Source organism: Terriglobia bacterium, assembly GCA_020072845.1.
Lineage (GTDB): Bacteria > Acidobacteriota > Terriglobia > Terriglobales > Acidobacteriaceae > JAIQGF01.
Window position 1 is genome coordinate 1 of record JAIQGF010000019.1, and the last position, 57,671, is coordinate 57,671.

Genomic DNA, 57,671 nt, shown 5'->3' on the forward strand with positions numbered 1-57,671 from the left:
CTCGGGACTCGGGACTCGCGACTTCTACCCCTTCGCCTTCATCTCACCCAACTTCTTCAGCGATTCCCCATACGGCGCCCGCGCCACCCCCAGCTCGGTGATGATCGCCGTCACGTACTGATGCGGCGTGACGTCGAAGGCCGGGTTCTCCACCTTCACGCCGGTGGGCGCAATCTGCCGGTCGCCCATGTGCGTCACCTCGCGCGCCGAACGCTGCTCGATGGGAATGCGGCTGCCGTCCGGCGTCTCCAGATCAATGGTCGAAAACGGCGCGGCGACGTAGAAGGGAATGGCGTGTTCTTTGGCCAGTACGGCGACGGTGTAGGTGCCTACCTTATTGGCCACGTCGCCATTGGCGGCGATCCGGTCCGCTCCCACCACCACCGCGCCGATCTTGCCCTGCTTCATGATCGCGCCCGACATGTTGTCGGCGATGACGGTGGTGGGAATTCCATCCTGCATCAGCTCCCAGGCGGTCAGGCGCGAGCCTTGCAGGAACGGCCGCGTTTCATCGGCGAAGACGTGCAGCTTCTTGCCTTGTTCCACCGCCGCGCGGATCACGCCCAGCGCCGTTCCGTATCCGCAGGTCGCCAGCGCGCCCGCATTGCAATGCGTGAGCACGCCGCCGCTGGCCGGCAACAGCACCGCCCCGTGGCGGCCCATGGCCTCGTTGGCCGCGATGTCTTCCAGGTACATCTGCCGCGCCTCGGTGACCAGCGCCTGCTTGAGTTGCGGCAGCGGCAGCTCGCTGGCTTCCTCGAACTTACGCTCCATGCGCCGGATGGCCCAGAAGAGGTTGACCGCAGTGGGGCGCGTTTCGCCGAGGGTTTCGCAAATCTGCTCGAAATCGCGCCGCAGTTCCGAGAGGTGCTCCGCGTCCGAATCCCGCACCCCGAGCGCGATGCCCATCGCCGCCGCCACCCCGATTGCGGGCGCGCCGCGCACCGTCATGTTGCGGATTGCCTCCGCCACCTCTTCGTAGGTGCTCGCTGTGACGTAGGTCTCTTCGGTCGGCAGTTTCCGCTGATCAATAAAGCGGACACCTTCTTCCGTCCATTCCAATGTCTTGAACAAAATCCGCCCTTCTTTGCTGACCGACCACTGACCCCTAACCCCTAATCTGTTTTTTCTGAAACCGAAACTGAAACTGAAACTCACTTGCGCAGCTTGTTCAGCCGCAGGTGCTCTTCCCGGATCTCGGCAGCGGTGAAGATGGATGCGAACGGCGCCGGCGCCGCGGCCTGCTCCACGTTCGGCCGTCCGCCGGCCTCCTGGCGCTCCACCAGGCACAGGACGCCGATGACCTCGAACCCGAACTCGCGCGCCGCCCGGATCGCTTCCACCGTCGAGGCGCCGGTGGTGCAGACGTCATCCACGATCACGACACGCGCTCCCTTCTCGCGGAATCCCTCGATGCGCTGCCCGGTGCCGTGTCCCTTTTCTCCCTTGCGAACGATGAACGCGTGAATCAGCCATGCCTCCTGCGTTTCCGCTTGCTCACGCCCCGGCCGCCGCGACTGCACCTGCTGCGCGGTCAGCATGGCGACCGACACCACAATCGGATCGGCGCCCAGCGTCATGCCGCCGATGGCCTGCGGCGTCCAGCCGCGCCGGTACAGCTCGTCCAGAAACGTCCTGCCGGTGAGCCGTGCGCCCTCGGCATCGAGCGTGGTCGCGCGGCAATCGATGTAGTAGTCGCTGGTCCCGCCGGAGGAAAGCTTGAACTCGCCCAGCCGGAAGGACTTTTCCGCCAGCATGGCAAGTAACTCTTGTCGTGCCACGATCATGGTCAACAAAATACCACGCGCCGCGGTGGCCGCGTTCAGGACAGTCTTTCGAAATGCCGGAAGTGGTCGCTGGCCAGGTACAGCATGCCGAACAGGGTGCCGTTGTAGCCGACGTGGATGAGAAACGTCGTGGCCACCGACTGCGTGCGCGCTCGCACCAGGGTCAGCACGACGCCGACGAAAAATAGCAGCAGCAGCGGCGCCCAGGCGTGGGCCAGTTGCGAGGCATGGATCGACGCGAACAGCGCCGAGGTCACCACCACGCCCGCCGCCAGGCCCCAGCGGCGCGCCACTGCGGGATACAGGAACCCGCGGAAAAACAGCTCCTCGACCAGCGGGGCGAAGGTCAGCCCGAAGGCGGCCATCATGTATGCGCCCAGCACGTCGCGGAAGTACCGGTCGATGGGCAGCGACTTCGGAATCGGCAACAGCGCCGACGCGCTCTGCACCAGCAGCGCCAGCGCCACGCCCAGCGCCATCCACCCGAACCAGGTGGCGTGCGGCCACTTCCAGCGAATCGCCGTCCAGTAGGGCCGGCCCCGCGATCGCACCAGCCACACCATGTACGCGATCACCACCAGGTACGCCGCAAATTGCGCCGGCACCATCACCCGCGCATTGCGCGCCAGGTCCGCTGGCGCCGGGCGCGCCGGACCCGCAAAACGCAGCGCCAGCCCCAGCGCCAACGTGCTCAGCAGGCCGATGGCGATCATCGCCACTACGGCGATGCGAACCACCTCCCAGATTCCCCACTCCGGATTTTCGCCCGCCTGGATCCCCGGCCCGGTGAACTCCGCGGCGCGCTCCTCGCTCACCGGCGCGGGCATTTCCCGTTCGGGAGAAAGAGGATTTTCACCGTTGGACAATCGCTTCCGCCTCGATCACAACTGTACTTGGATGCGATGCGGGCGGCAAATCGAGACCGACGTTTCGCCCCGCTCCGCTTTCCGTTACACTGGTCGCACTCCACCTATGGTTCGTTTGTACTCGATCCTTTCTTTCGCCCGCGGGCGTTTTGCCGGCCGGTTCGTTACTCCCGCGCTGTTGGTCGGGGTTGCCGTGCTGCTGACGATGCAAGTTCCGGACGTCGAACTGCATTCGTTCTTCAGCATTTTTCTGGCGGCGGTTGCGGTTGCGGCCTACGTGGGCGGATGGCAGGCGGGCGCCATTGCCTCGCTCTTTTCATTGATCGCGAGCGACATGTTTTTCCTGTCCCCAACCTGGGCCACGGCCGCTCAGGGCAGCGTCATGACGCGCGTCCGTGCAGCGCTGCTGATCGACAACCCCAGCGACTGGGTCCGCCTGATTGCCTTCGCCTTTACCGCATCTGTAATTTGCCTGCTGGCCGCGCTCATCGCGCGCAAGGAGCAAGCCTTGCATGGGGCGCAGCAGTTCCTGACCGAACAGCAGCACGAGATGGAATTCCTCAAGAGCACTGCCAAGATCTGGTCCTGGGAATACGATTTGCAGACCTGTCGTGTCACCTGGACCAATATGTACAGCCCGGTGGTGCTGCGTCGCGAGGAGCCGCTGGACAGCTGGTTGGATTCCATCCACCCCGACGACCGCGTCCGCGTCAAGAATGCCCTCGACCGTGCGCTGGTGGAAGGTGAGTTCGAAGCTGAATACCGCGTCCTGGTGCACGGATCCGAGCCGTGCCGCATCATGGGCCGCGCCGTGCTTTATTCCATCGGCGGCCACATTGCTGGCTTGCGCGGCATCGAGATTGATCGCGAAATGCGCGCCGCCGCCGCTTCCCCTTCGCCGGTCTAAATCAACGCCGCCCGCCGGGCGAAATATTCCGCCAGCGCCTGCCCGGTGTACGACTTCCTCAGCTTGGCCACCTGCTCGGGCGTACCCTGCGCCACGATCCGCCCCCCGTCCTCGCCGCCCTCCGGTCCAAGGTCCACGATCCAGTCCGCGTTGGCGACGACGTCGAGGTTGTGCTCGATAATGATGATGCTGTTGCCCAAGTCCGTCAGCCGGTGCAGCACGTCCAGCAGTTTGTGTACGTCATCGAAATGCAGCCCGGTCGTCGGCTCGTCCAGCAGGTAGAGCGTGCGCCCGGTTTGCCGTTTGGATAGCTCGCGCGCCAGCTTGATGCGCTGCGCCTCGCCGCCCGACAGCGTCACCGCCGACTGCCCCATGTGGATGTACCCCAGCCCAACGTCCACCAGCGTTTGCAGCTTCTGCCGCACCTGGGGGATGTTCTCCAGCAACGGCAGCGAGTCCGAGACCGGCATCTCCAGCAGGTCGGCGATGGAATTGTCCTTGTACTTCACCGCCAGGGTCTCGTGGTTGTAGCGTCGCCCGCCGCACACCTCGCACTGGACGTAAACATCGGGCAGAAAATTCATCTCGATGCGGCGTTGACCCTCGCCCTGGCACGCTTCACAGCGGCCGCCGGGCACATTGAACGAAAAGCGCCCCGCCTTGTACCCGCGCTCGCGCGATTCCGGCAGCATGGCGTAGAGATCGCGGATGTGCGTGAACACGCCGGTGTAGGTCGCCGGGTTGGAGCGCGGCGTGCGCCCGATCGGCGACTGGTCAATGCGGATGACCTTGTCAATGCTCTCCGCGCCCGCAATGGATTTGTGTTCGCCGGGATCTTCCCGTGACCGGTAGAGCTGCTTGGCCAGCGCGCGATAGAGAATGTCGTTCACCAGCGTGGATTTTCCCGAGCCCGAAACCCCCGTCACCACCGTCATCACGCCCAGCGGGAAGCTGACGTCGAAGCCTTTCAGATTGTTCTCGCGCGCGCCCAGCACGGCGATGGCGGTGCCGTTGGTGTGGCGGCGCTCCGCCCGGTGCGGAATGCTTTTCTTGCCCGAGATGTACTGCCCCGTCAGCGACTCCGGCGCCTGGATGATTTCCTGCGGCGTGCCCGAGGCGACCAGCGCCCCGCCGTGCCGCCCCGCGCCCGGTCCCAGGTCCACCACGTAATCGGCGCGGCGGATGGTCTCCTCGTCATGCTCCACCACCAGCACCGTGTTGCCCAGATCGCGTAACGACTCCAGCGACTGCAGCAGCCGGTCATTGTCGCGGTGATGCAGCCCGATGGACGGTTCATCCAGCACGTACAGCACGCCGCGGAGTTTCGATCCGATCTGCGTGGCCAGCCGGATGCGTTGTCCTTCGCCGCCCGACAGCGTCGCCGCCGAACGGTCCAGCGAGATGTAGCCCAGCCCGACCGCGTTCAGGAATTGCAACCGCTCGGCAACTTCATTCACCACGCGCCCGGCTATCTGCGTTTCACGCTCGCTGAGCTTGATCTGCGGCACCGCGGCCCCGGCGCGCGACACCGGCAGGGCCGTGAAATCGGCGATGGACATTCCATTCACCTTCACCGCCAGGCTTTCCGGCCGCAGGCGTTGGCCCTGGCACGCGGGACACGGGGTGGCGCTCATGTAGTTCAGCAGCCACTCGCGATAGCTTTCCGACGTGGACTCTTCCAGCATCTGCCGCAAGAACGCCAGAATGCCGCGCCAGCCCAGCCGGGGCGCTCCATTGCCCTCCGCGCCATAAAGAAGATAGCTCTGGGCTTTGGCCGGAAGTTGCTCGAAGGGCAGGTTCAGGTCAATGCCCGCCGCCTCGGCCGCGATCTGCAGCATGTGCTGCAAGTTCGCCGAGCCCGAGCCCGGCCCCAGTCCGCCGTCCAGCAGCGGCTTCGACCAGTCCACGATCAACCTCGCGGGATCGAAATCGTACTTGCTGCCCAGCCCGTTACATGCCTTGCACGCGCCGTAGACGCTGTTGAACGAGAACGACCGCGGCTCCAGCGCCGGCACGCTGATCCCGCAATCCGGACACGCCAGCCGCGATGAATACAGGTGCTCCTCGCCGCCCACCACCGCCACCTGCACCAGTCCGCCCGCCAGTTTCATCGCCAGCGCCACCGATTGCTCCAGCCGCTTCTCGATTCCCGGCTTCACCAGCAGGCGGTCAATCACCACTTCAATGGTGTGGTTCTTGCGCTTGTCGAGCCGGATGTCGTCTTCCAGGTTGACCAGTTCGCCGTCGATGCGCGCCCGCGAAAACCCGTGCTGCGCCAGCTTCTCCATCTCTTTCTTGAATTCGCCTTTGCGCCCGCGCACGATCGGCGCCAGGATCATCACCCGCTCTTCCGGCTTCTCGGCGTCCCCGGCGCCCCCGCCGTCGGCGCGCTGGGGTGAAAGCGCCATCACCCGCGACACGATCTGGTCCGCCGACTGCCGCGAGATCGGCTGCCCGCACTTCGGGCAATGCGGCACCCCGACCGAGGCGTACAGCAGCCGCAGGTAGTCGTAAATTTCTGTGATCGTGCCCACCGTGGATCGCGGGCTGCGGCTGGTGGTCTTCTGCTCGATCGAGATGGACGGGCTCAGGCCGTCAATCGCATCCACGTCCGGCCGCTCCATCTGGTCGAGGAATTGCCGCGCGTAGGCCGACAGCGTTTCCACGTACCGCCGCTGGCCCTCGGCATAAATGGTGTCGAAGGCGAGCGAGGACTTGCCCGAACCGCTCAGCCCGGTCACCACGGTCAGCGTGTTGCGTGGAATTTCGACGTCGATGTTCTTGAGGTTGTGTTGCCGCGCCCCGCGCACCGAAATCTTGGTGATTGTCATGAACGACTTATGTGGCGCGGGCGCCCTCGCCCGCGAATTCCGCGCCCGACCCGCGGACCATGTCCCTTGGAGATGTGGACGGTTCCCCTGAAAGGTCCCAGAGTAATGAGGCGCAACTGTACTCCGTATCTTAGTTGCCAACACTAGCCAGCGTCAACGGGAGCTACAGTGTTCAGTCCGTCGGCAACTCGTGGCGATGTCGGTGAGCCAAGCGGCCATCGATCTGCGACCAAAGCCTGCCCCGAGCGAAGTCGAGGGGACCAACGACGTTGTTATGACCGAACATTGTTGCCAAACGCTGCGCGACGCGGTGGACGGAGACGCGATCCTCAATCAGCCGCTGCGCACCATGCACGGTCGCATTCTCAACGAAATCGATTCCGACTATGCCGTGCGCTCGCCCGAGGACCGGCCCAATCTGTACCCGATCAATTTCTGTCCGTTTTGCGGACGAGCGGTGTCGCGGACCATCTGGAACGCGGAAAAGAAAAAATAGTTCCTCAGTATCTCGGTGCAAGACGATGAGCAAGAGTTCCGACAACCGATCGTGCGACGCCTTTCCGCTTACCCGTGAGCGGTTCGGAGGCGTCCGGGGTGGCACATCCGGAGTTGCCGGTTCCCGCTTCCAAGGAAAGGTCGGTCGGCCGTGAACCCGTTGATCGTCGTTCTCACGCTTCTCGTCACCATCGCTGCCGCGCTCGCCCTGGGCGTGGCCCTCGGCTATGCCGCCGTCTACACCATTCTCCGTGCCATGCGACGACAGTCCCGGAGCGTCACCGAACACGCCCTCGCCGCCACCCAGGCCAGCGGCGACTAGACGCCTCATTGCTCGTCTCTTGGACCTGATTATCTTTTGAGTTTGTCATTCCGACCCTGAGCGGAGCCGAAGGGGAGGAATTGCGGTTTTTCTGAAACTGAAACTTCTTACTCCTGCTGCGGCTGGCGCCGGCCCTGCTGCTGCTGCTGCTGCTGCATTCTTTGCAGCTCCTTCAGCAACTGCTCTGGCGTCTTCACTTCGTTGGGCTTTCCCTGCTGGCCCGGTTCCAGGTTTGGCGGTCCGGGTTGCTCAGCTCCCGATACCGATTGCGGAGGCGGCGGTTGGTACACGGGCGGTTGGTACACGGGCGGCTGGGGTTCTGCCGCGGCCTCATCGTCGTCGGCGTTTATTTCCGGTCGTCCCGCGCCGCCGGCGATACGCGGCATAATCATTTGCTGGCTGCCGCCTGGTAGCGGGATCGAGGCGTCGTTCCCAGGTTTCCCGCCGCTGCCGCCGGCATGCGGCGTAAGAATTATTTCCGACAGCGCGTCCGGATCGGTAGGCGAGCCAATCACGATGTAGTCGAACCGCGATCCCTGCAGCAGCGACGCCAGCACATCGCGCGGATTCCCCGGCCCGAGCTGCGCGGCGGCCCGATCGTTGGCCGTGTCCGCCGGCATCTCCACCCGCGCTCCGGTGCGCGCTCGCACCGCCGTCAGGATCGAACTCAACGTCGAATTTTGTGCCTGGATGCTGAGCAGTCCGTCCTGATACGTAACCTGCGGCGGCACCGGCGTCATCTGCTCCGGACGCGGCGGCGCCACCACCTGGGGCGGCGCTTGCGACGGTGGCTGCGCTGCCGGGGCCTTCGGCGATTTCACCACGGTGCGCGTCGCGCGCGGTCTCGCCGGCCCCTGCCCAGGCCCTTGCGCCAACCCGCTTGCGGTTAGCCCCGCCGCCAGCCCCACCAACGCCAATTTGCGAATCGCCATTGGAGAAATTCTACACCTTTTCTACGATGCCCATGAGTGCCCGTTTTGGCCCCTGGTGATGGCAATTTGAGCGTCTGAACTGCCGGAATCCAGCATCCAATCGTGTATAGCGTCATACTAAAGACTGAGAGTCCCATGATCAGCAATTCGTGCCGGCGGCGTGCCTCGTTCCTTGTCCTGCTCGTCGTTGCCCTCGCCGGCCCGCTGGCCGCGCAGAACTGCCTGACTGCCGACGATCTCGATGCCGGCGCCCGGTCCACGCTCCAGAACACCGCACAGCAATTTTTCCGTATGTCCGCCGCCGGCGACTATGCCGGCATGAAAGCCGCTTCCGTTCCCTCGCTGGCCGCCAGTTTCGCCGGAGTCGAAAGCGCCGTCACCGGCCACAAGCCCGACTTCACCGGAGCGCAGGCCACGCCGTCGGCCGTTTACGTGTTGGAAAACGCGGCTAAGGCGACCATGGAACGCGCCGAGTACTATTGCGGCGTTTTCAACTCGCAAGACCGCGTCCTGTTCGTGATTCCCAACCTTGCGCCCGGACGCTACGCCGTGGTCACCGAGGACGTGAGCGGTGGCCGGCAGCCGGTGAAGCTCACCTTCGTCTTGCAGCAGCAGGGAAACCACTGGGCCCTGGCCGGCTACACCGTCAAACCCACGCAGGTCGCCGGCCACGATATGAGCTGGTATCTCACGCAGGCGCGCCAGTACAAATCCCGCGGCCAGAACCTGGCTGCTTACCTCTACTACCTGGAAGCTTGGTACCTGTCGCAGCCGGTCGAAATCGAGTACACCGTGCAGCAGGACAGGCTGGCCGACGATATGCAGCAGGCCCGGCCCGCCGATTGGCCCTCGCCTAGTCAGCCCATGAACCTGATGGCAGGGGGCAAGACCTACCGCGTCACCCAGATCTTCCCCGATAGCGTGGGCAACGATCTTGACCTGATCGTCAAGTACCAGGCCGCCACCGACCTCTCCAACACCGCCGCCGCTTTCCAGGACAACCTGGCGGTCATCAAGGCAGTCGTGGCCAGGTATCCCGAACTCCGCGACGCCTTCGCCGGCGTGGTCGCACGCGCCGTGGACTCCTCCGGCCGCGACTACGGCTCTCTGCTGGCGATGAAGGACGTGAAGTAGCGATTTGCTTTTGCCATCGACCAACGACCATCGACCAACGACCCGCCGCCAATCGCTAATTGCTAACTGCTAATTGCTCGCACTACAATCATTCGTTTCCCATTCCTCATCCGGACTTTCTTATGAACAAAGTCGTTGCCAACGCCGACGAGGCCATCCACGACCTGCAGGACGGGGCCACCATCCTGGTCGGCGGTTTCGGCCTCTGCGGCATTCCTGAAAATCTCATTGCTGCCGTGGTTCGCAAAGGCGTGAAGGACCTCACCACCATCAGCAACAACGCCGGCGTGGACGATTTCGGCCTCGGCCTGCTGCTGCGCACCGGGCAAATCCGCAAACATATCGGCAGCTACGTCGGCGAAAACAAGCTGTTGGAGCAGATGGTCCTCAGCGGCGAACTCGAGCTGGAGCTCAATCCGCAAGGCACGCTGGCGGAACGCATTCGCGCCGGCGGCGCCGGCATTGCCGCCTTCTTCACTCCCACCGGCTTTGGCACGGTGATCGCCGAAGGCAAGGAAACCCGCGACTTCGACGGCCGCCCCTATGTCATGGAGCGTGGCTTGAAGGCGGATTTCGCCTTCATCAAGGCCTGGAAGGGCGACCAGTGGGGCAACCTCGTCTATCGCAAGACGGCGCGCAACTTCAATCCCATGATGGCCACCGCCGCGCGTGTCACCATCGCCGAGGTGGAGCACTTGGTCGAAGTCGGCCAGATCGATCCCGACGACGTCCACACTCCCAGCGTCTACGTGAAACGCATCTTCCAGGGAACGAATTACGAGAAGCGCATCGAGAAGCACACGGTACGAAAGGCAGGTGCCTAGTGGCCAGTGGTCAGTGGCCAGTCACGTTTCGCTGGCCACTGACCACTGACCACTGGCCACTTTTCATGCCCATGCCGGAGAGCACCGCCGACGAAGTCCGCACCTCGGTCCTGCGCTACCTGCGCATGTACGAGGAAGGGAACTTCACGCTCGGCGACCTGGCAGCGGAACTGGCGGTCATGACCAGCGCCTACGAGCACGCCATGGGCGGCATCGCGGATTCATTCGGCGCGCTGCTTTCGACCGCATCAATTTACCGCGCCCAATCCGCCGCCGATGCCCGCGCCTCGTACTCAGATTTTGAACGGGCTTTAACCGAATTCCGCCGCACCGAAGCGGCCTGGGACTGACCACCGATAACCGATAACCGATAACCGAGAACCGAGAACTCTATGGTCACCACACCGAAAGCTCCGAAGGCGCAAGACACCACCAAGCGCGACCGCATCGTCCGCCGCATCGCCCAGGAACTGCGCGACGGCTATTACGTCAATCTTGGCATCGGCATGCCCACGCTGGTCGGCAACTGCGTCCCGGAAGGCATGCACGTTGTGCTTCAATCCGAGAACGGCATGCTCGGCATCGGTCCCTACCCGCTCGAGGGCCAGGAAGATCCCGACCTCATCAATGCCGGCAAGGAGACCGTCACCGAAATTCCCGGCACTTCGTATTTCTCCAGTGCCGAATCCTTTGCCATGATCCGCGGCGGGCACGTTGACCTCAGCGTACTCGGCGCCATGGAAGTGGACGCCGAAGGCAATCTCGCCAACTGGATGATCCCCGGCAAGATGGTCAAAGGCATGGGCGGCGCCATGGACCTGGTCGCCGGCGCGCGCCGCGTCTTCATCGCCATGGAGCACACCACCAAGGACGGTCAGCCCAAAATCCTCACCCGGTGCACCCTGCCGCTCACCGGCGTCAAGGTCGTCAACCACATTGTCACCGAGATGGCCTACATCACCGTGACGGACAAGGGTTTACTGCTGGAAGAGGTTGCCCCTGGCCTGACCGCCGACGACGTGCAGCGCGCCACCGAAGCCCGCCTCATCGTCAGTCCCAACCTGAAGACAATGGGCGGCTAGCTGAAACGTCCCTCTACGCCTAACGGTCCGCATTCATCGCGACGGCCAACCCGTAAGAGCTAAGAGCTAAGAGCTAAGAGCTGAAAAGAGCGCGGGCGGCCATAAGGGTGTGGTGGGAGCCACCCGCGCACTAGACCCTAACCCGAGGAGAGTGCCGGGAAAGGGTTACCTCCTGCCCAGGTGAGTAGCAGGAGAACCTGAGATCTTGTGCGCTAACTAAATGGGACGGGCGGCTAGCAGAGCCGGGCGGTGGTCAGATCGACGATGTCGGAACCGCGGGTGAGCAGGTGTGCAGGCTTTTCCATCAGCCAAAACGTGCGCGTGGCATCGACGACCGCGGTAAACAAAAGGGCGGATACGGGAGCGACAAAATGCGGCGGCTGGACCGTCTGCTTGGAACGCAGGGTGGTCAGCGGCGATGGGACGACCGGCGACACCAGGATCAGCATGACGGCATACGCCATCACGATCGCGGTAATCCACTGCATGCGCCCCACGCTCATACTCAAACATACATATCCTCGACCCGCGTTTCGGTCAAGGGCAAACTGTGAGTTCCGGGCAGGGGCGCCGCGCCGGGACACTTTTAGGCAAAAACAGAGTTTAGGGCTTGACCCGATGCCGGAGACCTGCTCACGCGGCGTTGTGCCGTTCGTTACCCACTGCCGGGGCCCTTGGCGGAAAACCCGGTAGGTCCGTGTCGCCGGTAATCAACCGGGCGGCGCGCTCGTAGGTCAGGTACGACCACGACCATTCCAGCATCACCAGCACGCGGTTGCGGAAGCCGATCAGGAACATGATGTGCACGAACAGCCACAGAATCCAGGCGATGAATCCAGTGACATGGAATTTGCCGAAATCGGCGACGGCGGCGGCGCGGCCGATCGTCGCCAGGGTGCCGCGGTCCTTGTAGCGGAACTCCTCGCGCGCCACCCCGCGCATCGCGCGCCCGATGTTGCCGGCCACCGCGCGGCCTTGCTGCATCGCCACCGGCGCCAGTCCGGGCAGCGGCTTGCCATCTTTGCCGGGCAGGCTCGCCAGGTCGCCGATAACAAACACCTCGGGATGTCCGGGCACGCTCAGGTCGGGCGCCACCAGCACGCGACCGGCTTGGTCGGTCGGGCCGAGCATGCGGCCCAGCGGCGATGCCGAAACGCCTGCGGCCCACAGCGTTACCGCCGAGGGCAGTACGGTTTCGCCCAGCAGCACGCGTCCCGGCTCGACTTCCGTCACCCTGGTCGAAGTCCGCACTTCCACGCCGAGCTGCCGCAGTTGCTCCAGCGCGCTGAGCGACAGATCTTCCGGATAGGCAGGCAGCACGCGCGGCAGGCCTTCCACCAGCACCACCCGCGCCTTGCGCGGATCGATGGCGCGGAAGTCCTTGGCCAGCGTGCGCCGCGCCACCTCCGCCAGCGTTCCCGCCAGCTCCACGCCGGTAGGGCCGGCGCCGATGACGACGAAATTCAGCGGCTCGTGTGTGCCGGTGGCAACCGCTTGCCGTTCCGCCAGTTCGAAGGCCAGCAGCACCCGGCGGCGGATCTCGAGCGCATCCTCGATGGTCTTCAATCCGGGCGCGGCGGCGGCCCACTCGTCGTGGCCGAAATAGGAGTGCGTGGCGCCGGCGGCGACGATCAGGTAGTCGTACTCGATCTCGAGGTCGCTCAGCTTGACGCAGCGCTTTTCCAGGTCGAAGCCGCCGACCTCGGCCATGAGCACCGAGACGTTCTTGTAACGCCGCAGCACGCCGCGAATGGGCGCGGCGATTTCTCCGGGCGACAATCCGGCGGTCGCCACCTGGTAGAGCAGCGGCTGAAAGGTGTGGTGGTTCTTACGGTCAAGCACGGTCACCGAAACCGGCAAGCGCGCCACCGCCGCCGCCGCGGTCAACCCGCCGAATCCTGCGCCTACGATGACGACTCTGGGCTTCGCCATACTCATTGGATGGAGGCGCAAGGCTTCAGGCTTCAGGCTAGTGCGCGGCGGGCGCGCGCTGGTAGATCGTGTAGTTATCAAGTTCCTCAGTTTTGGTGAATCCCTGGAGCAGCAACCCAAGCAATCGCTGCCTGTCCTCTACCGGGTCGGCTGCGAGTTGCAGGTCGCGCTTGACCACCAGCCAGCGCACGTTGCGGGCGCGAGCCATCTCCACCACTTCTTCCGGACGGTAGGGATTCACGGTATGGTCGAACATCAGCACCGGGAAACGGGGTGCCCGGCCGGTGGCGTAATAGAAGAGGTCCTCGCCGGGGATCATCAAGAGCGCATCGTGCGCGGGGATGTTGGCGTTTGCGTAGGCTGCCAGCTCGTCAAACTGCGGAAGCCAGGGGCCGCGGACGGACAATCCGCGCAGGGCCGGCAACTGCGAGTGTTCCACCTCGCCGTCGGCCACGTTTGCGTAGTCTAGGCGCTCATGGCTCCAGACATAGTTCCCGCCGGAAATGATTAGCGACAGCGCGACCGCCAGGGGCAACATCAACTCGACGATGCGATGCTGTATCGGCGGCGTGGCGAGCGCAGTGATGACTCCGGCGATGAGCACAATGGCGAGCGGCCAGATTGCGTAGGTCGAACCCCATAACTGTTGCGATAAAAAGGCGCCATGCACGGTGGCGATCACGATGAACGGCGCCACCAGCGCCATGCCTTGACGTCGCCGGACCTCGCGCAGTGACAATACGAACGAAACCATCAGCACCAAGGGCCAGAGCGACAGCAGGCACTCAGCCTGATCGGAGGAATCCGTCTGGGTGAGTACGCAGGCCGCGGTCCAGGCAAATGGAAGGACCAGCAGAACTCCCGCCAACACGCCCAACCAGCGGCTGGCGCGGGCACGCGACAGCAAGAGCGCTCCGGCCGCAAACGAAGGCAGCCACCAAAGCAGGAGCCGGTTGTCGTAGACCGTCAACATGTCCATGGGCGACGGCATTCGGCGCGCCGCCGCGAATTGGACGGTCCAGTGCCGATAGTTTTCCAGTCCAGCGGTGTAATGAAGCAGCAGCGCCGACAGACCGAGTCCCACAGCGGTTCCAGCCAGGATGAAGGCGTACCCGCGGACGGATTCTGTCCGCCGGGTTGCGATTGCCATGAGAACCACGATGGCCACCACGCTGCTGCCCAGAAATGCCAGGCCGGTGTTTTGCTTGACCAGCGCCGGCACAACCAGGACGATGCCGGCGACAAAGCTCAAACCGGCAGGGAAGCCTTTCTTCTCCACATGCAGGAGCAGGAGTAAGCAAGCGAGGACGGCGAAGGTGCAGTCGCAGTCGTAGAACGGGTGCGGAAAAATGCAGTAGATGCCCAGGACAACGAGCGGCGCGCTCAGGAGAAATGCGAGCAGCCGCGGACTTCGGGCCGGCCCAGCCAGGTACAGAAGGATTCGCCAAGTCAGGAGCGTGGCGATGCCGCCGGCGACAGCAGCGTAGATGACGTGATGAAAGTAGATCCTTCCGGTGAACTTGATCAGCGCCGCTTGCGCCAGGAAAGTCAGCGGCGGATAGGGCAGCGGAAAATCCCGGTAGGGCATCTGGCCGACGGAAATGCGCCAGCCATTCTCCAGGATGTAGCTGAGGTCCCACAACACAGCCAGGCGGGAGTTCTGCCACAGCACTACGCCGGCAGTCGCGCAGAAGAGCAGCGAGGCCGCGAGGACGTCCGGCCAGCGGCGACGGTCGGTTTGGCGATCAACGTTGATCGGGACATGGTAGCGGATCAGGCGTACCACCCGTCCCCATCCTGTCATTTGCGTCTGAGGTTGGCCAATGGGCAAGGAGCTCATTTCAGCGAGAAGCCCGCGACGGAGCACAGGATGACTTGAGCGCCTGATTGCGCGGTGTTATGGTTAAGGGCCCCGCGGGCGACGCCATGTCGGATATGCCGCTCCAACCTTCTGCTGCTGTCCCCACCCTGGACGCTTCCACGCCAGTTTCCATGCAGCGCATCATGCTGGCGACTGACTTCGACCCAGTGTCGGAATCGGCGCTGCACTATTCGCTGTCCATCGCGCGGCGCTACGCATCGAAGGTGTACCTGCTGCACGTGGTCGCGCCGGAAACGTTTCAGTTCCTCGCCGGCGACGCCCGCCAGCGCGCGCTCGAGGACGCGTGGCGCAACGCACAGCGCCACATGACCGACCTGCTGATCGCCGGGCACCTGGAAGGCGTGGACCACCAGGTCCTGGTGGAGCAGGGCGATGTCTGGGACGTGCTCTCGCACAAGATCAACGGCCTGTTCATCAACTTGCTGGTGATCGGGACGCATGCGCGCGGGCGCGTGGGCAAGCTGCTGCTGGGGTCGGTGGCGGAGACGATTTTTCGCCAGGCGCCATGCCCGGTGCTGATGGTGGGGCCGCGAGCGGTGCAAGTCAGCGAGCGCACCCCGCAGCAGCCCATCCTGTTCTGCACCGGATTCAGTGCGCACTCGCTGAAGGCCGGGGGATACGCCCTGTCGCTGGCGCAGCACCAGGGCGCGCAATTGCTGATGATGCACGTCAGCAAGGAGACGCCGCAAACCCAGGCCGAGCGCAAGCGGATTGTGGATGGCGCCAGGCAGCGGCTGGCTTCGCTGATTCCCGCCGGCACGCAACTGGTGGCGCCGCCGGAGACGATTGTCGAGTTTGGGACCGCCGCCGACTGTATCCTCAATGTGGCGCAACAGCGCAAGCCGGGACTGATTGTGCTCGGAGTACGCCAGCCGGTGGGCTTCGCGCGCCGGCTGAAGTGGGCGACAGCCTACGAAGTGGTGGCCAACGCGCCCTGCCCGGTGCTGACGGTCAGGATGAGTGAGCCAGCCTGAAGCCTGAAGCCTGGAGCCCGAAGCCATCCGCTGAACCGCATGCCGCCGAGCCCCTGTCGACCAAGCGCACGCCGTTGTCGATAACCGCGGTGCTGGTCGCCATCAACCTTCTCATTTTCATTGCCATGGTGGTGAAGGGCGCGTCGGTAACGCAGCCCACGGCTGACCAAATTCTGCGCTGGGGAGCGAACTTCGGGCCGCTCACTCTAACCGGGCAGTGGTGGCGGCTGCTGACGGCGATGTTCGTGCACATCGGCCTGGTTCACCTGGCGCTGAACATGTGGTGCTTGTGGCAGCTCGGATTGTTGGCGGAATACCTGTACGGGCGAAAAACATTTTTAGCGCTGTACGTGATGTCGGGACTGGCGGCCAGCATCGTGAGCCTGGCGCGCAATCCCCTGGTGGTGACGGCGGGGGCATCGGGCGCGATCTTCGGCCTCGCGGGCGCCCTCATTGCCACCTTGTACCTGGGAAAATTGGCGGCGCCGAAGGGCGCGTGGCGCACCAGCCTGATCAGCCTGGTGGCGTTTGCGGGGTACAACCTGGCGTACGGATTTGTAAAAGCCGGCATCGACAACGGCGCACATATCGGCGGCCTGCTTTCCGGGCTGCTGCTGGGCTCGGTGCTGAGCGTGGACTTCCGGCAGCCGGCGCCGCGCCAGTCGCGCATGCGGCCGATGCTGTTTCCCGCATTTGTCATCGTGCTGGTGGCGGGCGCGGTGGCGGTGCGTTTTGCGCACATGCCGGTGGTCCGGTTGGAACATGCCGAACAACAATTGCGCCAGGGCGACAACGCGGGCGCTGTGCGCGAGTTGACCGAGGTGGTCAAGCTTCGGCCGAATTACGTGCCGGCGTGGATGCTGCTGGGCAGCGCGTACCTGCGCACGCAGCAGGACTCGCAGGCGGAGGCGGCGTTCCAGCGCGCGGCGCAGTTGAATCCGAAAAATCCGGCCGTGCTGGCGCAACTGGGCGTGCTGTATTTGCGCGACAAGCGTTATGAACCGGCGCGCCAGGCATTTCAGCAGATCACGGAGTTGAACCCCAAGGATGTTGAAGCGCAGGTCAATCTCGGGGTTGCGCTGAACCAGTTGGGCCGCAGCGACGAAGCGCTGACCCAATTCCGCAAAGCCACCGAACTCAATCCCAACCTGCCGCAGGCCTGGTACAACCTCGGGCTCGGTTCGATGAAATTGCAGCGCTACGACGACGCGGTGGACGCCTTCACGCGCGCCACCAAGCTGGCGCCGAAGGATGCGGAAGCCTGGATCTGGCTGGCCAACGCCTACCAGGCCAAGGGTATGACCGAGCAGGCGGACCAGGCGTATTTGACCGGATACAAGTTGCGGGCGCAGACGAAAAGGCGCTAGGCACAAGGAAGGCGCACGGCGGGACGATTGCGGATTGTAGACTCAAGAAAACGCGAGGTCGGCGGCCATCGACCAACGACCATCGACCAACGACGGATTGTTAGTAGCGGCCATCCGGCTTTTGCGGGCCGGTGTTCATCTTCGCCGTGATCTGGTTACGGACATCCCACAAGGGCTTATACAGCGTGCCGTGCTCCATGCGCTGGCGCAGGATTTCGACCGGCGTTCCCATGGTGCCCACCACTTCGCCGCCGATAATCCGCTGCGCCAGCTTCAGGTGATGAAAGCGGAAGGCCTGCATGCGCTCGTCGAATTCCAGCAGTTGCTCGGCGAGTTCGTGCAGGGAGAAGAACTCGCTGTGGCGGCGGTAGAGGTCGTCCACCGTGAGGCCGGTTTTCTCGAGCTGGTGAAAGAATATTTCGCCCAGGCGCGGCCCGATGTGCAGCAGGGCAACAAAGCCGGGGGAATCCAGGCCGCTGCCGTGCCCCAGGCCGGCGCGGATGATGTGGTAGTCGTACGGAGTGATGGTTTCCAGGATGTGCAGCATGTCGATGGGATAATCGAGCATGCGGTTGGCGCGGCGCAGCAGGCGGGCAGCGTTGTCGAAATCGCCGCTTTCAACCAGGTCGCGGGCGCGGGAAAGCTCCCAGGCGGCGGCCTTCAACAGCAACTCGGAGCTCTGGTGGATGACCTGGAAGGTGAGCTCGTCGGGGTGCGACATAGCTTCGGGCCGCTTCTGCAGATCGAGAAGCTCGTCGGTGTGCAGGTAGCGTTCGTAGTCGGAAGCGCCCTTGCCGGGCAGGATTGGTTTCTGCAGGTTGTCCATGGCGAAGTCCCCACCATCCTAGGGCCGAATCTTACTCTCCTCGCCGATGATCTGGCCGTCGCGCATGTGCAGGATGCGCCCGGCAAAGGCCGCCGCTTCGAGGTTGTGGGTGATCATCAGCACCGTCTGCCCGAAGCTCTGGTTGGTTTCGCGCAGCAGGCGGAGGACGATCTCGGAATTCCTGGTGTCGAGGTTGCCGGTGGGCTCGTCGGCAAGCACGATGGCCGGCTTGTTGATGAGCGCGCGCGCCAGGGCGACGCGCTGCTGCTCGCCGCCGGATAGCTCGGAGGGGCGATGGTCGAGGCGGTCCGTGATGCCGAGCAACTTGGTGATGTCGTCGAACCACTTGCCGTCGGTGCTGTCGCGGCCGGCGATGTCCTGCGCAATCTGGATATTCATGCGCGCATTCAGCGTCGGCAGCAGGTTGAACTTCTGGAACACGAAACCGATTTTGCGCTTCCGCATGCGGGTGCGCTCGGCGTCGGAGAGGCGTGCGAAGTCGTCGCCATCAACAATGACGCGGCCGGAATTGGCGTGCGTCAGCCCGCCCAGCATGTAGAACAAAGTTGATTTGCCGCTGCCCGATGGCCCGACCACGGCCACGAATTCGCCTTGATTCACGCTGAAGGAGACGCCGCGGACGGCGGGCACGTCCACTTTGCCGACGCGATAAATTCGGGTGACGTTTTCGACTTGAATGATCGGCGGCATCAGCGCAATTCCTGATCTTACCATTACGATGCGCCGCCCAAGCCGGCCGGGCTTCGCGATATAATCCGCGCGCTGAAGCGCCTCGGGGGAAGGTGAGCGATATGGCTTTGCAGGTGGAAGCGCGTCACGTGGGCAAGGTCACGGTGGTGAAGTGCGCCGGCCGGATTGTGGCCGGAGACGAATCCGAGCACCTGCACAAGGAATTTGGCAAGCTGCTGCCGGAACACAAGCATTTTGTGCTGCACCTGGGCGAGGTGAATTTTGTGGACAGCAGCGGTCTGGGCCTGCTGGTGCGCCTGGCGGCCTCGGCGCGAACCGCGCGCGGCGACCTCAAGCTGTGCAACGTGACCAAAGAAGTGGCGCACACCCTCAGCATTACCAACCTCAACCGGCTTCTGGAGGTGCAGGCATCCGAGGTGGACGCGGTCTCGGCGTTCTACCAGCGCGGAACTGCCAAGGACGGCGCGTTGCGCTCGGGCAAGACGGTGGTGTGCGTGGAACAGTCGGCGAACGTGCTGGCGTATGTGCGCGAAGTGCTGCGCCACGCCGGGTACGATCCGCTGACCACGCCCAATGTGTCGGATGCGCGCATCTTGATCAAAGCGGCGAAACCGGCGGTGGTGATCCTGGGACCCAACGTGATGGTGCGCGGCGGCGAAAAAAGCGATGCGCTGCGCCACGTGCTGGCTGGCATTCCGACCATCGAGTTGGGAAGCGCCTTCTCCACCATGGACGCAACCGAAGCGGCGCAGCAGGTGCTGGAGCAGGTGAAGGCGCACACCGCGGGGAAGTCTTAGTGTTGTCTCGCCACTCGCAACCGACCTCTAACCCTGAGAAGGCGTCATCCTGAGTTCGCGCCCTGGGAAGCCCGCCCTGAGCGAAGTCGAAGGGGCGCGAACTCAGGATCTATGCTTTTCTGCTCCGCAAACGAAAATCGGCTCAGGATGACATTCGCCTGGAGCGCCGGGTCCGCGGCATGGCTGCGGCGTTCGTAATCTTGCCAATCCTTCGCCGCGCCTCGCCCAGCGCTTTCCGCACTCGCCCGGGCGCTGTGCCGCCAGCTACATCATGACTGGCGAGCACTGCCTCAAGCTTCAGCGAATTGAAGAAGTCGCGATCGAATTCCGGGCGGAATTGCTTCAGTTCTTGTAGGCTCAGCCCATCCAGCTCACATTTCTTCTCCAGCGCCAACCGTACCGCCTGACCGACCGCCGAATGTGCCAGGCGGAACGCGACCCCTTTTTTCACCAGGTAACGCGCGGCGGCGGTGGCATTGAGAAATCCGGCGCTCGCGGCCTGTTTCATGCGCTCGGTGTCCAGCGCGACGGTGGCCACGAAGCCGGTGGCGATGGCGAGCGCGGCCAGAACGCTGTCGGTGGCGGCAAACAGCGGCTCCTGCGCTTCCTGCAAGTCCTTGTTGTAGGCCAGAGGCAAGCCCTTCAGCACGGTTTGCAACGCGGTGGCGGCGCCGAGAATGCGGCCGGTCTTGCCGCGCAGCAACTCCAGCGCATCCGGATTTTTTTTCTGCGGCATGGCGCTCGACCCGGTGGAGTATGGTTCCGGCAACTGCACGAAGCCGTACTCTACGGTTGAAAACAGCGCCATCTCCTCCGCCCAGCGGCTCACGTGCAGCGCCAGCAAGCCGAGCGCGTGCAGGTATTCCAGCTCAAAATCGCGGTCGCTGGTGGCATCCATGCTGTTGCCGGAGATGGTTTCGAAGCCGAGTTCTTTGGCGATGGCGGCGCGATCCAATTCCATGCCCGGCCCGGCGACCGCGCCCGAACCCAGCGGCAGCACGTTGACGCGGCGGCGGCAGTCGGTGAGACGCGCGGCGTCGCGCAACCACATCTCCACCCAGGCCAGCAGCCAGTGCGCGACCAGCACGGGCTCCGCGCGCTGCATGTGCGTGTAGGAGGGCATGACGTCATCTTTATACTGCTCGGCCTTGGCGACGAAGGCGGAGGCGAGCGCGGCGATGGCGGCCACGATGGCGTCAATGCTGCGCCGCGTGTAGAGGCGGAGGTCGGTCGAGATCTGCTCGTTGCGGCTGCGGCCGGCGTGCAGCTTGTAGCCCGTGTCGCCGATCAGCGACACCAGTTCCTGCTCGACGAACTGGTGAACGTCTTCGACTCCGGGATGATCCGCGGGATTGGGAATGCCCTTGGCAGCGATGGCGCCGAGCGCGTGCACCACCGATTCCAGTTCGGTCGTGGTAAAGACGCCGGCCTTGGCGAGCGCACGGGCGTAGGCGCGGCTGGCGGCGAGTTCGTCGGGAAGCAGGCGAACGTCGAAGGCGAACGAGCGCTGCCACTGCTCGAATTCGGGATCAAGCGGCTCGCGAAAGCGGCCGGACCACATCTTTTTCAAGGCTTCAGGCTCCAGGCGTCTGGCTTCAGGCCGGAAATTCTCGCACATCGTCGAAAAGTGGTGACCACAGCGCCGCAGGCGCGGCAGAGCCTAGCCCGGCACGTAAGTGCCGGGACTCCGCCTAACAAATGTTCCTGAGTCCCGTAGGAGTCTGTGTCGTAACCTCAAGGTGATGAAAAAAGTGGTCCGAAGCACGCGAAATCAGCCCGCGAAGCGGGCGCAATTCGTTAGCCCACCGCGGCAGCGGTGGGGAAAGTGGATCAATATCGCAGAGCGCCAGCGGCGCGGCACACTTACGACACAGACTCCGTAGGGACGGCACCAACCACACAATGGTTCGCATCCTGAGCGGTTGGGGTAGTTGTCTGAACCACAAAATCTTGCCTGAGCCCTACGCCTGTAGCCTGAAGCCCTAATCCGCCGCCGTGGTCGCCTTCAGAAACTCCTTGCCGCGCACGCGCTCCGACACCTCTTTCTTATGGCGCAACGGCGCCTGGACACGCGCCGGCAGCCCGAGGATGCGAATGAAGCCTTCCGCGTCTTTCGGATTGTAGCCGTCCATGGTGAAGGCGGCGAGACCGGTCTGGTAGAGCGAGAACTTGGATTGCCGTCCGGCGACGCTGATGTTTCCTTTATAGAGCCTGAGCGTAACCGAGCCGGTGACGGTCTGCTGGGTGGAGGTAATGAAGGCGTCGAGCGCCTCGCGCAGCGGCGTGAACCACAGGCCGAAGTACACCATCTCGGCGTACTTGAGCGCGATCTGTTGCTTGAAGTGCATGACCTCGCGATCGAGGCACAGCGATTCCAGTTCGCGATGCGCGGTCAGCAGCAGCGTGCCGCCGGGAGTTTCATAGCAGCCGCGCGATTTGATGCCGACGAAGCGGTTTTCCACCAGGTCAACCCGGCCGATGCCATGGCGCCCGCCGATGGTGTTCAGTTCTTCCACCAGCGCCACCGGATGCAAGCCCTTGCCATTCACCGCGACCGGCGTGCCCTGCTCGAAGGTGATGGTGACTTGCTCGGCGCGATCCGGCGCCTGCTGCGGCGATACCGTGATCTGCCACATGTCGTCGTTGGGAGAATTGTTGGGATCCTCCAACTCGCCGCCTTCGTGGCTGAGGTGCCAGAGATTGCGGTCGCGGGAATAAATTTTCTCGCGGCTGGCTTCCACCGGAATCCCGCGCGCCTCGGCATAATCGAGACAATCCTCGCGCGAATTCAGCGTCCACTCGCGCCACGGCGCGATCACTTTCAGCGAGGGCTCCAGCGCCTGGTAGGCGTGCTCGAAGCGGACCTGGTCGTTGCCCTTGCCGGTGCAGCCATGCGCTACGGAGGTTGCGCCTTCGGCGACCGCTACCTCCACCTGCCGCTTGGCGATCACCGGCCGCGCCATCGAAGTTCCCAGCAGGTAGGTGTACTCGTACACCGCGCCGGCGCGCAGGCAGGGAAAGACGTAGTCGGCGAGGAATTCCCGGCGCAGGTCCTCGACATAGACCTTGCTGGCGCCCGTCTTCTTGGCTTTCTCGATGACGGCGGGAATGTCGTCGCCCTGGCCGACGTCGGCCACCATGGCGATGACCTCACAGCCGTAATTTTCCTTCAGCCACGGAATGATAATGGATGTGTCGAGACCGCCGGAATATGCCAACACCACCTTTTCAGTCATCTCTGCCCACCTCAACTGATTGCCACTCATCAACTGACTTGTCATTCCTCAACTGATTTGTCATTCCGACCCTGAGCGAAGCCGAAGCGGAGGAATCTGCTCTTACTGAAACTGAAACTGAAACTCGAAACTGCCGTTACGCTCTTCCCGCACGCATCCCCGACGCCGACTTTGCCCCTTTTCGCGTCCCAGCCAGCAGCACCAGGATGGCATTCTGCACGTGCAGGCGATTCTCGGCCTCGTCGTAGACCACCGACTGCGGCGAATCCAGAACTTCGTCGGTGACTTCATGGCCGCGGTGGGCCGGCAGGCAATGCATGAATACGGCGAGCGGCGCGGCCAGCGACATCAACGTCCGGTTCACCTGGAACGGGCGGAAGATGGCGTCGCGCTGGCCCGCTTCACTCTCCTGGCCCATGCTCGCCCACACGTCGGTATAGACGGCATCGGCGCCGGACACGGCCGCCTGCGGGTCGCACGTGATTTCGATGGTTGCCCCGGTGCGCGCGGCGATCTTGGCGGCGGCTTGCACTATGTCCTTCGCCGGCTCGTAGCCTTGCGGCGCGGCCAGGGCGAAGTGGCCGCCTAAAATGGCCGCCGTCAGCATGAGCGAGTGCGCCACATTGTTGCCGTCGCCGACAAATGCGACCTTCAGCTTCTTCAAGTCGCCGAATTTTTCCAGCAGCGTGTAGTAGTCGGCCAGCGCCTGGCAGGGATGCTCGCGCTCGGTAAGCGCGTTGATCACCGGCACGTTGGCGTTGGCTGCCATCTCCGTGACCGTCGAGTGCTTGAAGGTGCGCAGGATGATGCCCTGCACCCAGCGCTCCAGGTTGCGCGCCACGTCGGCGGCCTTTTCGCGCGACTCGATGCCGCCGGGGCACTCCATGAACAGCGCGTGCCCGCCCAGCGAGTTGATGCCGGCTTCAAAGGTCACGCGCGTGCGTAGCGAGGGCTTTTCGAACATCATGGCGTACTGCTTGCCCTTCAGCGCGCTGCTGAACATCGCCGGGCGCGCCTTGATGTCCTTGGTGAGCGCGAAAATTTCGTGCACCTCGTAGGGCGACAAATCGCCGATGGAGAGCAGATCGGTCTGCTGAAAGATTGCGGGGGCGGAACGCGTCGCCTTCGCGGGCAGTGCCGGACGCGCGGTGACCATGGGTGACTCCTTGAATTAGTCTTCAGTCGTCAGTCTTCAGTCGTGAGGCTAGCGACGATTGCCTCCTGACGACTGAAGACCGGAGACTGACGACTGCTTACGCCATCAGTTCGCGAATGCGCTTGCCGAGCTGGCGGCGGCTCTTGGTGTCGGAGCTGATCACCACGATGGTGTCATCGCCGGCGATCGTGCCCACCAGTTCGGGCCAGCTCTCGGCGTCGATCGCCCTCGCCACCGGCTGCGCGCTGCCCGGCGGCGTTTTCAGCACCAGCAGGTTCTGCGCCTCGCGGACATCCACCACGAACTCGCGCAGCAGGTGCGACAACGAGGGCGTGGGTACGGCATCGGCGATCGTGCTCGGGGCGGCGTAGCCGTCCGCGCTCTTGACCAGGCCGAGTTCCTTGATGTCGCGCGACAGCGTCGCCTGCGTGACTTTCAGTCCCTGCCGCGTTAGCCGCCGCACCATCTCCTCCTGCGTGACCATGGGCTCGCTCGAAACCAGCTCGAGGATGCGGTGGTGCCGCAGGGCTTTGGGCGTCGAACGCATGTTTATGCACGAACTGAATAATTATGCGGTCGCGGCATGGGGCTGTCAACCGAAAACGCGCTCCCCCTCCTCGCGTTGTCCAATCCGCTCTTGCCGGGTTACGCTTGCTGTTTGCATGGGAGGAGTCCGGGATGAGGTTGTGCCGCCGTGCCCTGCTGCTGTTTCTGCTGCTCTTCAACCTGAGCGCTCTGGCGCAGACATCGGCCACGCGCTTCCAGGTCTCGTTTCCCGCCTCGGCGCACGCCCAGCCGATTACCGGGCGCGTGCTTGTCATCATCACCCGTCGCGACAGCCCCGAGCCCCGCCTGCAGGCGGGTTGGTGGTTCCAGCAGACGCCCATCTATGGCGCCGACATCCACCAGCTTCCGCCGGGGCAGGCGGCGGTCATGGACGCGGCCACCCTCGGCTATCCCTTCAAGAGCCTGATGCAACTGCCACCAGGCGAGTACTACGTCCAGGCGCTGATCAACGTCTATACCGAGTTCCACCGCGCCGACGGGCACACCATCTGGGCCCACATGGACCAATGGGAAGGGCAGCAGTTCGCCAAATCGCCGGGCAATTTGTACAGCGAGGTTCAGAAGGTGCGCTTGGATCCCGCTGCCGGGTACGACGTCAAGCTCGAGGCCGGCAATGTGATCCCGCCGGTCGAAGTTCCGCCGGACACCAAATACGTGAAGCGCGTGAAATTCGCCAGCAAGCTGCTCAGCCAATTCTGGGGCCACCCCATGTACATCGGCGCCACCGTGCTGCTCCCCAAGGGGTACGACGAGCACCCCAACCAGCGCTATCCGGTGGTGTACATCCAGGACCACTTTTCGCTGCGCGCGCCCTTTGGTTTCCGGGATGACGGCGACGATGAGGATAGTTGGCCATCGCGGAATGAGGCGCGCCGCTTCAGCCAGGCTTGGTTGTCCAACAATTTTCCGCGCATGATCATGGTCACATTTCAGCATCCCACGCCGTTTTTCGACGACTCCTACGCCGTCAACTCGGCCAACCAGGGTCCCTACGGCGACGCCCTCATGCAGGAGCTGATCCCCTACCTGGAGACCAACTTCCGCATCGTGCGCGAGCCCTGGGCGCGGGTGTTGACCGGCGGGTCCACGGGTGGGTGGGAATCACTCGCGCTGCAGGTGCTGCATCCCGAGTTTTTCGGCGGGACGTGGACGTTTTTCCCTGACCCGATTGACTTCCACAATTATCAACTGGTGGACATCTACCAGGACGACAGCGCGTTTGAAGCACCCGGGTCCGAGTACATCCCGCCGGAGCGGCCGATGATGCGCAGCTCCGAAGGCCAGGTGCTGGTCACTGTCCGGCAGATGAGCCTGCTGGAGGAGGTGCTGGGCACCCACGGGCGCAGCGGACAACAGTACGAGGAGTGGGAGGCGGCGTACGGGCCGGTGGGCCCCGACGGCTACCCGCGGCCGTTATGGGACAAGCGGACCGGCAAGATCGATCATGAGGTTGCCAACTACATGCGCGATCACGGATTCGATCTGACCTATGACCTGGAGAAAAACTGGCCGAAGATCGGGCCCCATCTGGTGGGCAAGCTTCACCTCTTCTGCGGGGACATGGACAATTACTACCTCAACCTGGCGGTCTACCGGCTGGAGAAGTTCCTCGCCAACACCAAAGATCCGTACTACGCCGGGTCCTTTGGCTACGGCCGGCCGATGAAGGGGCACGGTTGGAGTCCGTACACGGTTACCGAGCTGGTGAAGGTAATGGCGGACGCGATCGAGAAGAACCGCCCGAAATCCGCGGCCGCCAGATAGGCAGCAAGCGCCACCGATGATCCGAAACGCCAACCAGTGCCAGATCGGGTTTAGTCACCCCCAAAAGTGACGACCATACTTGCTTCCGGCATGGTTCGGGGCTAGCGTGAAGGAGGTCGGACACCGCTTGCCGTGGAGGTGTCCATTGTTCATGCTATGCTCCACAACCCGCTTCGGACCCAAACTCCCAACCAACCAACACTCTATTTTTTCCGGAGCTCGTGTGTCTCCACGGTGAGGGAGGACGCTATGAAGAACCTGAAAATCATCGTCGGCGCCGTCACGGTGGTGTTGATCGTCCTGCTGACCGCGGTTACGTCCCGCAAACAACCCGACTCGCTCTCCTATAGCGCCAGCAATGAAGCCACGGTCGCAGGCACGGTGGAGGATGTGCAGGAATTCCTCTGTCCGGTGACCGATGACCGCGGCACGCATGTCGTGCTCAAGACCGGCAGCGGAACCATCCTGGTGCACGTTGCCATTGCGCGCTTCCTGCGCGACAACAAATTTGTGATCCGGCCCGGAGAACGCTTGCAGGTGACGGGCGCCAGGATCCGTTACCAGGGCAAGGAAAGCATGATCGCGCGCGAGATCATCCGCGGCGACGAGGTATTCACCCTGCGCGATGCTGCGGGGAAGCCGCTCTGGTCGAATTGAGCGGGAGTTTCAGGCGTTGCCGGTGGAGCTGCGGAGCACTTCGCGGAAGTGCTCGACTTCTTCGCGCTCGCCGGCGTTCTCGGTAAGAAATTCCAGGCCGTAGTAGTAGCCATAGCGATTGCGCACCGAGGCCCACACGCGCAGCGCATCGGGTGTGTAGGGTGCGGTGAATTCCAGTTCGATCTGGTCGCCGAGATTCAGTTCCACGCCGGCGAAGATGCACATGCCACCTTCATTGAGCTCGGTGCCGCGCCCGTTGATGCGCGCCGTGAGGTCGCCGCGATGCACCACCAACCGCACCGGAACGCGGATCTGGTAGCGCTTCCATCTGCGCTGGGCCTCAAACGGCCCGGGAGAGTGTGCCGTCGCAATCATGGGTCAATCCTAGGCCGGATGCCGGCCGAAGGCGAGATTACCTCGGTTGCTGTCCTTCTGGCCGGGTTATGCCCGGCGGCGCAACCCGGCCTTCCGCCGGTACCGTTGATGTAAGGCCCCGAGGTCCCCAGCAAAGCGAATTCCCAATTGAAACCGGCGCACACCGCTTGGTGACGACCGGCACTGCCGCGCGGCCCGAGCCGGGGGACATTAATAGGTTCGACATCTGTCATTTCCGCCGAACAGGAGACGCACGCATGGCAACCCTGGCTGTCAAAAAGGCCGACCTCGCCGGACCGGGCATCGGCGACTACGCCGAACTGGAAAAGATCCTGCCCAATGATTACCGCTCGCTGCTGACGCCGCGCGAAACCCAGAAAGCGATCTTCGCCGCCAAGAACTACATCGAGGAAAACCTCTGCAAGGAACTCGATTTAATGATGGTCACCGTGCCGCTGATTGTGGACGTGGAAAGCGGCGTCAACGACCTGCTGGACCGCGACGGCTCGCGCACTCCCATCCAGTTCCACATTTCCAACGATTACGACAAGCACCCCGTGGATGCGCAGGTGGTGCAGGCGGCGACGAAGTGGAAACGCGTGGCCCTGCGGCAGTTCGACTGCAAACTCGGCGAGGGCATTTGCACCGACATGCGCGCCGTGCGCAAGGACTACTTCCTCGATCACGACCATTCCTGCTACGTGGATCAGTGGGACTGGGAGCGTGTCATCCGGCCGGAGCAGCGCAACCTCGCGTTTCTGAAGGAAGTCGTCGGCCGCATCTGGAAAGTGCTGGTCGGGGCGGAGAGATTCGTCCAGGAGATGTTCCCCAAGCTCAAGGACCCGCGCTATCCCAACCTGCCGGAAAAGCTGACCTTCCTGCACGCGGAAGAAATCCTGGAGATGTTTCCCGACCTGCCGCGCAAGCAGCGTGAAACCCAGGTGCTGCAGCAATACCCGGCGATTTTCATCATCGGCATCGGGTGGCCGCTCGCCGACGGCCTGCCGCACGAGAACCGCGCCGCCGATTACGACGACTGGGTCACCGACACGCGCCATGAAACCGGCAAGAACACGCACGGGCTCAACGGTGACATCCTGGTGTGGAACCACGTGACCAAGCGGCGTCACGAACTGACGTCCATGGGAATCCGGGTGAACGCCGAGACGCTGAAGCAGCAGCTCGAGTTGTCGAACCTGACCGATTTCCTGAAGTTCCCTTATCACCAGGCGATCGTCAGAAACGAGATACCGCTGTCCATCGGCGGCGGCATCGGGCAGGCGCGCACCCTGATGACCCTGCTGCGCAAGGCGCACCTGGGCGAGGTCAGCGTGACCGTGTGGCCGAAGATCCTGAAAGACATGTGCGCGAAAAAGAACATCTTCGTGCTGGAATAAAGAAAAGTGGTCAGTGGCTGGTGGCCAGTACCAAGGTCCTGCTACTGCCCCCTGCTTTTCCGACGCGTATAATTCATGCTTCCCATAAGCCACATAGAGGAGACGTGTGTCATGAGGAACTGGCTGTGCTGTGCATTCATACTTTCCTTCGCAATCCTGGTCCAGGCACAGAAGCCGTTGCTGCTGCACAAACCGGCGGCCAGCGCGTCGCAACTGGTATTCAGTTACGGGGACGATCTTTGGAGCGCACCTCGCGACGGTGGCCCGGCTCACCCGCTCACCACTGGCGCCGGAACCAAGACCGACGCAGCGATCTCTCCCGACGGCAAATGGATCGCCTACACCGGCACCTATGAGGGCAATGCGGACGTCTACGTGATGCCGGCGAGCGGCGGCGTGCCGGCACGGCTGACTTTTCATCCCGCCGCCGACGTGGTGGTCGGCTGGACGCCCGACAGCAAGCAAGTCCTGTTCCGCTCTTCGCGCAACAGCTACGCCGGATTCGACCGCCTGTTCACGATTGGGTTGGAGGGCGGGCTGCCGCATGAAATTCCGCTGCCGGAAGGCGTGATGGGATCGTTCTCACCCGACGGCAAGCAGTTGGCGTACGTGCCGGTGTGGAACTGGCAGCCGGGGCGCGCTTGGAAGAACTACCGCGGCGGGCGCACAGCGCGCGTCTGGATCGCACAATTGTCCGATTCCAGCGTCATCGAAATTCCTCGCGACAACAATTCCAACGACTTCGATCCGCTCTGGATCGGCGAGAAGATTTACTTCCTCTCCGACCGCAGCGGCCCCGTCACCCTGTTCGTGTACGACACGCGCAGCAAGAAAGTGGAGCAGGTGCTGCCGCCGACCTCCGATATCAAGTGCGCCTCGGCCGCGCCGGGGGAAATCGTGTATGAGCAGCTCGGTTCGTTGCGCCGGCTTGACCTGCGCAGCGGCAAATCAGCGGCGATCAACGTCGAGGTGGCCGGCGACCTGCCCAGCTTGCGGCCGCATTATGTGAAAGCCGGCGACCACATTCAAAATTACGCCATTTCGCCGACCGGGGTGCGCGCCGTTTTCGAAGCCCACGGGGAAGTCTTCAGCGTTCCGGCGGACAAGGGCGATATTCGCAACCTGACCAATACCACGGCCGCGGCCGAGCGCGACCCGGCGTGGTCGCCCGACGGCAAGTGGATTGCCTACTTTTCCGACGAGAGTGGCGAGTACGCGCTGCACCTGCGTTCGCAGGACGGCACGGAACTGAAGAAGATCGGATTGGGCGAGCCGCCGACGTTTTACTACGGGCCCAGGTGGTCGCCCGACAGCAAGAAAATTGCGTATTACGACAAGCGGCTCAACCTCTGGTACGTGGACTTGGCGAAGGGCGCGCCGGTGAAGGTGGACACCGATTATTACGAAGGTCCGTTCCACTCGCTGGACCCGGCGTGGGCGCCCGACAGCAAGTGGATCGCCTACACAAAACAACTTCCCAGCCACATGCGCGCGGTGTTCGTGTACTCGCTGGAGAGCGGCAAGGCGCAGCAGATCACCGACGGCATGAGCGACGCGCGCTATGCCGCCTTCGACCGCGACGGCAAGTATCTGTACTTCACCGCCAGCACCAATGTCGGGCCGACCAATGGCTGGCTCGATCTCTCCAGCTTCGCGCGTCCGGTGACGCGCAGCGTGTACGTCGTCGTATTGCGCAAGGACCTGCCGTCGCCGATTGCGCCGCAGAGCGATGAAGAGAAAGCGGCGGCGGAATCGAAGCCGGAGGACAAACCAGCCGGTGTCGCCATGCAGGCGTCAGGCAGCGAAGAAAAGGGCGCCGCGAGCGATGAGAAAACCGCGGACAGGAAGCCCAAGCAGCCGGTGATCGTCAAGATCGATTTCGAGAACATTGACCAGCGCATCCTGGCTCTGCCCATCCCGGCGCGCAATTACGCCGGGCTGGAGGCGGGCGCCAGCGGCATGATTTATCTGGGAGAGCGGCCCGTGGTGCCGACCGCCGGCCCGGGAGGCGTAAGCACGACGGTGTACCGCTTTGAGCTGGAGCCGCGCAAGACCACCAAGCTGCTCGACGGCGTGACCGCGTTCGCGCTTTCTTTCGACGGCAAAAAGATGTTGTACCGGCAGGGCATCGGGGAGCACGCCAAGTGGCTGATCGCCGGCGTGCCGCCGCCCAGCAAGTCGGGCGAGCCGCCGAGTGCCGCTGCCGAGCAAGGCCCGCGGATCGCCGGCATGCCGCTCAAGCTCGACGACATGGAGGTCTACGTCGATCCGCGCGCCGAGTGGCAGCAGGAGTATCGCGAAGTGTGGCGCATCGAGCGCGACTTCTTCTATGACCCCAACCTGCATGGCGTGAACCTGACCGCGGCGGAGAAACACTACGCGCCTTACGTCGAGGCCGCCGCCAGCCGCGCCGATCTCGACTATGTCTTCACCGATATGCTCGGCGAAATGTCGGTGGGGCACATGAACGTGCGCCCGCCGCAGCCGCCTCGTTCCACGCAGCCCAAGACGGGGCTGCTCGGCGCCGATTACAGGATCGAGAATGGCCGGTACCGTTTCGCGAAAATCTACCAAGGCGAGAACTGGAACCCCGAACTGCGCGCGCCGCTCACCGAGCCGGGTGTCAACGTCAAAGAAGGTGACTACCTGCTGGAGGTGGCGGGACGCGAGCTGAAGGGATCGGACAACCTTTTCAGTTTCTTCCAGGCGACCGCGGGCAAGTCGGTGGTCATCAAGGTCGGCAGCGATCCCGGCGGCAAGGGCGCGCGCACCGCCACCGTCGTGCCCATTGATAACGAAACCAACCTGCGCAGTCGCGCTTGGATTGACGCCAACCGCCGCAAGGTCGAAGAACTGGGCGGCGGGCGCGTGGCCTACGTCTATCTTCCCGACACGGCCGTGGGCGGCTACACCTATTTCAACCGCTACTTCTACGCGCAGATTAACGCCCAGGGCGCGGTGCTGGACGAGCGCTTCAATCGCGGCGGCCAGGCGGCGGACTACATCATCGACAATTTGCGCAAGCCGCTGATGAACTACTGGTTCACGCGCGAGGGACACCCGTTCACTACTCCGGTGGGCTCGATTTTCGGCCCCAAGGTGATGGTGATCAATATGTACGCGGGTTCCGGTGGCGACGCCCTGCCCTGGTACTTCCGCCACGAAAAGATCGGACCGCTGGTGGGCACGCGCACCTGGGGCGGGCTGGTCGGGATTTACGATTACCCGCCGCTGATGGATGGCGGCTCGGTCACGGCGCCGCGGGTGGCGTTTTACAACCCGCAAGGCGAGTGGGATGTGGAGAACGCCGGCGTGCCACCCGATTACGAGGTCCCGTTCGATCCCGCGGCATGGCGTCTGGGCCGCGATCCGCAACTGGAGAAGGCGGTGGACCTGGTGCTGGACCAGTTGAAGAAATCGCCGCGCAAATCGGTTGATCACCAGCCCTTTCCCAACTATCACCCGACCAAGGGGACGGCGGCCGGCGGCGTGCGCTGACGGACACCTCAGGCCCGGTCTGCTAGCGTCATATGCAGGTGAAACTTTCCTTGCTCCGCGGTGTTTGCAAGCTCATTAGCCCGGCCACTGGGCTAGCTTGCGCGCCACAACACGGAGCGAGTCTCCGCATTTCCCGTTCGTGAAGGTGTCATGCGACGCAGATTGACGGGCTTTTTCATTCTCCTGCTTTGCTCACTGGCTACTTTGTTATTTCCGGCATTGCTGCCCGCGCAGGTCCACGACCGCATCGCTCAGCCGCTCCAGGTCAGCGAGAGCCAGCCGGTACGCGGCAACGTTCATCCCTTCACCCGAACCGAAAACGATCAGGGCGAGGTCGCCGGATCCATGATGCTGAACCGCATGGTGATGACGTTCAATCCCAGTGCGGCGCAGCAGGCCGACCTGGCCGCAATCCTCAGCGAGCAGCAGAATCCGCTTTCTCCTTATTACCACCAGTGGCTGACGCCGGAGCAGTTCGCCGACCGCTTCGGGATGAGCGCGGGCGATGTCGGCAAAGTCGTTGACTGGCTGCAGAGCCGGGGATTTTCCGTGGATGAAACCGCGCGCAGCCGCTCCTACGTGGCTTTCAGCGGCACGGCGGCGCAGGTGGCAGCCTCATTCGGCACACCCATCCATCACTACCGGGTGAACGGCGAGTTACATTACGCCAACGTTTCCGACCCGAAGCTGCCGTGGCCGCTGGCCAACGTGGTCACCGGCATTCGCGGCTTGAACGACTTTCGTCCTAAGCCGCGCGGCGGTGTCGGGCGAACTTCGCCGCGGCCGCAGTTCACGTCCAGCATCAGCGGCAGCCATTTCCTTGCTCCCGACGACTTCGCCACCATCTACAACCTGAAGCCGCTTTACAACTCCGGGATTGACGGCACCGGGCAAAGAATCGCCGTCATGGGCCAGACCGACCTGATTCAGTCGGACATTGCGACCTTCCGCAGCGTTTCCGGACTGCCGGCGAGCGCGCCCACCGTGGTCCTGGTGCCGGGTTCGGCCGACCCCGGCGTGGTGAATAGCGATATCGGCGAAGCGGACCTGGATGTGGAGTGGTCGGGAGCGGTCGCGCCCAAGGCCACCATCGTCTACGTCAATTCCAACAACGGCGTATTCGACTCGCTGAATTACGCCATCTCGCAGAACCTGGCGCCGGTGATCAGCATCAGCTACGGCGATTGCGAACCGAATTTCAGCACTTCCGACATCAATACGCTGGTTGCTTGGGGCCAGCAGGCGAATGCGCAGGGACAAACCATCGTGGGACCATCCGGCGACAGCGGCGCCGCCGATTGCGACTACCCGCTCACTGCCACTTCGGTCGTAGCGTCGGCAATCCACGGCCTGCAAGTGGACGTTCCCGCCGCGCTGCCCTACGTCACCGGCATCGGCGGCACCACCTTCAACGAGGGTTCAGGGACATTTTGGAGTTCGACCAACAACGCCAACAACGGCTCGGCTTTGTCCTACATCCCGGAGACGGCGTGGAACGACACCGCTTTTGAAATCGCTCCCCCACAAAACAGATCGCTGGCCGCCACCGGCGGCGGTGTGAGCAAGCTGTTCACTAAGCCAAGCTGGCAAACCGGCACCGGCGTTCCCAACGACGGCCAGCGCGACGTTCCCGACATTTCGTTTGCTGCTTCCTTCGATCACGATGGCTACCTGGTCTGCTCGCAGGGGAGCTGTGTCAATGGCTTTCGCATGGCGAACAACAATCTGTTCGTTGTCGGCGGGACCTCGGCGGGAGTGCCGACATTTGCAGGAATTATGGCGCTCATTAACCAGAAGTTGAGCGCGGCACAAGGCAACGTCAACCCTCGCCTGTATCAGTTAGCGGGCACTTCCATCGACGCATTTCACGATATCACCACCGGCGACAACAAGGTGCCGTGCACCCCGGGAACGACCAATTGCCCTTCGGGGACCACTTCGATCGGATTCAGCGTGGGCGTGGGCTATGACCCGGTCACCGGGTTGGGATCGGTGAATGCGTTCAACCTGGTCAACGAATGGAGCAGCTCGACCCCGGATTTCCAGGCCGGCGTTTCGCCCTCCAGCTTAACGTTGACCGCCGGCACCATCGCCAATGTCGGCACATCAACGTTGACCATTTCCGCGCTGAACGGGTTTACCGGAAGCGTCGCCCTGAGTTGCACCGTGCCCTCATCGCTGCCCGGAACGACATGTACGGTTTTGCCGGCTTCGCTGACCAACTCGGGGAACGCCACCGTCACCGTCACGGCTCCGACTACGCGCACCGTCAACCTGCGCGCGCCAAAATTGTTCCCCCATTTCTTCCCCTGGACTGACGGTTCCTTCGCCATCGCCATGGGATTGATGATTGCCGGCAAGCGGCAGCGCACCTCGAAGAAAACCAAGATGGCAATCCTGGCCGTGATGCTGATCATCGCAATCGCGATCATGATCGGCTGTGGCGGCGGAGGCAGTTCCACCACCACAACCTCGTCCGGCGGCACTTCGGTCACGGGAACCGGCACAGTGACGCTGACTGCGATCAGCGGCTCTCTGACCCACTCGGCGGCCATTACCGTAACCGTTAATTAGAGCAGTTCCATACCTCTCATACCTTACTGTCATCCCGAGCGAGGGAGGGTTCCCGCGCGCTTTTGTAACCGGGGTCCCCGGCACGCCTGCTTTGGCGTGCTGGGGTGGTCGTGCGCGGGAAACCCGAGTCGAGGGATCTCGGCTTTCCTCCCTCGGCTACACTGATCCTGAAACTGCTTTCGCCGCTCCGGGAAATGGGCAATCAACAATCGGCACCTGGAAACCGCATCTCCGTTTTTCCTCTGTGTCCTCTGTGGCTAAAAACAGGGCGTCGCAAGGTGGGGCATCATTGTGCCGTGGCGGCGGCTTGGGTCTGACGCGTGAGACCGCTGCGCGATTTCCATTCTGTCCGCAGGCGCGACAGAACCAGCATGGCCACGGTGATGAAAAGCAAGCCCAACGTCGCAACAGGAATGCTGTTGGCGTGGCTGGGCAGAATGCGCAAGCGGCCGCCGTACACGAATTCGATGTGAACCCAATAGACCAGCAGCGACGTTTGACCGAGCTGAATTAGCGGGCTGAATCCCCAGGTGGCCGCGCCCCACCGGCACCACACGTAGAGCGCCGACAGGATCAGCAGCAGCAGGCCGACACGGATGAAGAAGAAATTCGGGCTGGTGTGCCAGAAATCATACACGGGGTAGAGTTGGCGGGGGCTGTGGTCCAGGGTTCGCGCCAGCGCGATCAGAGCCACTCCGCATGCGGCCAGGATGGCGAATACGGCGGCTTCGCGGCGGCGCGCCCAGTCGCTGAGCAGCAGAAAGCCGACCGCCAGGCCGGCGAAGGCGAAGCCGGTCCAGGGGAAAATCGGGAAAAGGTAACCCTGCGGTTGCGAGTAGGTGTGAACGCCGCAAATGTAGGACTCAAGCGGCCAGGGCAACCAGCGCAGACGCCAGGTGGTCCAGAGCAGAGGCGTCAGCAGCGTGATTACGATCGCGACCAGCGCGGCCATCGCAATCGAGCGCAGGCGCATCGCGACAGCGGACGTGCCGGCAGCGGCAAGCCAGCAGACCAGGCCCATCAGCATCATGGAGACGCCGATGGTGTTGAGCACATCGACCCTCAGGAGGTCGGTCCAGGGGGCCCACGGCCAGGCGAGCACAAACGCTTGCAGCCGGAAGAGCAAACCGAGACCGAGGATTTCTGCGCCGCGGCGAATCGTGGTTTTGGCGATCTCTGCGCGCGCGGCGCCGCGCTGGCGGAGCTTGTCGGTAACCAGCGCGAACGAGATGCCGGCCAGGAACAAGAACAGCGGCGCGGGGAGCGTTCCGCCTAACTGCGACCACATGAAAAACGTGGTTTTGCGGGCCGGCGGCGCGAGCCAGGAGTCGTAGCAGTGCGTCTGAAACATCAGCACACACGCCAAGCCGCGCATCCAGTCGATGTAGGCGAGACGGGATTTTGCGGATGGCGGCAAACCACACTTCCTCTAGCGCCTCGGAATCGGCGGGCTTTCACGCAAGATAGCAGAACTTCTGGGAGAAGCGCGTCGGAGCACAAGTTACGCCCAAAACGGAGCTCCGGCCCGCGTAACTTGCGCTAAGGCGACTTATCGACACTTACACAGCGGCGCTATACTGCGAGGCTTGGAAACGGCTAAGGAGAGCGAGGCATGCACCCAACCGACAAAGCCGCACGAGTCGCAGGATTACTGTATCCGTTAATGGGAATACCCGCTGTGTTTAGCTTCTTCTATGTCCCCCGCAAGCTGATCGTGCCAGGGAACGCGACGGCGACCGCCAACAAAATCCTGGCTTCCGAGATGCTTTTCCGTCTGGGTATCGTCGCTTGGCTGATCGCTGCGGTCTTTTTTCTTTTGCTGGTAATGGCTCTCTACCGCTTGCTCAGCGGAGTGAACAAGAATCATGCCCGGCTGATGGTGGGTCTGGTTCTGGTGTCTGTCGCGATCACGTTTGCGAATGCGCTGAACAACATCGCCGCCCTGACCCTCTTCCGTGGCGCCGATTACCTCTCGGTGTTCGACAAACCCCAGCGGGACGCCCTGGCAATGTTCTTCCTCCGTCTGCATGGCCAGGGACTTGCAGTCAACGATATCTTTTGGGGTCTGTGGCTTTTCCCCTTTGGTCTCCTGGTGATGAGATCGCGCTTCCTTCCCCGCATCCTTGGGCTCCTGCTGATCGTGAACTGTTTTGCCTATGTGGCCATCAGTGTTACGTCGTTACTCCTGCCAGCTTACGGAAATGTTGTTTTCCGAGCCTCGATGCCGGCGCTGTTGGGAGAATTGTGGATCATGTTGTGGCTTGTCATTAAGGGCGCAAAGGTGCAATCAGTCATCGCCGCAGCTCGTTGATCGCGCGCAATGGTTGGTGATAACAGCCCTTATCACTTGTTACGACTGGCACCGCGCTGAACTGCGTCAGCGTTGGCTTGTTCGGGAATCCGGCCTTCATGTTCCTCCGATACGTGATTATTATGCGGATACCCCACCCGGCGAGGAAAAGCAGGGGCAGCGACAATTGTGGCTGCACAAGCCCACCTAGCGGTTTTCATGTTGCCCTCCGGCCTCATTACCTGCTCGCCGGTTCTTGGCGGAAGCGTGTCGGAGTCGAACCGACCCTCGGCAGCGCAAAGCTGTCGAGCGCTGGTTTTGAAGACCAGGAGGATCACCGGACCCCATGCGCTTCCGTTTAGCTCCAGGCGCCGGTTGGCAGGCTGTCGGCGGGAGAGTGATCAGCACATCGTGAGTGTAGCGCGCGCGGGCGCGCCCGACAAAATCGGGTCACGTCCGTGCGCCCTCTGGGCATGGTCGCGGGTGCGGCCCTACGGACTGAGCCTGTTCTATCCGCTGGTCAACATTGCACAGTTCTCCGCGGCTTACGTTTTGTTGCCTGCCGTGGCGCTGGCCATTGCGGCGCTGCTGTATTGGCGCTGGACGCGGGAGCTTCCGGTACTGAAGTTTGCCGCCGCCTGGTTTCTGCTTACCCTGCTGCCGGTCATCGGTGAATTCAGTTGGGTGCAACTGCACGACCGGCATCTCTACCTGCCATCGTTCGGGATGGCGCTGATGCTGGCCGTGCTGTTGCAGCGTGCGGCGGGGTGGGCGCGTTTCCGCTCGGAGCACGCGCCTGCCATCGCGGCCCTGGTGATTGCGGCGGTGCTGGCGGGCATCAGTGCCCGCGAGGCGCGGTTCTGGGACAACGGCCTCGTCCTCTGTGAACGCGCGGTTGCGGTGGCGCCCGCCAATCCCGACGCGCTCAGTCTGCTGGCCGACACCTATGACTTTTCAGGGGCGCCGGACAAGGCCGCGGCCACCCTGCAGTCCGCGTTGCAGTACTATCCGCGGTCGGCGAAGTTCAACTTCGCCCTGGCGCACCGCTATTACACCTTGCGCCGCTACGCCGCCGCCCGGCCCTACCTGGAACGCGCGCTGGCCATCGGCGGCGACAACGACACCCGATCCACCGCGCTCTACGAACTCGCCATGCTGGAGCAAACAGATGGGAAGCGCGACGCGGCCGAGCAGCACCTGCGCGAAGCCATCCGCCTCGCGCCGCACATCGCCGGCTGCAAACGCGCGCTCGCCACGCTGCTGCGGGCGCCCGCTTCAGCCACTGCATCACCGGCGGCGCCCCCCGCCGACCGCAAGCCGTAATCCCCCGCACGTGCCATTCCGCGCCATTCTTGAGAAAAGAGTCGTTTGGCGACGCAAATCCTTGACATCAGCCTGAAGTCAGGTATTTTATCCGGAACCTTTGCGAAGGAAGAGAATAAGGGCTCTTCCTCGTTAGTGTCTGTTGTTCTGAAACTTTTCTGGCCACCGGTCTTCGTGGCGGCCTTTTTAGCTATACGTTGTGGGCCCAAGTTTCCCTAATCCCCCTCGGAGAGAAAAACAAATGCGACGCTCACTGATCACATCCCTCGTCGTTGTTGTGTGCCTCGGCGTGTTGGGCTTGCCCAGTTATGCCGAAGAACCAGCAACCCCCGCCGACAAATCCGCTAAACCCTATTCGTCATCTACGACCAGCGCAAGCAAGGAAGACGTTCAGCAGTTGCGCGGCGAGTTGGCGTCACAACAGGAAACAATGGCGTCACAACAGAAAACCATTGAAGAGCTGAAAGTGATGGTCTCTGAGCTGGCGCAGCGGTTGGGGACCACCGAGGCTCGCGTCCTGCCCACGGCCGGAACGCAAGGCGCGCACGTGCAGACGCTCGGCTACACCGCGCCATCGCTGGAGGAAGCTCTCTACGGCACGGCCGCCTCGGGGCAAACCGCACAAGCTAACCTTGTGCACCAGAAAGCGCCCGAGAAAAAACCCTCCAACAACCTGGAGTGGACGGTCGGTGGCACCAAGGTCCAGATCTACGGCCATAGCGACGTCTCGTACGACTACGTCGACAACGGCATCAGCAGAGCCATGGAAGCGACCAACCCGTTGGCGGGGCCCGCGGGCATCCGCGGCAACAACGGCTGGTTGGGACAGCTCTCCAGCAACCTCTCGTACTTCGGCGTTCGCGGCTCGCACAAGGTCAACGATTATCTGACCGGCGTATTCCAGTTTGAGACCGAGGTCATGATGTCCGACACCCCGGGACCCACCTCCGACCTGCAGTGCAAGTACTGTCTCGGGTCGCGCGACACCTATGTGGGGATCTCGGGTCCGTGGGGCGCGGTCAAGCTGGGCAAGGAGGACGCGCCGTACAAGAAAACGACGACTGGCGCCTTCGATCCTTTCATTAACACCATCGGCGACCAAAGGAGCATCATCGGCAACAGCGGTGGCGACAACCGCGCCGAGTTCATGGGTCGCGTATCCCACGCCATCTGGTACGAGACCCCGACGCACAAGGGGCTCTATGCCAGTATCCTATTTGCTCCCAATCAAAACCGCTCCAGCGACAACGGCGGCTACCCCCGCGGCGAACCCAATTGCGCCGGCGGCAATGGTGCGTTCACCCTCAGCTGGGCAAACAGAGGGAACGTCCCCGAAGTGGTAGTTGGGCCGAATTCCAATCCCTGCAACGACGGCGCTTTTGGCAACGTGCTGAGCGCCGCTGCCACTTACCGCGGGCATGGTCTGTATGCCTTTGGCGGGTACGAGCATCACGCCCACGTCAACCGCCTAGGCGACCTTGTTGGGGTCGCCGATGAAGCCGCCTGGAAGTTCGGCGGGGAGTACACCATCAAGGCGACCGGCACGACGCCGAGCTTCGTCTATGAGAAGCTGAAGCACTATGGCGCCACCGCGATCTCCGCCGCGGATGGACAGCCCACGGTGCTTCCAGGCCTCGACGAGCGCTCGCGGCCTACCGCTACCTGGCTGGCAGTAAGGCAAAAACTAACCAAGAACGACACCTTGAATTTCTCCTGGATTTACGCCGGCAAAACACCCGGTGACCCGGGGAACTGCACTTCCGTTAGTGAGGATGGGAACACCTGTTTAGCCGCCCTACCGGTCCACACGATCAACAACAGCACCAACATGTACGCCGTCGGCGTGAAGCACAGTTGGTCCAGGAACATGACAAGCTACTTCGTCTATGCTCGTCAGGCCAACCACCCCGACGCGCACTACGATCTGGGCGCCGTCGGACACGGCATCGTGGTGGACAAGAAAGACTTCACGGGGCAAAGTTTTAACGGCACCACACTCCAGGGGCTGTCGGCCGGACTGACGTTTGATTTCTAATTGCTGATTTGTTTCACCGCTGTCCCCTCTACGGCTCCTTCTGCCAAGGAAGGAGCCTTTTTTCTTGCCGGGTAAACCCTGGCGATGAATCGGTTCTGATTTGAGGCGTAGCGGCTCCGTGCGGCGCCTCACCTTTCTGCGCCTTTTCTGATGGTTGCGAGTCTAATGGAGCGTTGGCCCTGCCATACAACCTGGCTGTTCTTGTGCGCATTGCTTTCCCGCGCGCTTTGCCATGTCGAGTTACGGGGCCTGTCAAAATTGAAGGAGGTGTGCAATGAGTCTCAAGCTTGGTGATGTCGCTCCCGATTTCGAAGCCCAAACCACCGAAGGCCGCATTCACTTTCATGATTGGATCGGCAATTCCTGGGCGGTGCTGTTTTCCCACCCCAAGGACTTTACCCCCGTCTGCACCACCGAACTCGGCGCCATGGCCAAACTGAAGCCCGAGTTCGACAAGCGCAACACCAAAATCATCGGCCTCAGCGTCGATCCCGTCGACAACCACAAGAAATGGTCGATCGACATCAAGGAAACCCAGGGCCACGCGCCGAACTATCCCATGATCGGCGATACCGACCTGTTGATTTCCAAGCTCTACGGCATGCTGCCTGCCACCGTCGAGGGCTCGTGCGAGGGCAGGACGGCTGCCGACAATATGACGGTGCGCAATGTTTTCGTGGTCGGTCCCGACAAGAAGATCAAGCTGATCCTCGTCTATCCCATGACCACCGGGCGCAACTTCGACGAAGTGTTGCGCGTGATCGACTCACTGCAACTGACGGCCAGGCACAAAGTGGCGACTCCGGCCAATTGGCAGCAGGGCGATGACGTGATCATTGCCGGCTCCGTTTCCAACGACGATGCCAAGAAGATATTCGGCACGTGGAAGGAGCCGCGGCCGTACATCCGCATCGTTCCGCAACCGAAAGAAGCGGCTGAGAAGAAGTCGGCTTAATGGTTCGAGTCTTGCGTCGTCAGTCGTCGGTCTTCAGAGTCTGTGTGAGAACTCACTTTCGGAAGCGCAGTGGTCCAAGCGCACCCACGATCCAGCCGCGGAGCGGCGGAACTCGTTAGCCCAGCGCGGCAGCGCTGGGGAAAGTGGAACAGAATTATCTAGCGCCAGCGGCGCGGTACAGTTCTCACACAGACTCTTCAGGCCTGGCGACTGACGACTGGAGACTGGCGGCGATCTATGACTACGACCCCACGCCGGTTTCAGTACGTGCAGGTGGACGTCTTCACCTCGCATCCGCTCGAGGGCAACGCGCTCGCCGTGTTCACCGACGCGCGCGGGCTCAGCGACGCGGAGATGCAGGCGCTGGCGCGGGAAACCAATTTTTCCGAGACCACGTTCGTTCTCCCGCGGGACGCGGCCACCGAACGTGAGCGCGGGCGCCGCGTCCGCATCTTCACCACCCGGGAGGAGCTTCCGTTCGCCGGACATCCCACCCTGGGTACCGCAACCGTGCTGCGCGGCGCGGATGGCGCCGGCCTGGTCGAACTGGACCTCAACGTCGGCAAAATTCCCGTCCGCTTCACCACCGGCGCTGATGGCCTGGTCTTCGGCGAAATGCAGCAGCGCGATCCCGAGTTCGGCCCCCGCCACGCTCGCGAGGACGTTGCCCGGGCCGCCGGCCTGAAGCTGGACGACATCGCCGACGACCTCCCCATCCAGACCGTTTCCACTGGCTTGACCTTCACCATCGTGCCGGTGCGCACGCTCGCGGCTATGCGCGCGCTGCGCCCCGACTTGAAGGTCGCTGCCGAGTACCTGGAACGCAGCGCCGGCAAATTTTTTTATTTCGTGAGCCGCGAAACCGTGGACAAGTCCGCCCGCCTGCACGCGCGCATGATCTTCTATAACGGCGAGGACCCCGCCACCGGGTCCGCGGCGGGCTGCACTGCGGCGTGGATGGTCGCGCACGGCGTCGCCCAGCCGGAGGAGAGCGCCGCCATCGAGCAGGGAATCGAAATCATGCGGCCGAGTCGCCTCGTCGTCCGCGCCGGACGCGAAGGTGACCGGATTGTCACTGTGCGTGTCGGTGGAAATTCTGTGGAGGTCATGCGCGGCGAACTGTTTCTCTGACGCGCATGCGCCCGCGATGCCTTCCAGCGCGGCGCTTCGCAACCTGCCAAAATAAAATTCTTTGCAATAGGCCAGATGCCTATTATCTTTCGCGCCACTTTACAATGCGTTCGTCTGCCCGTAGGATGCGCACTGTTTTTATTCGCCCTATTGATACAAAAATTTCTGGAAGTTCCGCGCCTCGGCGCCGGCGCAAGTTGCCGCCCTGGGTGTGGCTCCCATAGGCACTGCGGAAGGGCCATGAAGCCGAAACGGACGATTCTCTGCATTGACGACAATGAACAATCCCTCTCCATCCGCAAGGTCATGCTGGAAACCCGCGGTTATCGCGTTGTCGCCTGCCACAACAGCCTTGACGCGTTGGAGCAATTCAAGCAGGGCGGCATCGACCTGGTCCTGTCGGACCTGATCATGCCCGGGCTCGACGGCCACCGCTTGATCGAGGAGATCAAGAAGCTTTCGCCGCACACCCCGGCCATCTTGTTTTCCGGCAAGGTCAAAATCTACGAGCGCAACCTGCAGGCCGATGTCTTTCTTCCCAAGGGCATGTACGCGCCGGTCGAGCTTTTGGAACGCATTCGCTTGCTGCTGGTTCGCAAGCGCGGCCCCAAACGCATCCTGCCCTTTAGCATGACCACCGGCGGCCGGCCCGGAGCGGCAGCCTCCTAGGCTTTCGGTCTTTCAGTCTGTCAGTCTTTCAGTCACTCGGATTTATGATTCCAGACTGAAGGACCGACCGACTGACCGATCGACCGACAGACCTCGCTGCACACTTGCCGTGCCTCCTCTCTCGTCGCTACCATCTACCTGCGTCTATGCGCCGCGTCTCGCTGGAAAATCCCGCGTTTTACATCAACCCCCAGGTCTCCTGGCTGGCCTTCAACCGCCGTGTCCTGGAGGAGGCCGAGGATGAGCGCAACCCGCTGCTGGAGCGGGTGAAATTCCTCGCCATCACCGCCAACAATCTCGACGAATTTTTTGAGGTCCGCATTGCCGGCCTGGTGCAGCGCATTGAAGATGGTTACACCGAGGCCGGTGCCGACGGCCTGGAGCCCAGCGAGGAACGCGACCGGCTCGCGCGCGAGGCCCACGAATTCGTGGACGCCCAGTACCGCTGCTGGAACCAGCAGTTGCTGCCCGCGCTGTCCGAGCACGGCGTCCGCGTGCTCTCCCTGCACGATCTCAACCCCGAGCAGGAATCGTTTATCGCCGAATATAACGAGCGCGAGCTCGACCCGCTGCTCACGCCCGTGACGGTGGACCCGGCGCATCCTTTTCCGCGCGTCATCAACAAGGCGCTGTGCGTCGCCTTCCTGCTCAAGCGCCGGCGCCGCGCCGCCACCACCTTCATGGGCGTGATCACTGTCCCGCGCTCGCTGCCGCGCCTGGTTCGCCTGCCGTCGGAAAAGGGCAGCGACAACTACATTTTTCTGGCCGATCTTGTCGCCTATCACGCCGCCAGCGTGTATCGCGGCTACGACATCCTGAGTTCGGCTGCCTTTCGCGTCACCCGCAACAGCAATCTTTATTTGCAGGAAGAAGAATCGCGCAGCCTGCTGGAGTCGGTGCGCACTGAGTTGCACAACCGCCGCCGCGGGGACGCCGTGCGCCTGGAAATCGAGGCCGGCGCCGACCCCGAGATCATCGAGCGCCTGCGCACCACCTTCGAGTTGGAAAACTGGCAGGTCTTCCAGACTGATGGGCCCGTCAACCTGTCGCGCCTGTTCACGCTCCACCAGCAATCCGACCGCCCCGACCTCAAGTTCCGCCCCTTCGTTCCGCGCCAACTCCACCTCACCGCCAAGTCGCGCGACCTCTTCGAGGAACTGCGCCGCCACGACCTGCTCCTGCACCACCCCTTCGACTCCTACGACACGGTCGTGGGATTCATCGAGGCCGCCGCCGCCGATCCGCGCGTGCTCTCCATCAAGCAGACCCTCTATCGCACCAGCGAGGATTCACCCATCATGCGCGCGCTGGTGGAAGCCGCGGCCCGGAAGGAAGTCACCGTCGTGGTGGAACTCAAGGCGCGCTTCGATGAAGCTTCCAACATCACCTGGGCGCGGCACCTGGAAGATGCCGGCGTGCAGGTGTTCCACGGCCTGGTCGGGCTCAAGACGCACTGCAAGCTCGCCTTGCTGGTCCGCCGCGACCCCGATGGCGCCACGCGCAGCTACGCCCACCTCGGCACCGGCAATTACAACCACGTCACTTCGCGGCTTTACACCGACCTGAGCCTGCTCACCGCCGATGCGCGCATGACCTCCTCGGTGCACGCGGTGTTCAATTTCCTCACCGCCTACGCCGAGCAGAGCGACTACGATCCCCTGCTGGTGTCGCCGCTCGACATCGCGCAGAAGACCATCAACTTCATCGACCGCGAGGCCGATCACGCCCGCCACAAGCGCCCCGCGCGGATTGTTGCCAAGATGAACGCGCTCACCGACAACCAGGTCATCCAGGCGCTCTATCGCGCCTCGCAGGCCGGCGTGCCCATTGACCTGATCGTGCGCGGCATGTGCTCGCTGGTTCCCGGAGTGCGCGGCGTCAGCGACCGCATTCGCGTGCGCAGCATCGTCGGGCGGTTCCTCGAACATTCGCGCATTTTTTATTTCCTCAACGGCGGTGAAGAGGGTGTCTGGATCGGCAGCGCCGACTGGATGCCGCGGAATCTGTACGATCGCGTTGAAGTCCTGTTCCCCGTCGCGGACGCGCTGCTTTGCCAGCGCCTCAAGCAGGAAGTTCTCGCCGCCTACCTCGCCGATACCGTGAAGGCACGGTTCTTGCAGCCCGATCGATCGTATGTTCGCGCCGGCCAGTTGCCCCAGGCGGCGCGCAGCGCGCTGCAACTGCCGAAACTCGAATTCTCCGCCCAGGATTTCCTCACGGGGTTGGCGGAAGGGCGGCAGACGGTGGACAATATTCCCACACGAACTGCCAGGCGGCGCGCGCCTCAAGCCCGCAAAGTGCGATAATCCTCATCGCTGAAACTAACTGAAACTGAAACTGATTCATGCTCGTCTACTTTTTTCGCCACGCCAGCGCCGGTGTCGCCAAGAACGATCCCATCAAGGATGAAAAGCGTCCCCTGGACCGCGACGGCGTCGAGCAATGCGGCTACGTCGGCCGTACGCTCGCCGTCCTGGAAACGCACGTCGATGTCATCGTCTCCAGCCCGCTGAAGCGCGCCACCCAGACGGCCGCGCTGGTCGCCAACGAACTCGCCTACGAAGGCAAGATTTCGCTCGATCCCGCGCTGCGTCCCGGCGCCACCTTTCCTCAATTCCGCGACCTGTTGACCAAATACGGCAACCAGGAAGCGATCATGGTGGTCGGGCATAACCCGAACCTCAGCGAATTTCTCGGACGCTTGATTGGCGGGGGAAGCCGCACCGGCATTGATCTGAAGAAGGCGGGCGTGGCGCGCGTCGAGGTCAACCACCATCGCGGCGTGCTCCACTGGTGTCTCACGCCCAAGCTGGTGCGGACCTTGACCGAAGCTTCGCCGCCGCCGTCAAAGTCCGCGAGAAAGTAGAAGCGGTTTACTGGTTTCTGGTTTCAAAAATCGGTTCTTGGGAAGGGCACGGCGGAACCTGTCCTGAGCGAAGTCGAAGGAGCCGTGCCGAACAAGTTCTTTATTCTTGTCATTCCGAACGGGCGGAACTTGTCCCGAGCGCAGCGAGGGAGCCCGCGAGGAATCTGCTGTTTGACTTTTCCTGAAAACTGAAACTGAAACTCTTACACGATCTCCATTTGCAGGTCCCGCCCAAACACCGCGCGAAAATACGCGCGCTCTTTCTTCAGCGCCCATAGCTCCAGGTCGGCGCCGGTGGCGCGACGGGCGGAGATCCGCAGCACAACCTGGCTGTCCCGCGCCCGCGACCGGATGGAGGTGACGGCGCGACGCCGACCCTGGTTGAGCGCCCGCGCCACCCGCAGCAACGCCACCGCCTTGGGCACATGGTCGCGGTCCTCGGGTTCCAGCGTTTTCACCAGCTTGTCCCCCGACGATGGCAGCGCGCTGCCCAGGTAGCGCGTGATCGCCGCGATCACCCGGCGCTGCGCCGGGGTGTAGCCCAGGATTTCCGAATTGGCGATCAGGTAATACGCATGGCGATGCCAGCCGGTGCGGTTCACATACGCGCCCATCTCATGCAGGATCGCCGCCGCCGACACCCATTCCTCATAATCCGCCGGCAAGCGGTGCACGCTCTTGAGTCCTGCGAACAACTGCAGCACCAGGCCGCGCACATGCTGGGCCTGCTCCATGTCCACGCGGTAGCGTTTCGCCATGGCGACCAGTGCGTCCCATCGTTCCGATTCCAACTGCTGCGTGCCCTTGGCGGTGCGCGAGTAGTCGGCGGCCATCTGGGCCAGCAGCCCGTCGCGCAGTCCGAGCTCGGAATAACGGAACCCGCCCAGGTCGCAGCGCTGCATCAGGTCGGCGAACACCGCCGCCCCCGCCAGGATGATTTCTCCCCGCCGCGTGCCGATGCCGGGAATCCTGATGCGCTGTGCGTAGCTCATCCGGGCGAGCTTGGCGGCCAGCCGGACCAGGGCGCGCGTCGGCACCATGTTTTCTTTTCCGGGATTCTTCAACAGCGACTGCGCGCTGGTCGCCAGGGCCGCGGCCGTGCCCGAGGTCGCGATCACCGCCTGCGGCCGCGCCGCCACGATCTTGCGCGCCGCCCGTTGCACCTCCTCGGCGATGTAGCTGTGCAGCCGTTGCAGCTCGTAATCCTGCGGCGGATCGTGGTGCAGGAATTCCTGCGTCAGCCGCACCGCTCCCACCGGCAGGCTCACCGTCTCGCGGATATGCCGGCGGGCCGACACCGTCAGTTCGCAACTGCCGCCGCCCAGGTCGATCAGCAGCAGCGGCGATGCCGTCACCCGCAGGTTGGTGATGATGCCCAGGTGGATGAGCCGCGCCTCTTCCGTTCCGGAGATCACTTCCACCCGCCAGCCGGTGCGCATGTGCACCCAGTCAATAAACGCCTGCGCGTTGCGCGCATCGCGCAGTGCGCTGGTCGCGACCACCCGCACTTGCACGTCCCCGTGCTGCTGCACCGATTTGTGAAAGCGCCGCAGTACCTTGACCGTCTGCGCCATCGCCGGCGGCGCCAGCATTCCCGCCTGGAACACCGATTCGCCCAGGCGCACCACCTCGCGGTCTTCGTGCACCGTCCGCAGGCGCTGGCGTACCAGGCGCGCGACCTTCAGTCGTACCGAGTTGGCTCCGATATCAACTGCGGCAAAGGTGGGCATGAGTAAGTTTCAGTTTCAGTTTCTAGCACAGGGTTCAAAAGTCGTTCTTGGGAAGGGCACGGCGGAACCTGTCCCGAGCGAAGCCGAGGGAGCCGTGCCGCCGAACCCGCAAGAATACTGGGATTTAGCCCCTGAGGGATTAACCTCCAACGCCCTGGCCGACTTCTGAAACCAGTTCTAGGAATAATTCCGCTTTCAGCTTCGACCAATGAATCCGTTGTCAGTTTCGAGCAGCAATTCCGCCGAAAATCCAGCCGCGGAGCGGCGGCATTCGTTAGCCCAGCGCGGTAGCGCTGGGGGAAGTGGAACATAATTATCGAGCGCCAGCGGCGCGGCACAGTTCTCACACAGACTCTTCAGTGCCGGGTAGTCATCTTTCCAGTATGCCGAAGTCCCGCTAGGGACGATTGAAAAACTGCAACCAGAGCTGAAAGCCAAGAGCTAAGAGCTAAGAGCTGCTTCACGCGACTTCCGCCTGCCTTACACCCGCCGCCACTGCCGACTTGCTCGGAATCGCCGGCGGCAGTGGCATTTCCGTCTGGCGATCCCGCACTGCTGTCTGGCGTGACCGGCGGGCCATGGAACGTTGCGGCGCCAGGACGCGCTGCATCCGTTGCCTCGCCAGCATCGCCCGGTACTCTGCCAGCAGCGCGCGGCGCGCTTCCTGGCAGACGCCGCGTGCCTGCACGAACTTGGCATTGGTCACATTGCGCAAGGCAGCGACCAGGCCGCTTTCCAGCGCGCGCGAAAACAGCGACTCCGCCGTTTGGGTGAGCGTCTGCCAATCGTGCCAGTCCCCGGCCGCATCCTGCATGCGCTTCAACTGGCCCACGATGCGCTTTGCCTCGGGAACGTTTCCCGCCATCTCGGCGACGTAGCGTATCCGCTTGCAGCGCGTGCGGTAGGCGTGCAAATTTTCCGGCGTCAGCGTTCTCACCTGGCGCGCCAGCGAGGCGAACCTGCGCAGCGACGCCGCGACCTCGTCGTATTTGCCCATTCCTGTCGGGGCCGCCGGCACCCCCGGCTTTGCGCTGCTGATGCCCGCCGACCAGCGGTGAAGCGCCTTGCGCACCTTCTGCACGTCTTTGTCGGCGAGCGCCTTGGCCAGCCCCTGCTCGCGTTGGCTGCGCTGCTCGTTCAGCGCCTGCATCAGCCGTGCCTTGCGCTCCAACTCGCGCCCGATCTTCAGCTTGCGCAGGGCTGCAATCTGGACGTCAATGTCGCGCACGCCGCCGGCCTTCCGCCGTAATCGCTTGAGGCGCTTGCGCAGCCTGCGCTGCTTGCGGTCAGCACCACTGCCCCGCGTCTCCAGCAGTGCCTCCAGCCGGCGCGCGGTGGTGCGGATCAGGTGCACGCGTTCCGGCGCCAACGGTTCATCCGCCTTGGCCAGCGAGCGGTCCAGCTTTCGTATGAGTGCGAGCGATCTTGCGTTATCCACTGCCACGATCTTTCCTGACTTTGCTCTTGCAACACTTCCTTGCCCACATGAATGCGAATCGACACGGCTAAACACGGATGGGGAATTCATCCGTGGCGATTCCGCGGTTAACTCAATCTCTTCTCGATCGCATCCGCGATCGTCTTCACCACTTTCACGCGCGCGAAGTACTTGTTTTCCGCCTCCACCACCGTCCACGGTGCGTACGATGTGCTGGTGTGCAGCAGCATGTCTTCCACCGCTTCCAGGTAGCGGTCCCACTTGGCGCGGTTGCGCCAATCCTCTTCCGTCAGCTTGTACGACCGGAACGGGTCCACCTCGCGGCTCTTGAAGCGGCGCAATTGTTCTTGCTTGGAGATGTGCAGCCAGAACTTGCAGATCACCATGCCGTACCCCGCCTGGTGCGCCTCGAATTCATTGATCTCGCGGAAGGCGCGCCGCCATTCGTCCTCGTTGCAGAAGCCTTCCACCCGCTCCACCAGCACCCGCCCGTAATGGCTGCGGTCCCATATCCCGATGTGCCCGGCGCGCGGCAGGTGGTTCCAGAAGCGCCAGAGATAATGGTGCGTCTTCTCCTCGCCGCGCGGCGCCGCGAAGGCCGATACCGTGAACCCGCGCGGATCCAGCGTTTCCGTCACCCGCTTGATCGCTCCGCCCTTGCCCGCCGCGTCCCAGCCCTCGAATAGGCACAGCACCGGCGCCTGCTGCTTGAAAAGATTGAACTCCAGTTCGCGCATCCGCACCTGCGCTTTTCCAATCTGCACGCGGTACTGCGGCGCCGACATTTTCTTGTTGGCGTTCAGCTTCTCAAGCATGGGCCGCCTCCGCCTTCCGCCGCGCCGCCGGTTGCGTTCGCTTCGCGCCGGCGTCCTCCATGGCGGCCTCATCCTTGTCCTTGATCCCGGCGCGCAGCGCCTGCATGAGCGGTTGCGCCACCGCCGAGCGCGACACGGCGCCCGGCGACGCCTTGCGTTTCGCCAGCGCTTCTTCGATCTTCTCCACCAGGGTCCGGAACACCTTGACGCGCGCCCAGCGCATGTCGGTAGCCTCCACCAGAGTCCACGGCGCGTGCGGAGAGTCGGTCTTCGCCAGCATCTCTTCCACCGCGGCCGTCCACTTGTTGTACTGCCGGTGATGCCGCTTGTATTCCTTGGTGATCTTCCATCGCAGCGCGGGGTCGCACAGGCAGGCGCGGAACCTCTTTTTCTGTTCCGCCTTGGAGATGTGCATCCAGAACTTCAGCAGGACCTGTCCATCATCGGCCAGCCAACGCTCGAACTGGTTGATCTCTTCGTACGCCTGCTTCCAGTCTTTCTTGTTGCAGAGCTTGTCGCAGCGCTCCACCAGGACCCGCCCGTACCAGGAGTGATCGAACACCACCATCTCGCCGTCATTGGGCAGCGCCGTCTGATACCGCCACAGAAAATGGTAACGCTTCTCCAGCGACGTGGGCGGCGTTCCGGGATGCACCCGAAACAGCCGCGGGTCCAGCTTCTCGGTGAGCTTCTTGACGATCATTCCTTTGCCCGCCGTGTCCCAGCCCTCTAGGCAGATGATCACCGGGACCTCCGCCTCTTTCGCCGCATACTGCAAGCCGCGCAGCCTCTCCTGCAACGCGCCCATGGTCTTGGTGTAGGCGGGCTTCGACAGCGTTTTCTTGAGATCGACAGTTTCCAGCATGACGCCTCCTGGCGGGGCGCAGAGCACAAGGGGCCGATGTATGGGGGTGGTGAGAATACTATCCGAAACTCCGCGCTTTTTCACTGCTCAGAAACCCGTCGCGCGTTATCGGACGTTCCATAACGAAACCTTCTATTTGTGTCATTCCGAGCGGGCGGAACTTGTCCCGAGCGCAGCGAGGGAGCCCACGAGGAATCTGCTTTTGCTCGCCACTCGGGACTCCGTGCCGCCCACGTAACTCTTTCTCCTTCCCGCGCATCTTATGAGCGTGACTCGATTCCTTCGCATCAGCGCTATGTTGTTGCTGGCCAACGTCTTAGTCGGTGGCGTCGAGCCCAGCGCCAAGCTTGACCGGGTCCCTGTCCTGGTCGAACTGTTCACCTCGGAGGGCTGTTCCAGTTGCCCACCCGCCGACGCTCTGCTGATGGATCTTGATCTGCGCCAACCCGTCGCCGGCGCCGAGGTCGTCGCTCTCGGCGAACACGTTGATTACTGGAATGAGCTGGGATGGAAAGACCGCTTCTCCTCCTCTGACTACACCCAGCGCCAGGGCCGCTACGCTGCGCGCTTCCACCTCGGCTCGGTTTATACCCCGCAGATGGTCATCAACGGCCGCACCGAATTTGTCGGCAACGACACCGCACGCGCCGAGAAGGCCATCGCCGGCGCCGCCCAACGCCGTGACACCCAACCCAGCATCGCGATCGCTGCTGCCGGAAACGTGGTCGATGTAAACATCACCGACGCAGGCCCGCACCCGCTCGATGTCCTGCTCGCGATCACGGAATCGGATTTGAGCACCCAGGTCGGCCGCGGCGAGAATCACGGCCGCCTGCTCCGCCACACCGCCGTGGTGCGCGACCTCCGCAAAATCGGTGAGACTTCCTCCGGCCAATTCGCGGCCCACCCGCAGCTCAAGCTCAAACCGGACTGGCGCCACGACAAACTTCGCGCCGTCATCTTCCTTCAGGACCCTGCCACGCTGGAGATCACCGGCGCCGCGCAAGCGGCTTGGAAATAGCCGCCTGATGTAGCACAGGCGCCCTCGCGTTCGTGCAGAAAACCGACGACCGCCAACCGATAACCGATGACCTCTTAAGCCGCTTGACGATTCAACCCAACTCGCCTTTAATGCCAATCTGTGTCCGGCGTTCCGCCCCACATCGTCGCTAAACCGCCTTTGTCCGGGGCTGAGAAGGAACGCCTTTTCGTCGCCGCGCGCGAAGTCCTTACCCGCGCCTATGCGCCTTATTCCAAGTTCCATGTCGGCGCCGCCGTGCTCGCCGCATCCGGTGCTGTCTATGCCGGCTGTAATGTCGAGAATGCTTCCTACGGCCTCACCATCTGTGCCGAGCGCTCCGCCATCTCCGCCGGCGTGGCTGCCGAAGGCGCGTCCTTCAAGATTCGCGCCGTCGCCGTGTTCAACGGTAACGACGCCCCCTGCTCCCCCTGCGGCGCCTGTCGCCAGGTGATCTTCGAGTTCGGTCCGGATGCGGATGTGATCTTCCAGGGCCGCCCGGGTTTGGAGCACTCCACCGCCCGCGCCTTGCTCCCGGCGGGTTTCACGCTGTGAGCGCTGGCGCATACCGCCCCGGAGCTGCGGGACGAGCGCGCAGCGTGCGCGTGGTTGACGTCATTCGCCGCAAGCGCGACGGCGGTGAACTCACCCGCGACGAAATCAACTATCTCGTCGCCGCCTATACCGCCGGCGCCATTCCCGACTATCAAATCTCCGCCTGGCTGATGGCTGTCGTTCTGAAGGGCATGACCGACGCCGAATTGGCCGCGCTCACCGAGGCCATGCTCCACTCCGGCCAGGTGCTCGACCTCTCCGACATTCCCGGGCGCAAGGTGGACAAGCACTCCACCGGCGGAGTCGGCGACAAGACCTCGCTGGTGCTGGCGCCCATCGTCGCCGCGGCGGGCGTGGCCGTCCCCATGATTAGCGGCCGCGGCCTCGGCCACACCGGCGGCACTCTCGACAAGCTTGAGTCCATCCCCGGTTTCAACGTCAACCTCTCGCTCGACGAGTTCCGCCGCGTCCTGCGCGAGTGCGGCTGCGGTCTGATCGGCCAGACCGCCGAAATTGCTCCCGCCGACAAAAAGCTCTACGCCCTGCGCGACGTCACCGGCACCGTCGAGAGTCCGTACCTGATCTGCGCCTCCATCATGAGCAAGAAACTCGCCGAAGGTCTCGATGCCCTGGTTCTCGACGTCAAGACCGGCTCCGGCGCATTCATGAAGAAGGAACAGGATGCCGTCTATCTCGCCGAATTGATGGTCGAAACCGGGCGCCGCATGGGCAAGCGCATGATGGCGCTCATCACCGATATGAACCAGCCACTCGGCCGCGCGGTTGGGAATGCGAACGAAGTTGCAGAATGTATTGACGTGCTGAAAGGCAACGGCCCGGACGATTTGCGTGAACTTTCACTCGTGCTCGCCGGCTCTATGTTTTACCTTGGCCAGCGCGCCGCTTCTTTGAGCGAAGGCAAGAGCCTGGCAGAGGAGATGATCCGCAACGGGGCCGCGCTGGAGAAATTTCGGCGCATTGTCCAGCTCCAGGGTGGCGATGCCACGGTGGTGGACGACCCCGGGCGCCTGCCCCGCGCGCGCCACTCGGTCGAGATCACGAGTCCTTCGGCCGGTTACGTCAGTTCCATCATGTGCGAGCAGGTCGGGACCGCCTGCGTGGTGCTCGGCGGCGGCCGCGAAAAGAAAGAAGACACGGTGGATCCCGCCGTCGGTATCATCGTCCGCAAGAAGTTGGGGGACGCGGTGGCGCAAGGCGAGCCCCTGTGCACCGTACATTACAATTCCGACGCGCGCCTGGATGAGGCCCGCCGCCTGCTGCTGTCGGCCTACACCATGGCGCCGCAGCCGCCGCCGTCCAAGCCGCCGCTGGTTCACCGCGTCATTGGCGAGTAGCGATTTGATGAAGTGGAGGGCATTGCTTTAGCCGTGTGTATAGCTGGCACAAGCAGGTGGGGAAGGGCACGGCTTTAGCCGTGCCGACACGCTGCCCTTAATGATTATCATTCCGAGCGGCTTTAGCCGCGTGGAATCTGGTTTTCGCTGAAACTGAAACTGAAACTGAAACTTATGTATCGCTTCGTCGGCATTCTCGGCTTGTTCTCCATGCTCGGCCTCGCCTTTGCGTTTTCCACGGCGCGCCGTGCCATCCGCCTCAAGACTCTGGCCTGGGGCATCGGACTGCAATTTGCCTTCGCTTTTCTGGTGCTGCGCTTTGACGTCGGACGCCTCGCCCTCGCCAAGGCCGGCGCCGGCGTCACCCGCCTGCTCGATTTCTCCTTCGCCGGATCGCAATTCATCTTCGGCGATCTCGGCAAGAAGTTGTCGCCCCAGGGCTTCATCTTCGCCTTCCAGGTGTTGCCGACCATCATCTTCATCTCGGCGTTTTTCGCCGTGCTCTACCACTTCGGCATCATGCAGTTCGTCATCAAGCAGTTCGCCAAGGTGATGAAGCTGATGGGCGCCAGCGGCGCCGAATCCCTCGACGTTGCCGCCAGCATTTTCATGGGGCAGACCGAAGCTCCACTCAGCATCCGCCCGTTCCTGCCCTCGCTCACCCGCTCCGAACTGATGACCGTCATGACGGCCGGCATGGCCCACGTTTCCGGCGGCATCATGGGCGCCTACATTCTCTACGGCATCGAGGCCAAGCACCTGCTCAGCGCCGTCATCATGACCGCCCCCGGCACCATCCTCATGGCCAAGATGCTGGTGCCCGAAACCGAAGTCCCGCTCACCGCTGACCGCAAAGCTTCCGGCGCCGACGCCGCCTCCACCGAAGCCGCCGCCGTCCCCGTGAAACTTGAAGACGTCAATCACAAGGATGAAAACGTTCTCGGCGCCATCGCCCGCGGCACCATTGACGGCTTGCACCTGGCGCTCAACGTCGCCGCCATGCTCATCTCTTTTCTTGCGCTCATCGCCCTGGTCAACGGCATCTTCGGCGGCATTCACAACCACTGGGCGAGCTGGTTTCCCTCCAGCCTGGAGAAAATTTTCGGCGTCATTTTCGCGCCCATCGCCTTTGTCATCGGCATTCCCTGGCGCGACTGCCTCGCCGTCGGCAATCTCCTCGGCACGCGCATGGTGATCAACGAACTGGTCGCCTTTGCCAACCTCGGCCAGATGAAGGCCGCGCTCGATCCGCGTTCGTTTACCATCGCCACCTTTGCGCTCTGCGGATTTGCCAATTTCAGCTCGATTGGTATACAGATTGGCGGAATCAGCGCGCTGGCGCCCAACCGGCGATCGGACCTGGCCAGGCTCGGCTTCCGCGCCATGCTGGCCGGCACCATGGCCAACCTGATGTCCGCCTCGATTGTCGGGATTCTGATGAAATGAGATATCGTCGATGGTCGATAGTCGATGGCCTATTGGGAATCCTTCTTAGCCATCGACCGTCGGCCGTCGACCGTCGACCTTTATGAAACATGCCCCCGAACCTGCCCCCCCGCCCGCCGACGACTTCACGCGCGCCGGCGAAGCCGCTGACTTTCTCCGTGCACGCACCAAGCTGCATCCCAAAGTCGCCCTTGTCCTCGGCTCCGGACTCGGCTCCTTCGCCGATCAACTCGCCGCCGCCGTTTCCATCCCCTACGCCGACATCCCGCACTTTCCCAGGCCCTCGGCCGAAGGTCACGCCGGCAAGCTGGTGATCGGCAACCTGGCATCCGTGCCCGTTGCCTGCATGCAAGGCCGGGTTCATTTGTACGAAGGGCACAGCGTGCGCGACGTCGTCTTCCCGGTGCGCGCGCTTGCCCGCTTCGGCATCAAAGGCTTGATCCTCACCAACGCCGCCGGCGGTATCAACCAGACCTACACCCAGGGCTGCCTGGTTGTACTCAAGGACCACATCAACTTGCAGGGCGTCAATCCGCTCATCGGCGCCAACGACGAGCGTTTCGGCCCGCGTTTCCTCGACATGACCCAGGCCTACTTCCGCCCCTATCGCCAGATCACGCTCGAGCAAGGCAAACGCCTCGGCATCGACATCTTCGAAGGCGTGTACGCCGCCCTATACGGCCCGATGTACGAAACCCCGGCCGAAATTCGCTATCTGCGCACCATCGGCGCCGACGTCGTGGGCATGTCCACCGTGGCCGAAGTCATCGCCGCGCGCCACCTCGGAATGCGCGTGCTCGCCATCTCCTGTGTGACCAACATGGCCGCCGGCATGCTCGACCAGCCCATCAACCACAAGGAAGTGCTCGAAACCGGGGAACGCGTCAAAGGGAAGTTCATGCAGTTGCTGGAAGCCATCATGCCGCAGGTGGAGGATCTCGCAGGATCCTAGCTTTCTCGATCTTTTCTTTCTTGGTCAATTTTTGTTGTGTTGTCATTCCGAGCGCAGCGAGGAATCCAGGTTTTCCTGAAACTGAAACTGAAACTGAAACTCTGAGTTTGTCATCCCGAGCGCAGCGAAGGATCTGTTCTTACTCGGTACCGAGGTACTTAGGTACTATTCTGATGAGCACTCACATCATCGCTGTCGCCGGCCCTTCCTGTGCCGGTAAAACCGAACTGGCGAAGCGCCTCGCGCGCTCCCTCTCCGCCACCATCCTGTCCATGGACGCCTACTACCGCGACCTCGCCTTCCTGCCGCTGGAATCGCGCAGCAAGTTCAACTTCGACCTCCCCGACTCCCTCGATCACACCCTGCTGCGCGAACACCTCACCGCCCTGGCCGCCGGCTTGCCTATCCAGCGCCCCGTCTATGACTTCACCATTCACACTCGTTCCTCGGTCTGGGAAACCGTCACTCCCGGCCCCTTCCTGATTCTGGAGGGCCTCTTCGCGCTCTATTGGGACGACCTGCGTCCCCTTCTGACCACCAAGGTCTACGTGGACGCACCCGATGAGGTCTGCCTGGCGCGCCGCCAGGTCCGCGACGTTCTCGAGCGCGGGCGCACCGCCGAATCCGTCCACAAACAGTACATCGAAATCGTCCGCCCCATGGCCGAGCTTTACATCCATCCCACCCGCCGTTTTGCCGATGTCGTGGTCTCCGGGCAAGTGCCGCTCGAGCAGTCAACCGTCGAGGTGATGGCGCGAATCACCGCCGCCCCGCCCGCGGCGACGCCCGCTTCCGGCGCCAACCCGACTTAACGCTGCTTTTGGCGCCTCTTAGCCGCTGAGGGCCATAGCTCCCCAGGTCCGCAGAATGACTTTTGAAACCAGCCCTACAAACTTTTGTATTTTTCCCGCCCGCCAATTTCAAAAACAGGAGGTGCTGACTATCTTTTTCCCACCGTGCCTTCATTCCGCAAGCCCTAACGCGCGCCTGGATTTGGCTGGCAGCGTGCATGAGCATTGGCTTCCGAACCACCTGAAGACGGCGGCGCGCCTTGCCTGCCGCTGAGGAGCAACAGGCTATCGATACGGAGTGCCAGATCCGTTTGAGTATTCCTGCGCCGTCTGCCTCGGCCGTGGTGCAACTGCAGAGTTTTTCTTCAAATATTCATCCCGGCAGTGTTCACAAGCAGAGACTCTCGTGTTATGTTTTGCCGCCCAGTCCAGCCGAAGGGAAGCATTCCGGCTACTGGATTCATTGGATGGCATCCGGGGATCGTCCCGCAAGTTGCTCACAGCTTTGTAAGAAACCGTTTCTCGCTGGAAAACACTGTTTCTC

49 protein-coding genes and 1 tRNA gene are annotated in these 57,671 nt (G+C 62.9%); 29 read left to right on the forward strand and 21 right to left on the reverse strand.

All coding sequences use genetic code 11. The annotated features are described in order from the left end of the window. Positions 1-24: 24 nt before the first annotated feature. From mtnA to LAN70_17275, 3 genes are all read right to left on the reverse strand, one after another. Positions 25-1,074 carry an S-methyl-5-thioribose-1-phosphate isomerase gene (mtnA, locus tag LAN70_17265; protein ID MBZ5512899.1) on the reverse strand — a complete coding sequence of 350 codons (1,050 nt, stop codon included), beginning with the start codon at positions 1,072-1,074 and terminating at the stop codon, positions 25-27. Positions 1,075-1,154: 80 nt separating this feature from the next. After that, positions 1,155-1,787: an orotate phosphoribosyltransferase gene (gene pyrE / locus LAN70_17270; protein MBZ5512900.1), complete on the reverse strand. Its 633-nt coding sequence runs from the start codon at positions 1,785-1,787 to the stop codon at positions 1,155-1,157. A gap of 35 nt (positions 1,788-1,822) precedes the next feature. Further along, a complete protein-coding gene (locus LAN70_17275; protein ID MBZ5512901.1) occupies positions 1,823-2,653 on the reverse strand; it encodes a CPBP family intramembrane metalloprotease in 831 nt (276 codons plus the stop codon). Positions 2,654-2,759: 106 nt separating this feature from the next. Here LAN70_17275 and LAN70_17280 point away from each other — a divergent pair, with 106 nt between their 5' ends. Then, positions 2,760-3,560 carry a DUF4118 domain-containing protein gene (locus LAN70_17280; protein MBZ5512902.1) on the forward strand — a complete coding sequence of 267 codons (801 nt, stop codon included), beginning with the start codon at positions 2,760-2,762 and terminating at the stop codon, positions 3,558-3,560. On the opposite strand, the gene uvrA is transcribed toward LAN70_17280, so the two are convergent. Next, positions 3,557-6,391 carry an excinuclease ABC subunit UvrA gene (gene uvrA / locus LAN70_17285; GenBank protein MBZ5512903.1) on the reverse strand — a complete coding sequence of 945 codons (2,835 nt, stop codon included), beginning with the start codon at positions 6,389-6,391 and terminating at the stop codon, positions 3,557-3,559. The two genes, LAN70_17280 and uvrA, sit on opposite strands and share 4 nt — an antisense overlap. A 274-nt stretch (positions 6,392-6,665) precedes the next feature. Here uvrA and LAN70_17290 point away from each other — a divergent pair, with 274 nt between their 5' ends. Both LAN70_17290 and LAN70_17295 read left to right on the forward strand, forming a co-directional pair. Beyond that, the gene (locus LAN70_17290; protein ID MBZ5512904.1) at positions 6,666-6,887 is read left to right on the forward strand and encodes a hypothetical protein; all 222 of its coding nucleotides are present in this window, start codon (positions 6,666-6,668) and stop codon (positions 6,885-6,887) included. A 150-nt stretch (positions 6,888-7,037) separates the two neighbouring features. Further along, entirely contained in the window at positions 7,038-7,208 is a 171-nt protein-coding gene (locus tag LAN70_17295) for a hypothetical protein (protein MBZ5512905.1), read from the forward strand. A gap of 107 nt (positions 7,209-7,315) precedes the next feature. On the opposite strand, the gene LAN70_17300 is transcribed toward LAN70_17295, so the two are convergent. Continuing rightward, positions 7,316-8,140 carry a hypothetical protein gene (locus LAN70_17300; GenBank protein MBZ5512906.1) on the reverse strand — a complete coding sequence of 275 codons (825 nt, stop codon included), beginning with the start codon at positions 8,138-8,140 and terminating at the stop codon, positions 7,316-7,318. Positions 8,141-8,275: 135 nt separating this feature from the next. Here LAN70_17300 and LAN70_17305 point away from each other — a divergent pair, with 135 nt between their 5' ends. From LAN70_17305 to LAN70_17320, 4 genes are all read left to right on the forward strand, one after another. After that, entirely contained in the window at positions 8,276-9,274 is a 999-nt protein-coding gene (locus tag LAN70_17305; GenBank protein MBZ5512907.1) for a hypothetical protein, read from the forward strand. A gap of 122 nt (positions 9,275-9,396) precedes the next feature. Next, positions 9,397-10,098 (forward strand): CoA transferase subunit A, encoded by a 702-nt coding sequence (locus tag LAN70_17310; protein MBZ5512908.1) that lies wholly within the window; start codon positions 9,397-9,399, stop codon positions 10,096-10,098. Positions 10,099-10,169: 71 nt separating this feature from the next. Then, positions 10,170-10,448, forward strand: a complete 279-nt coding sequence (locus LAN70_17315; GenBank protein MBZ5512909.1) for a hypothetical protein — start codon at positions 10,170-10,172, stop codon at positions 10,446-10,448. Between the two features lie 42 nt (positions 10,449-10,490). After that, complete coding sequence (locus LAN70_17320; GenBank protein MBZ5512910.1) at positions 10,491-11,180, forward strand: CoA transferase subunit B; 690 nt, start codon at positions 10,491-10,493, stop codon at positions 11,178-11,180. Positions 11,181-11,413: 233 nt separating this feature from the next. Here LAN70_17320 and LAN70_17325 read toward each other — a convergent pair whose 3' ends face one another. The 3 genes from LAN70_17325 to LAN70_17335 form a co-directional block, all read right to left on the reverse strand. After that, entirely contained in the window at positions 11,414-11,689 is a 276-nt protein-coding gene (locus LAN70_17325; GenBank protein MBZ5512911.1) for a hypothetical protein, read from the reverse strand. Between the two features lie 124 nt (positions 11,690-11,813). Beyond that, on the reverse strand, positions 11,814-13,118 hold the full coding sequence (locus tag LAN70_17330; protein MBZ5512912.1) for an NAD(P)/FAD-dependent oxidoreductase: 1,305 nt from the start codon (positions 13,116-13,118) through the stop codon (positions 11,814-11,816). Positions 13,119-13,149: 31 nt separating this feature from the next. Next, on the reverse strand, positions 13,150-14,916 hold the full coding sequence (locus tag LAN70_17335) for a hypothetical protein (protein MBZ5512913.1): 1,767 nt from the start codon (positions 14,914-14,916) through the stop codon (positions 13,150-13,152). A 95-nt stretch (positions 14,917-15,011) separates the two neighbouring features. Here LAN70_17335 and LAN70_17340 point away from each other — a divergent pair, with 95 nt between their 5' ends. Both LAN70_17340 and LAN70_17345 read left to right on the forward strand, forming a co-directional pair. Beyond that, positions 15,012-15,968, forward strand: a complete 957-nt coding sequence (locus tag LAN70_17340; GenBank protein ID MBZ5512914.1) for a universal stress protein — start codon at positions 15,012-15,014, stop codon at positions 15,966-15,968. A gap of 74 nt (positions 15,969-16,042) precedes the next feature. Beyond that, positions 16,043-17,335, forward strand: a complete 1,293-nt coding sequence (locus LAN70_17345) for a rhomboid family intramembrane serine protease (GenBank protein MBZ5512915.1) — start codon at positions 16,043-16,045, stop codon at positions 17,333-17,335. 100 nt (positions 17,336-17,435) lie between these two features. Here the strand turns inward: LAN70_17345 and LAN70_17350 are convergent, their stop codons facing one another. Then, on the reverse strand, positions 17,436-18,161 hold the full coding sequence (locus LAN70_17350) for a tryptophan 2,3-dioxygenase (protein MBZ5512916.1): 726 nt from the start codon (positions 18,159-18,161) through the stop codon (positions 17,436-17,438). An 18-nt stretch (positions 18,162-18,179) separates the two neighbouring features. Then, positions 18,180-18,872 (reverse strand): ABC transporter ATP-binding protein, encoded by a 693-nt coding sequence (locus LAN70_17355; protein ID MBZ5512917.1) that lies wholly within the window; start codon positions 18,870-18,872, stop codon positions 18,180-18,182. Between the two features lie 101 nt (positions 18,873-18,973). Here LAN70_17355 and LAN70_17360 point away from each other — a divergent pair, with 101 nt between their 5' ends. Then, on the forward strand, positions 18,974-19,669 hold the full coding sequence (locus tag LAN70_17360) for an STAS domain-containing protein (protein ID MBZ5512918.1): 696 nt from the start codon (positions 18,974-18,976) through the stop codon (positions 19,667-19,669). A 142-nt stretch (positions 19,670-19,811) separates the two neighbouring features. On the opposite strand, the gene argH is transcribed toward LAN70_17360, so the two are convergent. From argH to argR, 4 genes are all read right to left on the reverse strand, one after another. Then, entirely contained in the window at positions 19,812-21,230 is a 1,419-nt protein-coding gene (gene argH, locus LAN70_17365; GenBank protein MBZ5512919.1) for an argininosuccinate lyase, read from the reverse strand. 421 nt (positions 21,231-21,651) lie between these two features. Beyond that, positions 21,652-22,905 (reverse strand): argininosuccinate synthase, encoded by a 1,254-nt coding sequence (locus tag LAN70_17370; protein MBZ5512920.1) that lies wholly within the window; start codon positions 22,903-22,905, stop codon positions 21,652-21,654. Between the two features lie 136 nt (positions 22,906-23,041). Beyond that, the gene (argF, locus tag LAN70_17375) at positions 23,042-24,061 is read right to left on the reverse strand and encodes an ornithine carbamoyltransferase (GenBank protein ID MBZ5512921.1); all 1,020 of its coding nucleotides are present in this window, start codon (positions 24,059-24,061) and stop codon (positions 23,042-23,044) included. Between the two features lie 97 nt (positions 24,062-24,158). Next, a complete protein-coding gene (argR, locus tag LAN70_17380) occupies positions 24,159-24,608 on the reverse strand; it encodes an arginine repressor (protein ID MBZ5512922.1) in 450 nt (149 codons plus the stop codon). A gap of 131 nt (positions 24,609-24,739) precedes the next feature. Here argR and LAN70_17385 point away from each other — a divergent pair, with 131 nt between their 5' ends. Together LAN70_17385 and LAN70_17390 are read left to right on the forward strand one after the other, a co-directional pair. Next, the gene (locus tag LAN70_17385) at positions 24,740-26,392 is read left to right on the forward strand and encodes an esterase family protein (protein MBZ5512923.1); all 1,653 of its coding nucleotides are present in this window, start codon (positions 24,740-24,742) and stop codon (positions 26,390-26,392) included. Positions 26,393-26,641: 249 nt separating this feature from the next. Then, positions 26,642-27,049 carry a hypothetical protein gene (locus LAN70_17390; protein ID MBZ5512924.1) on the forward strand — a complete coding sequence of 136 codons (408 nt, stop codon included), beginning with the start codon at positions 26,642-26,644 and terminating at the stop codon, positions 27,047-27,049. Between the two features lie 9 nt (positions 27,050-27,058). On the opposite strand, the gene LAN70_17395 is transcribed toward LAN70_17390, so the two are convergent. After that, positions 27,059-27,424 (reverse strand): PilZ domain-containing protein, encoded by a 366-nt coding sequence (locus tag LAN70_17395; GenBank protein ID MBZ5512925.1) that lies wholly within the window; start codon positions 27,422-27,424, stop codon positions 27,059-27,061. 266 nt (positions 27,425-27,690) lie between these two features. Here LAN70_17395 and LAN70_17400 point away from each other — a divergent pair, with 266 nt between their 5' ends. The 3 genes from LAN70_17400 to LAN70_17410 all read left to right on the forward strand — a co-directional run bounded on the left by LAN70_17400 (position 27,691) and on the right by LAN70_17410 (position 34,893). Continuing rightward, the gene (locus tag LAN70_17400; GenBank protein ID MBZ5512926.1) at positions 27,691-28,821 is read left to right on the forward strand and encodes an aspartate--ammonia ligase; all 1,131 of its coding nucleotides are present in this window, start codon (positions 27,691-27,693) and stop codon (positions 28,819-28,821) included. 111 nt (positions 28,822-28,932) lie between these two features. Further along, entirely contained in the window at positions 28,933-32,319 is a 3,387-nt protein-coding gene (locus tag LAN70_17405) for a PDZ domain-containing protein (protein ID MBZ5512927.1), read from the forward strand. Positions 32,320-32,469: 150 nt separating this feature from the next. After that, a complete protein-coding gene (locus LAN70_17410) occupies positions 32,470-34,893 on the forward strand; it encodes a S53 family peptidase (protein ID MBZ5512928.1) in 2,424 nt (807 codons plus the stop codon). A gap of 286 nt (positions 34,894-35,179) precedes the next feature. Here LAN70_17410 and LAN70_17415 read toward each other — a convergent pair whose 3' ends face one another. Continuing rightward, the gene (locus LAN70_17415; GenBank protein ID MBZ5512929.1) at positions 35,180-36,310 is read right to left on the reverse strand and encodes a DUF1624 domain-containing protein; all 1,131 of its coding nucleotides are present in this window, start codon (positions 36,308-36,310) and stop codon (positions 35,180-35,182) included. A gap of 195 nt (positions 36,311-36,505) precedes the next feature. Here LAN70_17415 and LAN70_17420 point away from each other — a divergent pair, with 195 nt between their 5' ends. Then, on the forward strand, positions 36,506-37,204 hold the full coding sequence (locus LAN70_17420) for a DUF4386 domain-containing protein (GenBank protein MBZ5512930.1): 699 nt from the start codon (positions 36,506-36,508) through the stop codon (positions 37,202-37,204). Positions 37,205-37,440: 236 nt separating this feature from the next. Here the strand turns inward: LAN70_17420 and LAN70_17425 are convergent. Then, positions 37,441-37,539 (reverse strand) — tRNA-Sec (locus LAN70_17425). Between the two features lie 55 nt (positions 37,540-37,594). On the opposite strand from LAN70_17425, the gene LAN70_17430 reads away from it, so the two are divergent. The 7 genes from LAN70_17430 (at position 37,595) to sixA (ending at position 46,162) form a co-directional block, all read left to right on the forward strand. Then, positions 37,595-38,506 carry a tetratricopeptide repeat protein gene (locus LAN70_17430; GenBank protein ID MBZ5512931.1) on the forward strand — a complete coding sequence of 304 codons (912 nt, stop codon included), beginning with the start codon at positions 37,595-37,597 and terminating at the stop codon, positions 38,504-38,506. Between the two features lie 241 nt (positions 38,507-38,747). After that, the gene (locus tag LAN70_17435; GenBank protein ID MBZ5512932.1) at positions 38,748-40,541 is read left to right on the forward strand and encodes a porin; all 1,794 of its coding nucleotides are present in this window, start codon (positions 38,748-38,750) and stop codon (positions 40,539-40,541) included. 274 nt (positions 40,542-40,815) lie between these two features. Continuing rightward, positions 40,816-41,496 carry a peroxiredoxin gene (locus tag LAN70_17440; protein MBZ5512933.1) on the forward strand — a complete coding sequence of 227 codons (681 nt, stop codon included), beginning with the start codon at positions 40,816-40,818 and terminating at the stop codon, positions 41,494-41,496. A 237-nt stretch (positions 41,497-41,733) separates the two neighbouring features. Next, entirely contained in the window at positions 41,734-42,627 is an 894-nt protein-coding gene (locus tag LAN70_17445; protein MBZ5512934.1) for a PhzF family phenazine biosynthesis protein, read from the forward strand. A gap of 240 nt (positions 42,628-42,867) precedes the next feature. After that, positions 42,868-43,296 carry a response regulator gene (locus LAN70_17450; GenBank protein MBZ5512935.1) on the forward strand — a complete coding sequence of 143 codons (429 nt, stop codon included), beginning with the start codon at positions 42,868-42,870 and terminating at the stop codon, positions 43,294-43,296. A 146-nt stretch (positions 43,297-43,442) separates the two neighbouring features. Then, positions 43,443-45,602, forward strand: a complete 2,160-nt coding sequence (ppk1, locus tag LAN70_17455; protein MBZ5512936.1) for a polyphosphate kinase 1 — start codon at positions 43,443-43,445, stop codon at positions 45,600-45,602. Between the two features lie 38 nt (positions 45,603-45,640). Continuing rightward, positions 45,641-46,162, forward strand: a complete 522-nt coding sequence (gene sixA, locus LAN70_17460; GenBank protein MBZ5512937.1) for a phosphohistidine phosphatase SixA — start codon at positions 45,641-45,643, stop codon at positions 46,160-46,162. Positions 46,163-46,365: 203 nt separating this feature from the next. Here sixA and LAN70_17465 read toward each other — a convergent pair whose 3' ends face one another. From LAN70_17465 to LAN70_17480, 4 genes are all read right to left on the reverse strand, one after another. Beyond that, complete coding sequence (locus tag LAN70_17465) at positions 46,366-47,892, reverse strand: Ppx/GppA family phosphatase (protein ID MBZ5512938.1); 1,527 nt, start codon at positions 47,890-47,892, stop codon at positions 46,366-46,368. 460 nt (positions 47,893-48,352) lie between these two features. After that, positions 48,353-49,330 carry a CHAD domain-containing protein gene (locus tag LAN70_17470; GenBank protein ID MBZ5512939.1) on the reverse strand — a complete coding sequence of 326 codons (978 nt, stop codon included), beginning with the start codon at positions 49,328-49,330 and terminating at the stop codon, positions 48,353-48,355. Between the two features lie 107 nt (positions 49,331-49,437). Further along, positions 49,438-50,217, reverse strand: a complete 780-nt coding sequence (locus LAN70_17475) for a hypothetical protein (protein ID MBZ5512940.1) — start codon at positions 50,215-50,217, stop codon at positions 49,438-49,440. Next, on the reverse strand, positions 50,138-51,010 hold the full coding sequence (locus LAN70_17480; protein MBZ5512941.1) for a hypothetical protein: 873 nt from the start codon (positions 51,008-51,010) through the stop codon (positions 50,138-50,140). The genes LAN70_17475 and LAN70_17480 overlap by 80 nt, the downstream gene beginning before the upstream one ends. 262 nt (positions 51,011-51,272) lie before the next feature. Between LAN70_17480 and LAN70_17485 the strand changes: the two genes are divergently transcribed. The 6 genes from LAN70_17485 to udk all read left to right on the forward strand — a co-directional run bounded on the left by LAN70_17485 (position 51,273) and on the right by udk (position 57,148). Next, complete coding sequence (locus LAN70_17485) at positions 51,273-52,031, forward strand: DUF1223 domain-containing protein (protein ID MBZ5512942.1); 759 nt, start codon at positions 51,273-51,275, stop codon at positions 52,029-52,031. 159 nt (positions 52,032-52,190) lie between these two features. Continuing rightward, complete coding sequence (gene cdd, locus LAN70_17490; GenBank protein ID MBZ5512943.1) at positions 52,191-52,583, forward strand: cytidine deaminase; 393 nt, start codon at positions 52,191-52,193, stop codon at positions 52,581-52,583. A 44-nt stretch (positions 52,584-52,627) separates the two neighbouring features. Next, positions 52,628-53,938, forward strand: a complete 1,311-nt coding sequence (locus tag LAN70_17495) for a thymidine phosphorylase (GenBank protein ID MBZ5512944.1) — start codon at positions 52,628-52,630, stop codon at positions 53,936-53,938. Between the two features lie 174 nt (positions 53,939-54,112). Beyond that, on the forward strand, positions 54,113-55,384 hold the full coding sequence (locus LAN70_17500; protein ID MBZ5512945.1) for a NupC/NupG family nucleoside CNT transporter: 1,272 nt from the start codon (positions 54,113-54,115) through the stop codon (positions 55,382-55,384). 82 nt (positions 55,385-55,466) lie between these two features. Further along, on the forward strand, positions 55,467-56,336 hold the full coding sequence (locus LAN70_17505) for a purine-nucleoside phosphorylase (protein MBZ5512946.1): 870 nt from the start codon (positions 55,467-55,469) through the stop codon (positions 56,334-56,336). A gap of 173 nt (positions 56,337-56,509) precedes the next feature. Further along, complete coding sequence (gene udk / locus LAN70_17510) at positions 56,510-57,148, forward strand: uridine kinase (GenBank protein ID MBZ5512947.1); 639 nt, start codon at positions 56,510-56,512, stop codon at positions 57,146-57,148. Positions 57,149-57,671: the final 523 nt, after the last annotated feature.

What these genes read in the sequence shown, in the direction of transcription:
- uvrA (MBZ5512903.1), bottom strand. Translation starts at nt 6,391, where the DNA reads ATGACAATCACCAAGATTTCGGTGCGCGGGGCGCGGCAACACAACCTC.
- LAN70_17305 (MBZ5512907.1), top strand. Translation starts at nt 8,276, where the DNA reads ATGATCAGCAATTCGTGCCGGCGGCGTGCCTCGTTCCTTGTCCTGCTC.
- LAN70_17315 (MBZ5512909.1), top strand. Translation starts at nt 10,170, where the DNA reads ATGCCGGAGAGCACCGCCGACGAAGTCCGCACCTCGGTCCTGCGCTAC.
- ppk1 (MBZ5512936.1), top strand. Translation starts at nt 43,443, where the DNA reads ATGCGCCGCGTCTCGCTGGAAAATCCCGCGTTTTACATCAACCCCCAG.
- LAN70_17390 (MBZ5512924.1), top strand. Translation starts at nt 26,642, where the DNA reads ATGAAGAACCTGAAAATCATCGTCGGCGCCGTCACGGTGGTGTTGATC.
- LAN70_17440 (MBZ5512933.1), top strand. Translation starts at nt 40,816, where the DNA reads ATGAGTCTCAAGCTTGGTGATGTCGCTCCCGATTTCGAAGCCCAAACC.
- LAN70_17465 (MBZ5512938.1), bottom strand. Translation starts at nt 47,892, where the DNA reads ATGCCCACCTTTGCCGCAGTTGATATCGGAGCCAACTCGGTACGACTG.
- LAN70_17355 (MBZ5512917.1), bottom strand. Translation starts at nt 18,872, where the DNA reads ATGCCGCCGATCATTCAAGTCGAAAACGTCACCCGAATTTATCGCGTC.
- LAN70_17420 (MBZ5512930.1), top strand. Translation starts at nt 36,506, where the DNA reads ATGCACCCAACCGACAAAGCCGCACGAGTCGCAGGATTACTGTATCCG.
- udk (MBZ5512947.1), top strand. Translation starts at nt 56,510, where the DNA reads ATGAGCACTCACATCATCGCTGTCGCCGGCCCTTCCTGTGCCGGTAAA.
- LAN70_17500 (MBZ5512945.1), top strand. Translation starts at nt 54,113, where the DNA reads ATGTATCGCTTCGTCGGCATTCTCGGCTTGTTCTCCATGCTCGGCCTC.
- LAN70_17435 (MBZ5512932.1), top strand. Translation starts at nt 38,748, where the DNA reads ATGCGACGCTCACTGATCACATCCCTCGTCGTTGTTGTGTGCCTCGGC.
- LAN70_17370 (MBZ5512920.1), bottom strand. Translation starts at nt 22,905, where the DNA reads ATGACTGAAAAGGTGGTGTTGGCATATTCCGGCGGTCTCGACACATCC.
- LAN70_17290 (MBZ5512904.1), top strand. Translation starts at nt 6,666, where the DNA reads ATGACCGAACATTGTTGCCAAACGCTGCGCGACGCGGTGGACGGAGAC.
- argF (MBZ5512921.1), bottom strand. Translation starts at nt 24,061, where the DNA reads ATGGTCACCGCGCGTCCGGCACTGCCCGCGAAGGCGACGCGTTCCGCC.
- LAN70_17485 (MBZ5512942.1), top strand. Translation starts at nt 51,273, where the DNA reads ATGAGCGTGACTCGATTCCTTCGCATCAGCGCTATGTTGTTGCTGGCC.
- LAN70_17480 (MBZ5512941.1), bottom strand. Translation starts at nt 51,010, where the DNA reads ATGCTGGAAACTGTCGATCTCAAGAAAACGCTGTCGAAGCCCGCCTAC.
- LAN70_17360 (MBZ5512918.1), top strand. Translation starts at nt 18,974, where the DNA reads ATGGCTTTGCAGGTGGAAGCGCGTCACGTGGGCAAGGTCACGGTGGTG.
- LAN70_17310 (MBZ5512908.1), top strand. Translation starts at nt 9,397, where the DNA reads ATGAACAAAGTCGTTGCCAACGCCGACGAGGCCATCCACGACCTGCAG.
- LAN70_17280 (MBZ5512902.1), top strand. Translation starts at nt 2,760, where the DNA reads ATGGTTCGTTTGTACTCGATCCTTTCTTTCGCCCGCGGGCGTTTTGCC.
- sixA (MBZ5512937.1), top strand. Translation starts at nt 45,641, where the DNA reads ATGCTCGTCTACTTTTTTCGCCACGCCAGCGCCGGTGTCGCCAAGAAC.
- LAN70_17385 (MBZ5512923.1), top strand. Translation starts at nt 24,740, where the DNA reads ATGAGGTTGTGCCGCCGTGCCCTGCTGCTGTTTCTGCTGCTCTTCAAC.
- LAN70_17395 (MBZ5512925.1), bottom strand. Translation starts at nt 27,424, where the DNA reads ATGATTGCGACGGCACACTCTCCCGGGCCGTTTGAGGCCCAGCGCAGA.
- LAN70_17320 (MBZ5512910.1), top strand. Translation starts at nt 10,491, where the DNA reads ATGGTCACCACACCGAAAGCTCCGAAGGCGCAAGACACCACCAAGCGC.
- LAN70_17335 (MBZ5512913.1), bottom strand. Translation starts at nt 14,916, where the DNA reads ATGACAGGATGGGGACGGGTGGTACGCCTGATCCGCTACCATGTCCCG.
- argH (MBZ5512919.1), bottom strand. Translation starts at nt 21,230, where the DNA reads ATGTGGTCCGGCCGCTTTCGCGAGCCGCTTGATCCCGAATTCGAGCAG.
- LAN70_17405 (MBZ5512927.1), top strand. Translation starts at nt 28,933, where the DNA reads ATGAGGAACTGGCTGTGCTGTGCATTCATACTTTCCTTCGCAATCCTG.
- pyrE (MBZ5512900.1), bottom strand. Translation starts at nt 1,787, where the DNA reads ATGATCGTGGCACGACAAGAGTTACTTGCCATGCTGGCGGAAAAGTCC.
- LAN70_17300 (MBZ5512906.1), bottom strand. Translation starts at nt 8,140, where the DNA reads ATGGCGATTCGCAAATTGGCGTTGGTGGGGCTGGCGGCGGGGCTAACC.
- LAN70_17445 (MBZ5512934.1), top strand. Translation starts at nt 41,734, where the DNA reads ATGACTACGACCCCACGCCGGTTTCAGTACGTGCAGGTGGACGTCTTC.
- LAN70_17505 (MBZ5512946.1), top strand. Translation starts at nt 55,467, where the DNA reads ATGAAACATGCCCCCGAACCTGCCCCCCCGCCCGCCGACGACTTCACG.
- LAN70_17340 (MBZ5512914.1), top strand. Translation starts at nt 15,012, where the DNA reads ATGGTTAAGGGCCCCGCGGGCGACGCCATGTCGGATATGCCGCTCCAA.
- LAN70_17330 (MBZ5512912.1), bottom strand. Translation starts at nt 13,118, where the DNA reads ATGAGTATGGCGAAGCCCAGAGTCGTCATCGTAGGCGCAGGATTCGGC.
- LAN70_17350 (MBZ5512916.1), bottom strand. Translation starts at nt 18,161, where the DNA reads ATGGACAACCTGCAGAAACCAATCCTGCCCGGCAAGGGCGCTTCCGAC.
- LAN70_17475 (MBZ5512940.1), bottom strand. Translation starts at nt 50,217, where the DNA reads ATGAGGCCGCCATGGAGGACGCCGGCGCGAAGCGAACGCAACCGGCGG.
- LAN70_17410 (MBZ5512928.1), top strand. Translation starts at nt 32,470, where the DNA reads ATGCGACGCAGATTGACGGGCTTTTTCATTCTCCTGCTTTGCTCACTG.
- LAN70_17450 (MBZ5512935.1), top strand. Translation starts at nt 42,868, where the DNA reads ATGAAGCCGAAACGGACGATTCTCTGCATTGACGACAATGAACAATCC.
- argR (MBZ5512922.1), bottom strand. Translation starts at nt 24,608, where the DNA reads ATGCGTTCGACGCCCAAAGCCCTGCGGCACCACCGCATCCTCGAGCTG.